The 57,671-nt window shown below is 39.9% G+C and carries 49 protein-coding genes and 1 tRNA gene; 24 read left to right on the top strand and 26 right to left on the bottom strand.

Annotated features, from left to right (window positions below):
- Positions 1 to 47 precede the first annotated feature (47 nt).
- The 7 genes from H561_RS0108590 to H561_RS0108555 all read left to right on the top strand — a co-directional run bounded on the left by H561_RS0108590 (position 48) and on the right by H561_RS0108555 (position 11,458).
- Positions 48 to 416 (top strand): hypothetical protein, encoded by a 369-nt coding sequence (locus tag H561_RS0108590; protein WP_228372241.1) that lies wholly within the window; start codon positions 48 to 50, stop codon positions 414 to 416.
- 145 nt (positions 417 to 561) lie between these two features.
- Positions 562 to 1,641 (top strand): efflux RND transporter periplasmic adaptor subunit, encoded by a 1,080-nt coding sequence (locus tag H561_RS0108580; RefSeq protein ID WP_027386624.1) that lies wholly within the window; start codon positions 562 to 564, stop codon positions 1,639 to 1,641.
- Between the two features lie 7 nt (positions 1,642 to 1,648).
- Positions 1,649 to 4,843 carry an efflux RND transporter permease subunit gene (locus H561_RS0108575; protein ID WP_027386623.1) on the top strand — a complete coding sequence of 1,065 codons (3,195 nt, stop codon included), beginning with the start codon at positions 1,649 to 1,651 and terminating at the stop codon, positions 4,841 to 4,843.
- A complete protein-coding gene (locus tag H561_RS0108570) occupies positions 4,830 to 6,272 on the top strand; it encodes a TolC family protein (RefSeq protein WP_027386622.1) in 1,443 nt (480 codons plus the stop codon). The genes H561_RS0108575 and H561_RS0108570 overlap by 14 nt, the downstream gene beginning before the upstream one ends.
- Before the next feature lie 714 nt (positions 6,273 to 6,986).
- The gene (locus H561_RS22290; RefSeq protein ID WP_155845766.1) at positions 6,987 to 8,606 is read left to right on the top strand and encodes a helix-turn-helix domain-containing protein; all 1,620 of its coding nucleotides are present in this window, start codon (positions 6,987 to 6,989) and stop codon (positions 8,604 to 8,606) included.
- Positions 8,607 to 8,932: 326 nt separating this feature from the next.
- Positions 8,933 to 10,465 carry a M20/M25/M40 family metallo-hydrolase gene (locus H561_RS0108560; protein WP_027386621.1) on the top strand — a complete coding sequence of 511 codons (1,533 nt, stop codon included), beginning with the start codon at positions 8,933 to 8,935 and terminating at the stop codon, positions 10,463 to 10,465.
- A 297-nt stretch (positions 10,466 to 10,762) separates the two neighbouring features.
- On the top strand, positions 10,763 to 11,458 hold the full coding sequence (locus tag H561_RS0108555) for a hypothetical protein (protein WP_027386620.1): 696 nt from the start codon (positions 10,763 to 10,765) through the stop codon (positions 11,456 to 11,458).
- Positions 11,459 to 11,814: 356 nt separating this feature from the next.
- Here H561_RS0108555 and H561_RS0108550 read toward each other — a convergent pair.
- Positions 11,815 to 11,901, bottom strand: a tRNA-Ser gene (locus H561_RS0108550).
- A 56-nt stretch (positions 11,902 to 11,957) separates the two neighbouring features.
- Positions 11,958 to 12,974, bottom strand: a complete 1,017-nt coding sequence (locus H561_RS0108545) for an asparaginase (protein WP_027386619.1) — start codon at positions 12,972 to 12,974, stop codon at positions 11,958 to 11,960.
- A gap of 166 nt (positions 12,975 to 13,140) precedes the next feature.
- Between H561_RS0108545 and H561_RS0108540 the strand changes: the two genes are divergently transcribed.
- Positions 13,141 to 13,818 carry a TrmH family RNA methyltransferase gene (locus H561_RS0108540; protein ID WP_027386618.1) on the top strand — a complete coding sequence of 226 codons (678 nt, stop codon included), beginning with the start codon at positions 13,141 to 13,143 and terminating at the stop codon, positions 13,816 to 13,818.
- 35 nt (positions 13,819 to 13,853) lie between these two features.
- Here the strand turns inward: H561_RS0108540 and H561_RS0108535 are convergent, their stop codons facing one another.
- From H561_RS0108535 to tsaD, 3 genes are read right to left on the bottom strand one after another with little or no spacing between them, the layout of a single operon-like run.
- A complete protein-coding gene (locus H561_RS0108535) occupies positions 13,854 to 14,549 on the bottom strand; it encodes an RsmE family RNA methyltransferase (protein ID WP_027386617.1) in 696 nt (231 codons plus the stop codon).
- 45 nt (positions 14,550 to 14,594) lie between these two features.
- Positions 14,595 to 15,005, bottom strand: a complete 411-nt coding sequence (locus tag H561_RS0108530; protein WP_027386616.1) for a hypothetical protein — start codon at positions 15,003 to 15,005, stop codon at positions 14,595 to 14,597.
- Positions 15,002 to 16,018, bottom strand: coding sequence for a tRNA (adenosine(37)-N6)-threonylcarbamoyltransferase complex transferase subunit TsaD (gene tsaD, locus H561_RS0108525; protein WP_027386615.1), 1,017 nt, complete (start codon positions 16,016 to 16,018; stop codon positions 15,002 to 15,004). The genes H561_RS0108530 and tsaD overlap by 4 nt, the downstream gene beginning before the upstream one ends.
- A gap of 4 nt (positions 16,019 to 16,022) precedes the next feature.
- Here tsaD and H561_RS0108520 point away from each other — a divergent pair, with 4 nt between their 5' ends.
- From H561_RS0108520 to H561_RS0108510, 3 genes are all read left to right on the top strand, one after another.
- Positions 16,023 to 20,825, top strand: coding sequence for a translocation/assembly module TamB domain-containing protein (locus tag H561_RS0108520; protein ID WP_027386614.1), 4,803 nt, complete (start codon positions 16,023 to 16,025; stop codon positions 20,823 to 20,825).
- Positions 20,826 to 20,959: 134 nt separating this feature from the next.
- The gene (locus tag H561_RS0108515; protein ID WP_027386613.1) at positions 20,960 to 21,430 is read left to right on the top strand and encodes an Lrp/AsnC family transcriptional regulator; all 471 of its coding nucleotides are present in this window, start codon (positions 20,960 to 20,962) and stop codon (positions 21,428 to 21,430) included.
- Between the two features lie 68 nt (positions 21,431 to 21,498).
- Complete coding sequence (locus tag H561_RS0108510) at positions 21,499 to 21,876, top strand: hypothetical protein (protein ID WP_027386612.1); 378 nt, start codon at positions 21,499 to 21,501, stop codon at positions 21,874 to 21,876.
- A 135-nt stretch (positions 21,877 to 22,011) separates the two neighbouring features.
- Here the strand turns inward: H561_RS0108510 and H561_RS0108500 are convergent, their stop codons facing one another.
- The 12 genes from H561_RS0108500 to H561_RS0108435 all read right to left on the bottom strand — a co-directional run bounded on the left by H561_RS0108500 (position 22,012) and on the right by H561_RS0108435 (position 36,239).
- A complete protein-coding gene (locus tag H561_RS0108500) occupies positions 22,012 to 22,959 on the bottom strand; it encodes a transketolase family protein (RefSeq protein ID WP_027386611.1) in 948 nt (315 codons plus the stop codon).
- A gap of 48 nt (positions 22,960 to 23,007) precedes the next feature.
- On the bottom strand, positions 23,008 to 23,859 hold the full coding sequence (locus tag H561_RS0108495; protein ID WP_027386610.1) for a transketolase: 852 nt from the start codon (positions 23,857 to 23,859) through the stop codon (positions 23,008 to 23,010).
- A 433-nt stretch (positions 23,860 to 24,292) separates the two neighbouring features.
- Complete coding sequence (locus H561_RS0108485; RefSeq protein WP_027386609.1) at positions 24,293 to 25,852, bottom strand: sodium:solute symporter; 1,560 nt, start codon at positions 25,850 to 25,852, stop codon at positions 24,293 to 24,295.
- Positions 25,853 to 25,970: 118 nt separating this feature from the next.
- On the bottom strand, positions 25,971 to 26,270 hold the full coding sequence (locus H561_RS0108480) for a GNAT family N-acetyltransferase (RefSeq protein ID WP_185095974.1): 300 nt from the start codon (positions 26,268 to 26,270) through the stop codon (positions 25,971 to 25,973).
- The gene (locus H561_RS0108475; protein WP_027386607.1) at positions 26,263 to 26,670 is read right to left on the bottom strand and encodes an OsmC family protein; all 408 of its coding nucleotides are present in this window, start codon (positions 26,668 to 26,670) and stop codon (positions 26,263 to 26,265) included. Before H561_RS0108475 ends, H561_RS0108480 begins: the two co-directional genes overlap by 8 nt.
- A complete protein-coding gene (locus tag H561_RS0108470) occupies positions 26,667 to 27,203 on the bottom strand; it encodes an NADPH-dependent FMN reductase (protein WP_027386606.1) in 537 nt (178 codons plus the stop codon). Before H561_RS0108470 ends, H561_RS0108475 begins: the two co-directional genes overlap by 4 nt.
- A 14-nt stretch (positions 27,204 to 27,217) precedes the next feature.
- The gene (locus H561_RS0108465) at positions 27,218 to 28,120 is read right to left on the bottom strand and encodes a pirin family protein (RefSeq protein WP_027386605.1); all 903 of its coding nucleotides are present in this window, start codon (positions 28,118 to 28,120) and stop codon (positions 27,218 to 27,220) included.
- 574 nt (positions 28,121 to 28,694) lie between these two features.
- Positions 28,695 to 30,104: an MFS transporter gene (locus H561_RS0108460; RefSeq protein WP_034761785.1), complete on the bottom strand. Its 1,410-nt coding sequence runs from the start codon at positions 30,102 to 30,104 to the stop codon at positions 28,695 to 28,697.
- Positions 30,105 to 30,245: 141 nt separating this feature from the next.
- Positions 30,246 to 31,058 carry a hypothetical protein gene (locus H561_RS0108450; RefSeq protein ID WP_027386603.1) on the bottom strand — a complete coding sequence of 271 codons (813 nt, stop codon included), beginning with the start codon at positions 31,056 to 31,058 and terminating at the stop codon, positions 30,246 to 30,248.
- A 208-nt stretch (positions 31,059 to 31,266) separates the two neighbouring features.
- Positions 31,267 to 32,946, bottom strand: a complete 1,680-nt coding sequence (gene asnB / locus H561_RS0108445; protein WP_027386602.1) for an asparagine synthase B — start codon at positions 32,944 to 32,946, stop codon at positions 31,267 to 31,269.
- Between the two features lie 316 nt (positions 32,947 to 33,262).
- Positions 33,263 to 34,900: a GLPGLI family protein gene (locus H561_RS0108440; RefSeq protein ID WP_316929422.1), complete on the bottom strand. Its 1,638-nt coding sequence runs from the start codon at positions 34,898 to 34,900 to the stop codon at positions 33,263 to 33,265.
- 133 nt (positions 34,901 to 35,033) lie between these two features.
- Positions 35,034 to 36,239 carry an RsmB/NOP family class I SAM-dependent RNA methyltransferase gene (locus H561_RS0108435; protein WP_027386600.1) on the bottom strand — a complete coding sequence of 402 codons (1,206 nt, stop codon included), beginning with the start codon at positions 36,237 to 36,239 and terminating at the stop codon, positions 35,034 to 35,036.
- Positions 36,240 to 36,420: 181 nt separating this feature from the next.
- On the opposite strand from H561_RS0108435, the gene H561_RS0108430 reads away from it, so the two are divergent.
- Positions 36,421 to 36,765 (top strand): zinc ribbon domain-containing protein YjdM, encoded by a 345-nt coding sequence (locus H561_RS0108430; RefSeq protein WP_027386599.1) that lies wholly within the window; start codon positions 36,421 to 36,423, stop codon positions 36,763 to 36,765.
- Between the two features lie 373 nt (positions 36,766 to 37,138).
- On the opposite strand, the gene H561_RS0108425 is transcribed toward H561_RS0108430, so the two are convergent.
- Entirely contained in the window at positions 37,139 to 38,074 is a 936-nt protein-coding gene (locus H561_RS0108425; RefSeq protein WP_027386598.1) for a sulfate/molybdate ABC transporter ATP-binding protein, read from the bottom strand.
- An 85-nt stretch (positions 38,075 to 38,159) separates the two neighbouring features.
- Between H561_RS0108425 and H561_RS0108420 the strand changes: the two genes are divergently transcribed.
- On the top strand, positions 38,160 to 38,819 hold the full coding sequence (locus tag H561_RS0108420) for a YceI family protein (protein ID WP_027386597.1): 660 nt from the start codon (positions 38,160 to 38,162) through the stop codon (positions 38,817 to 38,819).
- A 124-nt stretch (positions 38,820 to 38,943) separates the two neighbouring features.
- Complete coding sequence (gene pheS, locus H561_RS0108415) at positions 38,944 to 39,954, top strand: phenylalanine--tRNA ligase subunit alpha (RefSeq protein WP_027386596.1); 1,011 nt, start codon at positions 38,944 to 38,946, stop codon at positions 39,952 to 39,954.
- 132 nt (positions 39,955 to 40,086) lie between these two features.
- Here pheS and H561_RS0108410 read toward each other — a convergent pair whose 3' ends face one another.
- Positions 40,087 to 40,857, bottom strand: coding sequence for a DUF3108 domain-containing protein (locus tag H561_RS0108410; protein WP_027386595.1), 771 nt, complete (start codon positions 40,855 to 40,857; stop codon positions 40,087 to 40,089).
- Positions 40,858 to 41,013: 156 nt separating this feature from the next.
- On the opposite strand from H561_RS0108410, the gene H561_RS0108405 reads away from it, so the two are divergent.
- The gene (locus tag H561_RS0108405) at positions 41,014 to 42,069 is read left to right on the top strand and encodes an NAD(P)/FAD-dependent oxidoreductase (RefSeq protein ID WP_027386594.1); all 1,056 of its coding nucleotides are present in this window, start codon (positions 41,014 to 41,016) and stop codon (positions 42,067 to 42,069) included.
- Between the two features lie 65 nt (positions 42,070 to 42,134).
- Positions 42,135 to 42,464 carry a 2Fe-2S iron-sulfur cluster-binding family protein gene (locus H561_RS0108400; RefSeq protein ID WP_027386593.1) on the top strand — a complete coding sequence of 110 codons (330 nt, stop codon included), beginning with the start codon at positions 42,135 to 42,137 and terminating at the stop codon, positions 42,462 to 42,464.
- Between the two features lie 85 nt (positions 42,465 to 42,549).
- Here H561_RS0108400 and H561_RS0108395 read toward each other — a convergent pair whose 3' ends face one another.
- The 4 genes from H561_RS0108395 to H561_RS0108375 form a co-directional block, all read right to left on the bottom strand.
- Positions 42,550 to 43,131 (bottom strand): LOG family protein, encoded by a 582-nt coding sequence (locus tag H561_RS0108395; RefSeq protein WP_027386592.1) that lies wholly within the window; start codon positions 43,129 to 43,131, stop codon positions 42,550 to 42,552.
- A 131-nt stretch (positions 43,132 to 43,262) separates the two neighbouring features.
- Positions 43,263 to 44,708: an aminoacyl-histidine dipeptidase gene (locus H561_RS0108390; RefSeq protein WP_027386591.1), complete on the bottom strand. Its 1,446-nt coding sequence runs from the start codon at positions 44,706 to 44,708 to the stop codon at positions 43,263 to 43,265.
- Positions 44,709 to 44,824: 116 nt separating this feature from the next.
- Positions 44,825 to 45,316, bottom strand: coding sequence for a hypothetical protein (locus tag H561_RS0108380; RefSeq protein ID WP_027386590.1), 492 nt, complete (start codon positions 45,314 to 45,316; stop codon positions 44,825 to 44,827).
- A gap of 21 nt (positions 45,317 to 45,337) precedes the next feature.
- Positions 45,338 to 45,943, bottom strand: a complete 606-nt coding sequence (locus tag H561_RS0108375) for an LURP-one-related/scramblase family protein (RefSeq protein WP_027386589.1) — start codon at positions 45,941 to 45,943, stop codon at positions 45,338 to 45,340.
- Between the two features lie 209 nt (positions 45,944 to 46,152).
- Here H561_RS0108375 and recR point away from each other — a divergent pair, with 209 nt between their 5' ends.
- Genes recR through H561_RS0108355 form a run of 3 tightly spaced genes read left to right on the top strand, consistent with a single transcriptional unit; the run spans position 46,153 to position 48,439 of the window.
- Positions 46,153 to 46,764, top strand: a complete 612-nt coding sequence (gene recR / locus H561_RS0108365) for a recombination mediator RecR (RefSeq protein WP_027386588.1) — start codon at positions 46,153 to 46,155, stop codon at positions 46,762 to 46,764.
- A gap of 20 nt (positions 46,765 to 46,784) precedes the next feature.
- The gene (locus H561_RS0108360) at positions 46,785 to 47,597 is read left to right on the top strand and encodes a glycosyltransferase family 2 protein (RefSeq protein WP_051349342.1); all 813 of its coding nucleotides are present in this window, start codon (positions 46,785 to 46,787) and stop codon (positions 47,595 to 47,597) included.
- An 8-nt stretch (positions 47,598 to 47,605) separates the two neighbouring features.
- Entirely contained in the window at positions 47,606 to 48,439 is an 834-nt protein-coding gene (locus tag H561_RS0108355; RefSeq protein ID WP_027386586.1) for a glycosyltransferase family 2 protein, read from the top strand.
- Between the two features lie 61 nt (positions 48,440 to 48,500).
- On the opposite strand, the gene secG is transcribed toward H561_RS0108355, so the two are convergent.
- The 3 genes from secG to H561_RS0108340 all read right to left on the bottom strand — a co-directional run bounded on the left by secG (position 48,501) and on the right by H561_RS0108340 (position 52,387).
- On the bottom strand, positions 48,501 to 48,848 hold the full coding sequence (gene secG, locus H561_RS0108350; RefSeq protein WP_027386585.1) for a preprotein translocase subunit SecG: 348 nt from the start codon (positions 48,846 to 48,848) through the stop codon (positions 48,501 to 48,503).
- 129 nt (positions 48,849 to 48,977) lie between these two features.
- On the bottom strand, positions 48,978 to 51,023 hold the full coding sequence (locus H561_RS0108345) for a M16 family metallopeptidase (protein WP_027386584.1): 2,046 nt from the start codon (positions 51,021 to 51,023) through the stop codon (positions 48,978 to 48,980).
- A 50-nt stretch (positions 51,024 to 51,073) separates the two neighbouring features.
- Entirely contained in the window at positions 51,074 to 52,387 is a 1,314-nt protein-coding gene (locus tag H561_RS0108340; RefSeq protein WP_027386583.1) for a M16 family metallopeptidase, read from the bottom strand.
- A 463-nt stretch (positions 52,388 to 52,850) separates the two neighbouring features.
- Between H561_RS0108340 and H561_RS0108330 the strand changes: the two genes are divergently transcribed.
- From H561_RS0108330 to H561_RS0108310, 5 genes are all read left to right on the top strand, one after another.
- Positions 52,851 to 53,441 (top strand): sensor histidine kinase, encoded by a 591-nt coding sequence (locus H561_RS0108330; RefSeq protein WP_027386581.1) that lies wholly within the window; start codon positions 52,851 to 52,853, stop codon positions 53,439 to 53,441.
- A 9-nt stretch (positions 53,442 to 53,450) separates the two neighbouring features.
- On the top strand, positions 53,451 to 53,819 hold the full coding sequence (locus H561_RS0108325) for a response regulator (RefSeq protein ID WP_027386580.1): 369 nt from the start codon (positions 53,451 to 53,453) through the stop codon (positions 53,817 to 53,819).
- Between the two features lie 152 nt (positions 53,820 to 53,971).
- Positions 53,972 to 56,305 carry an ATP-dependent helicase gene (locus H561_RS0108320; RefSeq protein ID WP_027386579.1) on the top strand — a complete coding sequence of 778 codons (2,334 nt, stop codon included), beginning with the start codon at positions 53,972 to 53,974 and terminating at the stop codon, positions 56,303 to 56,305.
- A gap of 171 nt (positions 56,306 to 56,476) precedes the next feature.
- A complete protein-coding gene (locus H561_RS0108315; protein ID WP_027386578.1) occupies positions 56,477 to 57,295 on the top strand; it encodes an alpha/beta hydrolase in 819 nt (272 codons plus the stop codon).
- A gap of 129 nt (positions 57,296 to 57,424) precedes the next feature.
- On the top strand, positions 57,425 to 57,671 hold a 247-nt coding region (locus tag H561_RS0108310; RefSeq protein ID WP_027385608.1), incomplete at its 3' end, for a transposase.

Raw genomic sequence — 57,671 nt, 5'->3', positions numbered from 1 at the left:
AGACTTACATTTGCAGTAACCATATGAGAAACTATATAATATATTTTTTGACGGGAATTTTTCTGCTGTTCGTAGTAGAAAGCAAGATTAATGTCAGAACATTGAAAAATGATTATATAGGTCATGCCTCTCATAATCTTCCCAAAAAAGCAAACCGCTTAAATGAGACCAGTGAAAAACTTTCAATCAGGCAGATCGCTGATGATGCCGGCAATACCTATTCGTTAGAGCTTACTGAAGATGATTTTCAGTTATCTGATACGATGCAGAATGTGCTCTTTTTTACCAGTATTTTTACACTTGTCTATATTTTCGGATTAAAGAGTTTCAAAAAATCGAAGCCTACCATTAATGGTTTTCTGTCCGGCTTTTCCACTGTAAAAAGATTCATTCTGATCCGTTCAATCAGAATCTAAAAATTCAGTTTTCCGATATGTTTTCTGCTGATGTGTCGGCAGAAATATCCTGTGCTGCCTGGCCGGTAACCATTGCATCGCAGCCATGTCCTCATTACCATTTCCTATTAAAACATTAACGATTTATATAAACTCTGTAATTATGATGAAAAGAGTTGTCGCAGGCGTAGCCCTAAGCAGTCTTTTGTTGTTCAGTTGCAACAAGAAAAAAGAAGAAAAAGAAGAAACTTCAGTATATCCCGTAACCTCTCCGCTGGTAATGGATACGGTGATTGACAAGGAGTATGTAGCCCAGATCCAATCGGTAAAGAACATTGAGGTAAGGGCACAGGAAAAAGGTTTTCTCGAGAAAATCTTTGTAGACGAAGGCCAGTTCGTGCATCAGGGACAAACCTTGTTCAGGATCATGCCCAAACTGTACCAGGCAGAATTATTAAAGGCCCAGGCAGAGGTTGCTCAGGCCTCTATTGAGCTTAAAAATGCAAGTACATTGGCCAGTAACAATATTGTTTCTAAAAACGAAAGATCAATGGCAAAGGCAAAGCTTGATGCAGCCAATGCAGAAGCTAAACTGGCCCAGATCCACTTGTCTTTTACAGACATCAAAGCCCCGTTTTCAGGAATTATCAACAGGATTCCCCTGAAGCTCGGAAGTTTAATTGATGAAGGTGATTTACTCACTTCACTTTCAGACAATACCAATATGTACAGTTATTTCAACGTTTCAGAACCGGAATACCTAAGTTATCAGATGCATGTGGCGGATCGGGGCAGCAGCGAAGTAAGCCTGGTAATGGCAAACGGGGAAGTGCTCCCTCAAAAAGGCCAGATCCAGACTATCGAAGGGGAATTTGACAATGAAACCGGAAATATTGCCTTCAGGGCAAAATTTCCAAATCCCAATAAACTTTTAAGAAACGGGGAAACAGGAAAAGTAAGAATGACTTTACCGCTTAAAAATGCTTTGATCATTCCTCAGAAAGCGACCTATGAAATTCAGGATCAGAAATATGTTTTTGTCGTAGGAAAAGATGGAGTGGCAAGATCTAAGAATATTAAAGTATCGTATGAGCTCCCCGATGTATATGTAATAAGTTCCGGGCTGGCAACAGGAGATAAAATTTTACTTGAAGGCGTGCAGAAAGTGAAGGATGACCAGAAAGTTCAGACAAAATTCCAGGATCCTAAAAAAGTTCTTCAGTCATTGAAATTAAAAGCAGAATAGAAGCAATATGTTTAAGAAATTCATTCGCAGACCTGTTCTGTCTATTGTAATCTCATTGATTATCGTATTTATGGGAGTTTTATCCCTGATGAAATTGCCGGTTACCCAGTTTCCGTCTATTTCACCTCCCAAAGTAAACATCACGGCAGAATATCCGGGTGCTAACAACGAACTGTTGATCAAATCCGTGGTGATTCCGCTGGAAAGAGGATTAAACGGGGTGCCCGGCATGAAATATATGACTTCCGATGCCGGAAATGACGGGGAAGCCTCCATTCAGGTAGTTTTTGACCTGGGGACTGATCCTAACGTAGCCGCTGTAAACGTTCAGAACCGGGTGTCTTCTGTTGTAAATAAACTTCCGCCGCTGGTGGTTCGTGAAGGGGTGAAAATTACCCGTGAAGAACCCAACATGCTGATGTATATTAACCTATACAGTGACGACCCGAAATCTGACCAGAAATTCCTTTTCAACTATGCGGATATTAATGTAATGTCTGAACTGAGAAGGGTAAGCGGAGTAGGTTTTGCCGATATCCTGGGAACCAGAGAATATGCGATGCGGATCTGGCTTAAACCTGACCGGTTAACGGCATACAGCATTTCAGCAGATGAAGTGATGGAGGCTTTAAATGCTCAGAGTCTGGAAGCTTCTCCTGGAAAAACAGGGGAAAGTTCAGGGAAAAGATCACAGTCATTTGAATATATTTTAAAATATCCCGGCCGTTTCAATAATGAAAAAGATTACGGGAATATTATCCTGAAGGCCAAAACCGACGGGGAATTTGTGAGGCTTAAAGATGTGGCAGATATCGAATTCGGTTCCTCCATGTATGATATTTATTCTACCTTAAACGGAAAACCGTCTGCCGCGATTACCGTAAAACAGTCATACGGATCCAATGCTAGTGATGTTATCAAAAATGTAAAATCTTTGATGGCGGACCTGCAGAAGACCACGTTTCCAAAAGGAATGCATTATGATATCAGTTATGACGTTTCAAGATTCCTTGACGCATCCATTGAAAAAGTGATCCATACTTTATTTGAGGCCTTTATTTTGGTGGCGATCGTGGTATTCCTTTTCCTTGGCGACTGGCGTTCAACCCTGATCCCGGCGATTGCGGTTCCGGTTTCGCTGATCGGTACCTTTGCGATCATGTCCGCTTTCGGAATTACATTAAACATGATCTCATTATTTGCTTTGGTTATGGCGATCGGGGTTGTTGTCGATGATGCGATTGTGGTGATTGAAGCGGTCCATGCCAAGATGGAAGAAAAAGGACTTTCTCCGTTAAAAGCAACGGAAGAGGCCATGCATGAAATCAGCGGGGCGATTATCGCGATTACATTGGTAATGGCATCCGTATTCATCCCGATTGCATTCATGTCAGGTCCGGTTGGCGTATTTTACCGCCAGTTCTCTATTACAATGGCTTCGGCAATCATCCTTTCTGGAGTGGTCGCTTTGACATTGACGCCGGCTTTGTGTGCTTTAATTTTAAAAAATAACCACGGAAAAGCAAAAAGAAGAACTCCGATCACGATTTTCTTAGATAAATTCAATAATTTATTTACAAAAGGAGCCGGGAAATATGAGAAATTGCTGACTAAAACAGTTAAGAAGAAAACATTTACGCTTCCTTTATTATTGGCGTTTTGTGCCTGTACCTTTTTCTTAAGCAACTCATTGCCTTCAGGATTTATTCCGGCAGAGGATCAGGGAATGATCTATGCGATTATTCAGACGCCTCCGGGGTCTACCCTGGAAAGAACAAATCAGATTGCTAAAGAATTATTAAGAGAATCTGAAGGTATTGATGGAGTTCAGTCCGTTTCCTCACTGGCCGGTTATGAAATCCTGACTGAAGGTACGGGATCCAATTCAGGAACCTGTCTGATCAACCTTAAAAGCTGGGAAGACCGTTCAGAATCCGCATCAGAGATTATCGAGAAGCTTGAAGAAAAAGCTAAAAATATTCCTGGGGCCAATATCGAATTCTTCCAGCCACCATCAATTCCAGGTTATGGTGCTGCCGGTGGTTTTGAGCTTCGTCTTTTGGATAAAGCCGGAAGCGGTGATTACCAGAAGATGGAAAAAGTAAGCAATGATTTTGTCAATGAACTGAAAAAGCGTCCTGAACTGGGTTCTGCATTTACGTTCTATTCTGCAAGTTTCCCGCAGTATATGCTGAAGATTGACAATGATCTGGCCGAACAGAAAGGAGTAACGATCGAAAAAGCGATGGATAACCTATCAACGCTGATCGGTTCGAACTATGAAACCAGTTTTATACGTTTTGACCGTCCGTATAAGGTAATTGTTCAGGCCGGACCGCAGTACCGTGCGCTTCCGTCGGATTTACTGAAATTATATGTGAAAAATGACAAAGACCAGATGGTTCCATACTCAGATTTCATGCATCTTGAAAAAGTATATGGTTTATCCGAGATTACCAGACATAACATGTACAACTCTGCCGAGGTGAGCGGAACGCCCGCGCCGGGTTACAGTTCCGGACAGGCGATTGCAGCCATTAAGGAAGTAGCGGATAAAACACTTCCGAGAGGTTTCGGGATCGACTGGGCGGGGATCTCCAAAGATGAGGTAAGCCGTGGAAATGAAGCCATATTTATTTTTCTGGTCTGCTTAGGGTTTGTTTACCTGATTCTGGCCGCCCAGTATGAAAGTTTCATTCTTCCGTTACCGGTAATCTTATCATTGCCGACAGGGATTTTCGGAGCATTTTTATGTCTGAAATTATTAGGATTGGAAAACAACATTTATGCACAGGTAGCCATGGTCATGTTGATTGGTCTGTTAGGTAAGAACGCCGTGCTGATTGTGGAATTCGCTGTACAGAAGAAGGCTGAAGAAGGAATTCCGGTAGCGCAGGCTGCGATTGAGGGGGCTGCAATCCGTTTCCGTCCGATCCTGATGACGTCATTTGCATTCATTGCCGGTTTGATTCCATTGGTAATGGCAACAGGGCCGGGAGCTATCGGTAACCGTACCATCGGTACAGCTGCAGCAGGAGGTATGCTGATCGGAACCGTTTTCGGGCTGATCATTATCCCGGGATTGTATTACATCTTCGGAACCATTGCAGAAAAGTCGAAACTGGCAAGATATGAAGAAGAAAATCCTTTAACAGAACAAACAGAACCTTACCAACACGATGATAAACATGAAGATTTATAATAAATATATGGCAGCCGTTGCCTTATTGCTTGTTTTAGCAGGCTGTAAGGCACCTATGGCGACCGTTGTAAAAGATGAGGTAAAAGAAAATGTACCTCAGAACTTTAATCAGGAAGAGCAGGCGGATGCCAACGCGAACACAGGAACGACACCCTGGAGGCAGTTCTTTACGGATCCTAATCTGGTTGCTTTAATTGAAACCTCATTAAAGAACAATCAGGAACTGATGATCACGCTGCAGGATATTGAAATTGCCAGAAGCGGTGTGTTAGCGAAAAAAGGAAGACTGACCCCTACTGTTTCTGCAGGAATCGGTGCCGGAGTAAAAAAAGCAGGCCGTTATACCAGTGAGGGAGCTGGTGATGCCACTACGGATATCGAACCCGGAAAGGAAATACCGGATCCGCTTGGGAATTTTGAAGGAGGCTTAACTGCAAACTGGGAAATTGACATCTGGAAAAAATTAAGAACAGAAAAAGAATCTGCAGTCGCGCATTATCTCTCTACGGTAGAAGGAAAAAATTTCGTTCTGTCCAATTTAATTGAAGAGGTGGCGGATAACTATTATGAATTGCTGGCCCTGGATAATCAGCTGGATATTATTCAGGAGTATATAAAGCTTCAGCAGAGAGCGCTGGAAATTTCAAAAATCCAGAAAGAAGCGGCAGCTGCAACCGAACTGGCAGTAAAGAAGTTTGAAGCGGAGCTGGCGAAATCCAAAGCAACGGAATATACCATTCGTCAGGAAATTACAGAAAAGGAAAATGAAATCAATGCCCTGTGCGGGCGTTATCCTCAGCCGATCGTAAGATCAAAGGAAAGTTTCATGTCAACCATTCCGCAGACGGTTTATACGGGAATCCCTTCGCAGTTGCTGGCTAACCGTCCGGACATCAAGCAGGCCGAGCTTGAGCTGAAAGCATCAAAACTTGATGTGGAAGCAGCAAGGAAAGAGTTTTACCCTTCACTGGAAATTTCCGCAACATTGGGATTGGAAGCATTTAAACCTTCTTACCTCGTAAAACTGCCGGAATCCATGGCGGCGAGTTTAGTAGGGGAGCTGGCAGGCCCGCTGATCAATAAAAGTGCGATCAAAGCCAATTTCCAGACTGCGGATGCAAGACAGATCCAGGCATTGTATGAATATGATAAAACCATTCTTAATGCTTACCTGGATGTGGCGAATCTGATGTCAAAAATTAAAAACATTGACCAGTATTATCAGTTAAAATCTCAGGAAACGAAGTCATTAGAACAATCGATCGATATTGCGAATCAGCTGTTCCGGAATTCAAGGGCAGATTATCTGGAGGTCCTTCTGAACCAGAGGGATGCTTTGGATGCCAAAATGGAACTGGTTGAAGCAAAAGAAAAACAGCTGAGTACAGTTGTTGATATTTATAAGAGCTTAGGCGGAGGCTGGAAGTGATTATAAATCCTTAATGTTTTAAAAAGAAAAGAGGCTTTCCGTATGGATAGTCTCTTTTCGATTTAACTGAAAACTTCAATAAAAACAGGTTCATGAAAACCTCTTCTCAATATACTTACATCAAGGTAAGTATGTAATTTAATTTCTGATGGTTATTAGTTTAAAAAGCCGTTAGTTTTTATTTGCATTAATTCTGAAAAAGCCAACCTTCCCTAAAATAATTCCTGTTAAAGAAGGTGGCAGGATATGATCGAATCATCATGTTTTTTTGTGTAGCTGTTAGTTTTTACCCTTTGGTCTGATTGTTGATTTGTAATGAAGCTTTTATTGTTGTTTTCTCGTTATGGTTTCCCGCTTTACAAACTGTATTTCATTGTTAATAAATTTTGTACCGCTGAATTCTGAGTCCAAAGTTATCACCTGAGATCGGTAAATAAAAACATTTGTTGTCTTTATTTATAAATTAAGACGTCCTAATTCAGGGGTCAAATAAATTTAATGTGCTGGTAGTCAGTTTTTATTTTTGTAAAATAAAAATTTCAATTGTGTGCATTAATTCATTATTCTTTGAGAAAATCAGTTTGATTTTACGTATTTTTGACCTTCTTATTCATGGAATAACTCATTAAAGTGGTCAAAAAATTATTTTTTTTATTTTTTACAGGATGTTTTGGACTTATACTCGCCCAGCAATCATATAATGAATATGATCAGTTGAGATCAAAGTATGAGTATTTTAAGGAAAATGATGTCAAGGCGTTTTCTTTTATTCAGCCGTATATTAATAAGGCAAAAAAAGAAAAGAATTACGAAAAACTGGTTCAGGGATATAAAGACGGGGTATTTTATACTTCCAAAAACGAAGACAAGCTGATATATGCCGACAGTACAGTCTGGGCTGCAAACCTGTCCCGGGATAAAGATCTCATGATCATTGGCCACATTGAAAAAGGAGTCGTATATTATTACCATTATAAAAAATACCAGTTGGCTCTCAACGAATACCTTAAAGCCTATGAATATTCAAAAAACACCCGCAACGAATTTTTAAAATACCAGAATCTCTATCATATTGGGGTAGTAAAAAGTTATCTTGGATATTATGAGGAAGCGTCTGAAGTATTTACACAATGTATCATTTACTACAGGGAAAAAGTAAAGACTATTATCAAGTCTCATCCGAATGAAATTTACAATAATAAAAGAGCATATCTGAACAGCCTTCACCAATTGCTCATCTGTTACCGGCATCTCGGAAAACATAAAGAAACCGATTCAGCCATACAGACAGGACTTTCCGAGACCGCAAATAATCCTGACTATACTCAGGAAAGAGGGTATTTTCTTTTATCACAAGGAATTTCGGATTACAGGGATAGCCGATACCAGAAAGCATTAATGCATCTTGATGAATCTTTAGCCTCTTTGAAAGACAGCAGGGATTTTGCAAGGCTGTCCGTTAATTATTTTTATATCGGAAAAAGTTACCTGGGATTAAAAAACACTCAGGAATCCGTCATTTATTTCAAAAAGATAGATTCTGTATTTAACCGCTACCACTTCATTCTTCCGGAGTTAAGGGAAAATTATGAAATACTGATCGATTACAGCAAAAAACACAAAGATCAGACCCAGCAGCTATACTATACCAGCCAGCTTTTGAAAGCAGACAGCATCATGTCAAAGGATTTCAGTTACCTGTCGCCGAAGATCCATAAAGACTATGATACCCAAACACTATTGGATGAGAAAAACAAACTCCAGAAAATCAATTATCTGGTAACGGTTATTATTATTGTCTTGATCATCTGGGCTGTCGGGCTGATTATATTATTTGCCAAAAGACACAGGAAGGCCAAGGAAATTAAGGAGAAATATATTTTCCTTGAAGAAAAATTCACGAAAAATCAAGAGGCTCCTAAGGAAGATATTATTCCTGTTGAAGAAAAAAGAACGCTTCTGCAGGAAAGTAAAGTGGAAGAACTTCTCTGCAAGCTGCAAACCTTTGAAAGCAAAAAAGGATTTATCCAAAAAGGCCTTACCATCAGCAAACTGGCCTCACAGTTGGGAACCAATTCCAATTACCTGTCACAGGTGATTAATGAACATAAAGGCGTTAATTTCAACAAATACCTGAGCCAGCTGAGGATCAATTACATTACGGTTTTACTGTTCGAAAACAAACAATACCTCAAATACAACATCGAAACCCTCGCCAAAGAATGCGGCATTGCTTCCCGGCAGAACTTCTCCGATCTTTTCTTTGAAATCAACGGCATCCGTCCTACGGATTTTATTAAAAAGAGGATGCAGGAGCTGGAGGATAAGGAGTAATTCGGGATTTTGTTATTTAAATTCAAAAAAATTGATGGTATGCCCGTAAAATATAATTAGAATTAAATACAAAATTAGAATTATACAAATCTAATAGTGTAGAATTTGTGTATTAAATATCTCATGTTGATTAGCCTCTCATATAATAGCCCTTTTATTCAATTGAATTTTTACAAAAAGTGCTATAAATTCAAAGTTAAATTTAAGATTTGAAATATGGAATTTTAAGAAATAACATTTGATGAGATAACAAAGTCTCTGGGTTTACGGCCATTCAAAATAATAAATTCAAATCCACTATATTTGTCATACTATTAACATCTGTCATGAAAAAACTCATCTTCATTCTCCTTGGTATTCTCCTCATTATAATAATCCTCGTCTTAATCAAAACACTCACCTATCCTTTTAAAAAAGTAAGTGCTGAAACGGCTCAGGGCTGGAAAATGATAAAAGATGACTCAGCAGTACAGCGGCTATCAAGCGGACTGAAAATTCCTACCGTTTCTGCCGGAGAATTGGGGGAATTTGATTACTCGACATTTGATACCATCAAAGAATACCTCAAAACATCGTATCCGTTGGTTTATGAAAATGTGGAATATACCGAAGTCAATAAATATGGTTTAGTGTTCCGGCTGAAAGGAAGCAATCCTTCTCTCGACCCTATTTTATTTCTTTCCCACACCGATGTGGTGCCTCCGGGAGAAGCTGATATAAAAGATAAAAGTGAAAATGTTTTCAGGCCGGACGATCAACCTTTGCCTCCCGTTTCAGAAGTTGCGGAGGACTGGGATTTCGGGCCGTTTTCCGGAGCGGTGGCCAATGGACGGATCTATGGCAGGGGAGCCATCGATATGAAAGGGATGCTTTTCTCGCTGATGGAATCCATGAATGCTCTGATTAAAAACAAATATGTTCCGCAACGGGATATTTATCTGGCTTTCGGGTTTGATGAGGAAGTGGGCGGACAGCAGGGCGCTGCAAAAATCGCCGGTTATTTTAAAAGCAAAAATATAAAATTCGATGCGGTGTATGACGAAGGAGGGCTGATTTTAGAAAAAGGCAGTGTGGCCGGAATCAATTCTGATATTGCCGTGATCGGCTGTGCAGAGAAAGGCTTTCTCTCCGTAAAAATCAAAGTAAAAGGATTGGGCGGACATGCTTCGATGCCTCCGATGGAAAGTGCAATCGGAAAGGCGGCCATCATTATGCAGAGGCTGGAACATGATCAGATGAAACCAATGATCACGCCGCTGATCAATGAGTTTTTCACCAATATCGGCGGTTCCATGTCGTTTATAAACAGGATGGGAATTTCCAATCAGTGGTTGTTAAAACCCGTATTATTATCTCAGTTGGCAAAAAATAATTCGACCAATGCACTGGTCCGTACCACGACAGCTTTAACCATGATGAAGGGAAGCGATGCGCCGAACGTCCTTTCTCCCGAAGTGGAATTTGTCGTGAATTTCAGGCTGCTGCCCGGGAACACGGTAAACGACGTGAAAAAACATATCGCCGAAGCGACCAAAGGGTTCGAAGTGGAGATAGAAGATATTGACCAGGTAAAAGAAGCCTCGGCGGTTTCGCCTAGCAATACCAAAGCATTCAGACTGATTGAAGCGGCCGTTAAAGAAATTCATCCTACGGCAATAGCAACTCCGTATCTTACCGTTGGGGCAACGGATGCCTATAAATACCAGATCGTCAGCAAAAATATTTACCGGTTTATGCCGATCAAAATCAATGATGCCGAAAAACAGTCCATTCACAGCACCAATGAATACCTCAGTATTGAAAACTATATGAAAATGATTCATTATTTTGAATTTATGATGAAGAATTATGATAAGTAATGAGCAAGGGAATATTCCCGAAATTCTGTTTGAAATTCTATAAATGTTTTTAAAACTTTATTTACGCTACTTATTAGATGTGGCAGATATCTGAATATGTATAAAATCTGCATGATCATCATAATCTGCGAGAAATTATTTTCTGATATAAATTTAAACAGCTTCTTAGCAACAGAACAATCGATGAATATTATATATTAATCTTCCGTTTTCTGTCAAAAAAATTAAAACTAAAAAATAACACGACAAGTTTTGTCGCATTACCGTATTAGCTTTGCTTTATCAAAATACAGAGTTATGGAATTGCCGTTATATTTAAGTTATAAAGAATTTGAGAACCATTATTACGATAACCTTGAAAAATGGTTTGAACAAAACTATAATCCTTCCGAAGCCGATTACCTGAAAGCCCTTGCGAACCTCTACAGTCCTTATCTGTACTATAATTTTTCGAATGACAGGCTGCAGCCGGACGCTTCTGTCCAGATCAAGGATTGCTTTTTCCCGTATCAGGAAACCATGGGCATCTCCTTTCCTACAGGCTTAAAAAACGGAAAGTCTGCTAATAATATAAAAAGCCTTAACCATGTATTCGAATGGAAAACCATTACAATGATGGAATACGCCCAGCATATTCTGGATAGGATCAATCAGTATCTTTCTAAAAACAAAGGCAGTGAAGACAAAAATATCCTTGATTTTATTAATCACTGCGAAATTATTACCTCAAGAGACGGAGCCGGGTACTGCGTTAACTACAGTCAGCATCAGGCAACGCTTCCTTTTCTGAAGGCGTATCTTCCGGTTTACGGACGCACGGTTGACATTGCCATTTATCGCGATTTTATATTTTCCATCGTACAGATTGCAGACTATATTGACCGGAAATTAAAGGATGTCCACGCTTTTGAATCAATGATCTATACAAAATTAAAATCAGAAGCCCGATTTACAGTACAGATGAGCCATCAGTTCCTCACCATGTGCAATTAAATGATCAATCAATTTTACACCAATACATTCATATAATTAAATTGCAGTTTGAATGAAGCAATTCTTCAAACGAAAATCCCGGTCAGCATGACCGGGATTTTTATATTGATTGATTAAAAAAACTTCTATGATCCTGTTTAATTCTATAACAGATTATCTTGAATTTTTATAAAATAAGATGATCATATTCAAACCTGTTAGGTTTAAGCATATTGATATTCATTTGGATGATGTCTGAAAAATGTCTGAACAAATAGATGATTTGTGAGTATTTAAATTTCTTCAGGCCAGATTTTACGGAATTTAGTTTAATGGTTAAAAATAAGAAAAGCGTTGAAAATCAACGCTTTTACTTGCAGAGAGGAAGGGATTCGAACCCTCGATACAGTTACCCGCATACTACCTTTCCAGGGTAGCTCCTTCAACCACTCGGACACCTCTCTTTATTCGAGACTGCAAAAATAGGAGAATTTATTGAATTAGCAAATTATTCATGTGATTAATTGAAAATTTCTCCGCATAAGCTTTTTGAAAAGGTATCGGCAAAGCTTCCCGGGTAGCTGGGATTGTCAATAAGATGCATGGCTTTCGTGATAGCGCTTTCTGCCGTAATATCTTTCCCGCTGATGGCTCCGATCTTTGAAAAGATATTGCTGTTTTCATATTTTCCGAATGAAATTCCGCCCGAAATACACTGGCTGACCACCACAATTTCAGTTCCGTTATTTCGTATCTGTTGTAAGGTGGCTACTGTTTTTTCACTGCTGAAAATAGTTCCCGAACCGAAGACCTGAAGGATCAGCACTTTCATTTTCGGGATTTCTTTAAAGTGATTCAGGTTCATGCCCGGAAAAATTCTCCAGAAAATAATATCTTCGGAAATGTGGTCATCCACATGAAATTCAACGTCCGCATTACAACGGTAAAGGTTTTCTTTAATAATATTCAGATGTACGCCGGATTGTCCGAGAATAGGGTAATTTGGACTTGCATAGGCGTCAAAAAATTCAGCTGAATATTTTAAAGTACGGTTTCCCCTTAACAGTTTATACTCAAAATAAATGGCCACTTCCTGAATCACGGCTTCGTTTTCCTCATACAGGCTGGCGTAGTACAGGCTGGTCAGGAGGTTTTCCTTCGCGTCCGTCCGCAGGTCTCCGATCGGAAGCTGGGAACCCGTTAAAATGACGGGTTTTTTCAGCCCTTTCAGCATAAAGCTTAATGCGGAAGCTGTGTAAGACATGGTATCTGTCCCGTGAAGAACCAAGAATCCATCATACTGGTCATAATTTTTACGGATGTAATGGGCGATAATTTTCCATTCTTCCGGACCCATATCTGACGAATCAAGCGGTTTTGAAAAAGGATGCACGAAAACTTCACATTCCATCAGTTTCATTTCAGGCATTTTCTCAAAAATATTTCCGAAGTCAAAGGCACGGAGGCTGCCGGATTCATAATCTTTTTCCATCCCGATGGTGCCACCGGTGTAGATCAAAAGGACTTTTCGTTTCATACAGACTTTATCAGGTTTTTGTTCCCGGTTCATTCAGGATCATTCCTCAAAATTACGTTAATTTGCAAAGATTTGAAAACGGATGAAACGTTTAGGGCAAATTTTATCATAAAGTCTGTCATGATGAGACGTTGCGTCCGGCTCCTGAAAAAACAGAAAGGATCAGATGAAAGATTTAGTACAGACTTTTGAGTATTTAAAACAGTTTTTAACCGAAGAACGGTTAAGGAAAATTGAACATTTTTCACCGGAAAGTTCAGATTTTGTGCTTCCCGTGGTCGAGGATATTTACCAGTTCCGGAATGCCGCGGCTATTGTGCGCTCTGTGGAAGCCTGTGGTTTTCATAAAGTGGTGGCTTTGCAGGAAGAGTATAGTTTTGAACCCAATCTCCGGGTAACCAAAGGAGCTGATACCTGGGTTGAGGTTGAAAAAATGCCGAGAACTCTAGAGTCTTTTCAAAAAATTAAAGACAGAGGCTATAAAATTGTCGTTGTTTCGCTGGAAAATAATGCGAAGATGTTGCCTGAATATGAGATTACGGAACCGATTGCCCTGGTTTTCGGAACCGAAATGGAAGGGGTTTCCCAGGAAGTTTTAGATTTTGCGGATGAAACATTAGCCATTCCGATGTACGGCTTTACCAGAAGTTTCAATGTGTCGGTAGCGGCTTCCATCTGTATGTATGAGCTGAAGCAGAAGCTGATGAAGTCCGGTATTGATTATAAACTAAACGAAGAAAAGCTGTTAAAAATGAAAATCCGCTGGGCAGTAAATTCCATAAGAAGCGGAACGCAGATCTTTGAGAAATACCTGAAGGATAACAGTATTCATTGGGATCATTAACAGTGAAAAGAAGGCCGTTGGCATTCCTCTGTTTTTTATGGTAGATTATAATAATTCCATGCCGCCACAAAGATACCGGCTGTTTCCGTTCTCAACCGCTGGCTGCCAAGAGACACGGCTTTTATTTTGTTCTCGGACAAATAGTCGATTTCTTTCTCTGAAAAATCGCCTTCAGGACCAATCAGGAAAGTAATTTGTTCAAGTTTGGGGATCTCTTGCAGTTCAGTCCTTTCCAGGTTTTCATTGCAGTGCGCCACAAAAGTGTTCTCAGGGCTGATGCTTTTCAGGAAATCCTGAAGTTTAACGGAATTATTGATGGTGGGGAAATGAAACCTCAGGCTCTGCTTGGATGCTGCCACAGCCTGTTTCCTGAGTTTATCGATATTGATATTTTTGCGTTCCGTTTTTTCAGTCTGCAGGATGGTGATTTCCGAAATACCCATTTCCACAGCTTTTTCCACAAAAAACTCAATGCGGTCAATATTTTTGGTCGGGGCAATGGCAATGTGAAGCCTCGGCGTAAAATCGGGATAATTCGTTTTAATCTCAGAAACTTCTATAGTGGCTTTCTTTCCTTCGATCACCAGTGTTCCGGCAGCAAGATTTCCTTTTCCGTCAGTTACGTGGATGTCTTCACCGTTTTTCATACGGAGAACTTTTACGATATGCTGTTGTTCTTCATCGTTGATGATGGCTTTTCCGTTATTGATTTCACCAAAAAAAAGTTTCATATATGGATATTTAGACTCTGCCTGAATTTTATGTATAAGTGATTGTTAAAACGTAATTTCATTATCGCTTAAAAATGCGACACCGGTTTTTATCGTGGTGTAAATATCGCCTTCACAATCCCTATATGAACATGCGTAAATTTCTTCAATCCATTTATTATTCATAAAAATTAAATTCAAATATTCATTTTTTCTTAAATTATTTTTAATGGACAAATAATCTCCTTCTTTGGGTTCGTAAGTAAAACTGAATACATTTTCTGAATTGATTTTCTCTACAATCTCTTCCTTTATATTCTGAACATATCCAATTTCTGAACTTATCATTAAATAATCTTCGTCTTCAGTTTTTTCTGTCACGTCATTCTTTCCTGTAATGGTTTCTAAAACCCAATAATATTTTGAGTTTTTTTTAGACTGCGTTCCCAGTACTTTCTCTTCTAAAAGTATTTTCATAAATCGTATTTTGCGGTGGCGGAAGTTCTCAGATCCGTAAATTCCCCTCTTTCAAATTTTAACTGCGCTACCATGGCAATCATGGCCGCGTTATCGGTAGTATATTCAAATTTCGGGATATAGATATTCCATCCCAGCTTCTCGCGGTTGTCCTGCATGGCCTGCCGCAGAGCAGAATTGGCAGAGACGCCTCCGGCAATCGCTACTTCTTTTATATTTAAATCTTTTGCTGCTTTTTCCAGTTTATTCATTAAAATTTCAACAATGCACCGCTGTACGGAAGCACAGAGATCATTAAGGTTGTTTTTAATAAAATCAGGATCTTTTCTTACTTCTTTCTGGATAAAATACAGCACGGAAGTCTTGATCCCACTGAAAGAATAATCGTACTGCTCCAGTCTCGGTTTATTAAAAGTGAATGCATCAGGGTTCCCTTCTTTGGCCAGTCGGTCGATAATCGGGCCGGCAGGATAATCCAGGTCAAAAATCTTTCCGATTTTGTCGAAGGCTTCTCCGGCGGCATCATCAGTGGTTTTCCCGATAATTTCCATGTCGAAATAATCTTTTACCAGCACAATCATGGTATGTCCCCCGCTCACCGTAAGGCATAAAAAAGGAAATGTGGGCGGCACAGGATTTGCATCGTCAATGAAATGCGCTAAAATATGTGCCTGTAGGTGATTTACTTCAATTAAAGGGACGTCTAAGCTCATTGCCAGGGACTTAGCAAACGAGGTTCCCACGAGAAGTGATCCTAAAAGTCCGGGCCCGCGTGTAAATCCTATCGCAGAAATTGCATTTTGTTGTATATTTGCTTTAGTAAAAGATTTTTCAACAACGGGGATGATATTTTGCTGATGGGCACGCGATGCAAGTTCAGGGACAACACCGCCATATTCTTTATGGATCGCCTGGTTTGCAGCAATGTTCGACAGAATAGAATTTCCCTTGATGATAGCTGCTGATGTATCGTCGCAGGACGATTCAATACCTAAAATTATAGAGTCGCTCATAATAATGGCAAAGTTAGAGAATAATAACGAGAATGAGAACAAAAAGTCAGTAGCTGGGAACCTGGGCAATCAGGTACAAAAGGCTGTTGAGAATGCCGGAGGTAAAGTGAAGGAGACTGTAAAAGAAGCCTCTGAGCTTGCTACCGATGCCATTAAACATCCTGTAGAAACGGCTGAAGAGTTCGGGAAGCAGGCTGTAAAAGATGTTACGAGTTATTCCTGGTGGGCCAGGCTTTTACTGATTCTGTTCTGGCTGAGTCTCGGTCTTGTTGTTGCTGTTTTTATTATCATCAATCTTCCGGTTACCAAGCGATGGGCCGCTGACCAGGCACTGCAGATTGTCAACCGGGATTTCAAGGCACAGATGTCTACCGAAAGCGTGGACGTAAATTTTTTCGGCAATGTAAAGATCAAAGGCTTAAAAATCAAAGATTATAAAGGAGCCGATTTTATTACCGCTAAAGAATTTACCGCCAATTCAGACTGGTTCTCGCTCGCCACCAATATCGGCAAGCACAATTCATTAAGCTTTAATTCCCTTACGCTTAAAAATGCGGATATAAAAGTCATTACCTATAAAGGCGACAGCATTTCAAATTTCATCCGCTTTACCCAGTTGTTCAACAGCGGGAAAAAGCCGGATCCGAATAAGCCGCCTTTTCAGTTGAATTCCAGGCTGCAGATCCTTGATTCCAAAGTTTCCATTGTCAATTTAAATTCTCCCGGAGATAAAGGGGAATGGCTGATAGCGACCAATTTTAATCTTAAAGCTCCGAATGTAAAAGTTAACGGGCGGAATATTTCAGCCCTGATCAATAATGTGTCTTTTACTACCAAAAGATGGGGGAAGTCGCATTTTGTAGATACTTTTTCAACGGAACTGTCAATGACAAAAGATTTTCTGTTCCTTAAAGATTTAACCTTAAATACAGACCACAGTCTTTTGCAGGGAGATGTAAAGTTTAATCTTCATGATGACGGATCCTGGTCCGATTTTGCGGATAAGGTGAAATGGGAAATGGACCTTAAGCAGGGCAGCCAGCTGAGCGGATATGACATCAGCTATTTTGTCACCAACTGGGATAATTTCAAACCGTTTAATATTTCGGGGAAGATGATGGGGCCGCTGAACAATTTTAAGCTGGATCATTTCCTGATCCGAAACCCTGATGTGAATATTGCCACAAAAACAATGAAAATCAACAGGCTGCTGAAAGGGAACTTCCTCATTGAAACCGATAACCTTTCAGCGGATTTCACCTATAAGGATCTGAAAGCGATGATGCCTTCATTTATTGCAACAAAGATGAAGAATTTTGCGGATGATTTCGGGAAGCTGAAATATAATGGGACGGCAAGTGTAAACCCGAAGAAAGTATATATTTCAAGCGGAAACCTGATGACAGGAATCGGACAGGCGAAGATCACTAGGTTTTCTTTAACGGATTACAGTTCTCCTATGCCGAAATACGTCGGGATTGCTGAAGTAAGAGATCTAAATACTTCGGTAATTACCAAAAATAAATCCGTAGGCCTGATCTCAGGCAGGTTTGATGTTAACGGGCAGAGCTTTGATGTCAATACCATGAGGCTGGCCACAAAATCCCGGATCACCAGCATTGAAATCATGAATAAGGAGATCAATAATCTTTATCTTGACGGATTACTGGATCATAAAAAGTATAACGGGCTGATAAAAGTGGATGATGCGCAGGCAAAAGCGGTTATCAAAGGTTTAATTGATTTCAGCACTCCGAGGATTGCAATGAATGTGGATGCTGATGTTAAGTATTTGAATATGAATTATTTTACTGGTAAGCCAGGTAACCAGATTGTAAGTGGAACGGTGAACGGTAAAATGGCGATGTCTTCCCTCAATGATCTCACTTTAGATGTTGAAGCAAACCATATTAGTTTTGCCACGGCCACTCAGAAATATTCAATTCCCCACGCTAAAATAAAAACATTTGCTGAAAATGGCGGCCGGGTGATTGATGTGGACGCCCCGGGTGCCGTAAACGGAAAAATTTCCGGCCGATATAACCTTGCAGATCTTGCAGGGATGGTGGAAAACGGTTTAAATAAAGTTCTGGTAGGCCCCGCTCCGCGCAAATTATACAGGGGGCAGAACTTTACTATGAATTTTGATATTCAGCAGGGATTGGTAAGCTATTTCATGCCGGATTTGAAAATTCCTCAGGGCGCAAAAGTGGAAGGCCAGTACGACGGAAATTCAAACAACCTGATTTTAAATTTAGATGCGGCTTCGCTTAAATATGTCATGACCAAAGTCCAGGAAATCACGGATGCTGACAAAGCGCTTGCCGAAGCCAATCCTTCCTATAAAATCAATGAAAGGAGCAATATTACCCGAGACAGCGCCATGGTTGACAGCGTTATGGTGAGAATCAATACGGCCAATCTTGACGAACAGATTTTTGCCAAAATCAACAGGGTGGAGTATAATAAAAACATTCTTAAAGATATCACCTTAAGCGGCCGGAATGAGAACAATACCATTCTTCACCTTGCGGCAAAATTCAAACATGGAAGCCCTGAAGACGAGTTGGATGATGCCCTGAAATCCTATGCGATCAATGTCAACCAGACCACCAACGCAGGCGGCGACTTTGTTTTCAGGTTTGAACCTACTGAAGTTAAATTCAATGATGTAACCTGGGCTATTGATACCAGCCCGGAATTGGACCATTCCATTACCTACCGCAAAAAGGAAAAGGATTTCGACATCCGTAACCTGAGGATATATTCAGATAAAAGTGCCCTGTTCATAAAGGAAGCTCAGTTTAAATCCGCCAAGGACTTCTACCTGGATGCCGAAGTGAATGATTTCGCTGTCGAAAAGCTGCTGGAAATGCAGGCAGGCGGAAACAAAATGAACATTCAGGGTCTGGCTAACGGGAACGTGAAGATTAAAATGGATAAAAGTACCCTGCAGCCGTTGGTGGATATGACTATTGATGATATCATGATGAACGGAAACGACATGGGCGATATCACAATCTCTGCCACAAACGGGTACTCCCTCAATGTATATGACGTTGAAATAAAAGTGAATTCTGCCGGTGTCATCGGTAACAACAGCCTTCACGTTACAGGAACGGTCAACAATAACACTGCTTCACCGACGATTGATCTTACAGCCGAAATGAGGGATTTCGATGTGGCTTTTGCCCAGCAGTTCGTGACAACGGTTTTTGGAAATTTAAGAGGAAAAGCAACCGGAGACCTTAAAGTCAGCGGGAAGTTCAGCAATCTGGATTACAGCGGTGATATTGCATTGAAAGGTTTCGGGTTGAAGCTGTTGTTTACGGGGGTGGATTATTCATTTGATGATACGGTAATTCCTTTAACCAAAGGGTTAGCTATCCTGAATAATATCGAAGTTCATGACGGAAGGACCAACTCCAAAGGGAATATTTCCGGGGCTATTCAGTTTGAGACCATTTCGTCGCTGGGCGTCAACCTGGTAATGAGAGCAGACAACCTCTTGGTATTAAATACAAGTCAGAAAGATTATGACCTGTTCTGGGGAAGGGTTTACGGGCAGGGAGACCTTTACGTAGACGGACCGGTTTCCGGATTAAGCATATCAACCCCCAATATGAAAGCGCTGAGCGGAAGTACTTTTACCTTTAACTCAGGGTCCACTTCCAATGTAGAAGAATTTAAAATGTTGAGGTTCCTGAAAGAAGGAAAAGACGGATTGGTGACGCTTGAAGAAAAGAAAAAATCCGGCGCCAATATGAACATTGATTTTGCATTGGATGTAGATAAAGGCACTACCGTAAACGTTCTGATCGGTGATGATGTGGGAAGTATCATGGTGAAAGGGGAGGCTGAAAAGCTGCGCTTCCAGATGAGCAGACAGGGCAATATTGCGATGAACGGAACCTACAGGGTAGATAACGGAACGTTTATTTCAAAAGCCATCCTGAATAAGACCTTCCAGATTGAGAAAGGAAGCAGCATCCGCTGGGATGGTGATGCCATAAAGCCGGCACTTGATATAAAAGCCAATTATGTAAGAATGGTTTCCAATGCAGGAGAATATCTTAGTATGGGAGGGCTGCAGCCGGTCAGTATACTGCTTCAGGCCAATATTTCCCAGTCACTGGTAGATCCTAAGGTGGATCTGGATGTCACTGCGCTGGATGTTTCAAGCCAGGTTAAAGAAACCCTTGCTGCAAAAATGAGCCAGGAAGGCGAAAAAGTACTGCAGTTTGGTTCTGTATTACTGTTAAACAGTTTTAACGTTTCCAAAACCGGCGGAGTGGATGTGGATGTTGCCGGAATTGCAGAATCTTCCGGTTATAATATACTTTTAAAACAGCTGGGCTCAGTACTTAATACCATGAGTAACGAATTTCAGATTGACCTGAACTATGTAAAAGGTGACCAATATTCCAATATCGGAGACAGGGCTAATGCCGGAGTCAGCTTTGCTCTTTCACCAAGAATTAAGGTGAAAACAGGGCTCGGGATCCCGTTAACCAAAACGGAAAATACAGAGACTAATTATCTGTCCGGTGAAGGGACCATAGAATATGATATTTCCAAAAAGAATGACGGAAGCCTCATTCTAAGAGGGTATTCCAAACCTTCCAATATCGGTGTCGGTGTCGTCAACGGTGTCGGATCAAACGGTTCTGCCAATCAGGCGTATGGCGGAGGTATCGTATGGAGCAAGAGCTTCAATTCTTTCTTCAAAAAGAAAGGAAAAGATAAAAAAACACATCAGAATAAAAATGAAATAAAAACAGATTCTATAAAATCAGAAGCCAAATAATTGTGATTTTTTAATGATTTTTATCATCCGTGTTAATTATTGTTAATGTTTGATATAATTTTTTTAGTTAAATTATTTTTTCTAAATTTGCAAAAAATACATTGATTTTTTAAGAAAACTGTAATTTAATTAATATGAACTATCAACTGGACGAAATAGACAAAAAAATTCTTGACTTCTTAGTAGAAAACACAAGAATGCCGTTTACAGAAATTGCGAAGCAGATGGATGTTTCTGCTGGAACAATTCACGTAAGAGTGAAAAAAATGGAGGATGCAGGTATTATTTTGGGATCATCTCTTAATATCGATTATGGAAAGCTGGATTATCACTTCACGGCTTTCATCGGAATCCTTTTGACAAAATCAAACAGAACACAAGAGGTTTTAAAAGAGCTGTCAACCCTGCCTAATGTAATCGAAGCCAGCGTTATTTCCGGAAAATATAATATTTTCTGTAAAGTAAAGGCTAAGAATACCGATGATGCGAAAAGAATCATCTATCAGATCGATGATATTCAGGATGTCATGAGAACCGAAAGTATGATCTCTATGGAGGAATACCTAAGTGATAAGAACAGACTGATTAACGCGATTTCTATATAATCAGATTGTAAACGAATTATCTAAAAAGAACTTATGAAATTTCTCATAAGTTCTTTATTTTTGTACCTATGGAAGAATACAGCTATTTTGATGAAGATCCGAAGAAAGGATGGGGATTTATTCTGGCATTTGCCGCATTAATGTTATTTACTATTATGGGCTTCGGAATCGATCTGGACGAATACCTGCAGCACGAATACCTGAATATTCCGGAATGGTATTTCTTCATTATTTTTACCATTGATGCGCTGATGGCCGTCAGCCTGGTCCTTATGTTTTTTTATAAAAAAATAGGGATTTTCACCTTTCCTATATTGCTGGTTCTGCACTTTTTTATGCACAATTATTATCTGTCAACTTTTCTCTACACAGATGTAACCAATCTTTTCCTGTTCACCGGTTTCGGGATGCTGGCTATCATTCCGAAATGGAAGTTTTTCAAATAGGAATATTCGTGATTTTTATAGTTGGCAGTTCAAAGTAATAAGCTAAATATTATTGAAGATAATCAATCTGCTCATAAGATTATATTAAAAAAGCATCCTTTTGAGGATGCTTTCAATTTATATTTCAAAAAGGAATTATTTCTCTAAAATTCTCTTCACCGCTGCCTGTACGGCAACAGAATCAATTTTATATTTCTTCATCAGTTCAGCAGGTGTTGCCGATTCTCCGAACGTATCATTGACCGCAACAAATTCCTGTCGGGTCGGTCTTTTTCTTGCCAGCATTCCTGCAATGGATTCTCCTAAGCCGCCAAGGTAATTGTGTTCTTCAGCCGTTACGATTTTACCTGTTTTTTCCACTGATTTTAAGATGATCTCTTCATCCAGAGGTTTGATGGTGTGAATGTTGATCACCTCACATGAAATACCTTCTTTTTCAAGCTTTTCAGCAGCTAAAAGAGATTCCCATACGAGATGTCCCGTTGCCACAATCGTCACATCAGTCCCCTCCTGTAAAAGAATACCTTTACCGATTTCGAAAGGCATGTCTTCCGGAATGAAAACAGGGACTACCGGTCTTCCGAATCTTAAATAAACGGGGCCTTCAAAGTCAGCAATGGCTAACGTTGCCGCTTTCGTCTGGTTATAGTCGCAAGGGTTGATTACCGTCATCCCCGGAAGCATTTTCATCATACCGATATCTTCCAGAACCTGGTGGGTAGCACCGTCTTCCCCCAAGGTAAGTCCGGCATGGGAAGCACAGATCTTTACATTTTTATTCGAGTAAGCGATAGACTGACGGATCTGGTCATAAACTCTTGATGTAGAAAAGTTGGCAAAAGTTCCGGTAAAAGGAATTTTTCCCGTAATGCTTAAACCTGCTGCAAGTCCCATCATATTGGCTTCGGCAATTCCCACTTGGAAAAACCTTTCCGGAGCCTTTTCAATAAATTTCTCCATTTTAAGGGATCCGATAAGGTCTGCGCACAATGCCACTACATTAGGATTTTTATCTGCAAGTTCAGCTAATCCTGCTCCGAATCCTGAACGGGTATCTTTTTTTTCAGTATATGTAAATTTCATTTGTTCTAATTGTTAATTAAAGATTAAAAGATTACTAATTGCATAAAATTAATAATCAGCAGGAGCTTCCAAATATAATTGTTTGAATGCTGTATCCATTTGCTCGTCATTAGGCGCTTTTCCGTGCCATGAGTGGGATCCCATCATATAATCCACACCGAATCCCATTTCCGTATGAAGAATAATCACTACAGGTTTTCCTTTTCCGGTTTCTGTTTTTGCCTTTTCCAGCATAGCAATAACCGCTTCAAGATCGTTACCGTTTTTCTCTTCCAGAACGATCCATCCGAAAGCTTCAAGCTTCGCGTGAAGGTTCCCGAGGCTTAACACATCATCGGTATCACCATCGATTTGGCGTCCATTGTAGTCTATGGTAGAGATAATGTTATCTACTTTTTTGGCAGCAGCATACATCAAAGCTTCCCAAACCTGTCCTTCCTGCAATTCACCGTCACCGTGCAGCGTATATACCAAAGAGTGGTCTCCGTCTAATTTTTTTCCTTGAGCTACGCCAAGAGCCACAGAAAGTCCCTGTCCTAAAGATCCTGAAGCAATTCTTATCCCTGGAAGCCCTTCGTGGGTGGTAGGGTGGCCCTGTAATCTGGAATCCAGTTTTCTGAACGTTTTCAGCTCTTCAACCGGGAAAAATCCGAATCGGGCCAGAGTAGAATAGAATACCGGAGAAATATGTCCGTTGGAAAGATAGAAATGATCTTCATTTTTACCTTCCATCGTAAAAGGAAGGTTGTAATTCATTACTTTTCCGTATAGTGCCGTAAAATATTCCGTACAGCCTAAACTTCCGCCCGGGTGGCCGGAATTAACAGCATGAACCATTCTTAAAATGTCTCTTCTGATTTGTGTAGTAAGAGATTTCAACTCTTCAATACTTTTACTCATTGTTATAAGATTTGTTTGCCCTGCTAATTTACAATTTTTTGCCGGTTTACAGAAATGTAAAATCCGGATGTAAAAATCCGGATTTTTATATTTTATTTGTAAGATTTTATATTAGAGTGTCAATCATGTATTATTATAGGGTATTGTTTATGAATACTGATAGATAGTTTTCCCCTTTCTTTTTTTATTGTTTCTCTGATATCAATTTTGTTGATGTCAAAAAATCCAATTATTGTAAAACCATAATATTTTCTTTTTTATTCGATAATAATGATAAGTCCTTTATTTTAATCCAAGTCTTATTAACTTCTGATTTTTCTACAATAAGATAATATTCATCAGGATGATATGCTTTTTTAAAAATATGACAGTCTGATTTTTGCATGAGAATGAAAAAACTAAAATAACAAATATATTAATGCTTTAATTTTCATTAAACAATTTTCAGATAAGATTTATGTTTCACCAGCCACAAACCGATAAACGTAAGTAGTCCGTTAAGAACAATTAGTTCCACACCGATTCGGTAATCTGTATAATTCGTAATGAGGAAATTGATGATGTATGTGATAACAGGAGCCAGAAGGGTAACGGCAAGAATCGTATATTTCTTTGAGATCTGGAATTTGGTAAAAATCCCGAATGCAAAAAGCCCTAAAAGCGGTCCGTAGGTATAGCCTGCAATTTCCATGATAAGATACACAATCGATTTATCATTCATCGCTTTAAAAACCATAATCAGGATAAAGAAAACAACCGTAAATGTCAGGTGCACTTTCATACGGAGGTGCTTTTTTTCCTTTTCCGTTTTGCTTCTGTCTTCATTTAAATTTAATAAATCCACACAGTACGAACTTGTAACCGCTGTTAATGCACCATCTGCAGAAGGGAATAAAGCTGAGATCAGCCCGATGATAAAAATGACGGAAATCACCATCGGGAAATATCCCTGAAGCGACAACGCCGGGAATAAATCGTCTCCCATGATGTTTTTGATGTTTCCGGCAGAGTCTTTAAAGCCGAAAATATTGGTAAGGGTCTCCCCATTGATCTGCCCGTATTCCGCACCGTTTTGCAGAGCAAACAGATACAGCAGGCCTCCCAGAAATAAAAAGGCAAGGTTGACGAAAAGCAGTGTTCCTGCAAAGGTCAGCATGTTTTTCTTTGAGTTTTTAAGACTGTCGACCGAAATATTCTTCTGCATCATTTCCTGATCCAGGCCGGTCATGGCAATGGTAATAAAAATACCTCCTAAAATGGTCTTAAGGAAAAAGGTTTTGGAATTAGGATCAAGATTAATAAAATGCGTATAATTTTTCTGTTCTAAAATAGTATAAGCCTCTCCGAATGAAAGATTCAGATTGGATAAAATATAAACAATACAGGCGACCAGGCTGATGATCATGAAAGAGGTTTGTAAGGTATCGGTAATGACAATGGTTTTCACGCCGCCTTCGAATGTGTATAGAAGAACCATCAGTAGAAGCACGGATGCGGTTAGCCAGAAGGGAACGCCCAAGCCTTCGAGTAAAAAAATCTGTAGCACATTTACCACCAGGTACAGTCTTGCCGTGGCACCGATGGCTCTTGAAATAATAAAAAAGATAGAACCGATCTTATGCGCTTCCACATTAAACCTTTTTCCTAAATAGGTGTAAATTGAGGTCAGGTTCATCTTGTAATACAGAGGAAGCAGGACAGCCGCGACAATAAAATACCCGATGAAAAAACCGATTACCATCATGTAATACTCAAAACCGCCGTAAATATATTCGCTTCCGGTCATCTTCCCGACGGTTCCCGGTACGGAAATAAAAGTCACACCGCTTAAGCTGGTCCCGATCATCCCGAAGGCAACCAGCCACCACTTGCTTTTCTTATTGCCGATAAAAAACGACTGGTTGTCAGAATTTCGGCTGGTGAAATAGGAAATCACCAGCAGGCCGGTGAAATAAATAAAAACAAAAATCAAAAGGGTAATTCCGGGATTCATTCTTCAATTTAATTTCAGCAAATATAGTTTTTTTCTCTTCTGCTGAAAAAGAAAAAACCTTGCGGCTTTTGCTCCGGAAGGTTTATGTTTTAGGGTTACGATTGATAGGGGTCCTGAATCAGGCCTGCATTTTATTCACCAAAACATCCTGAAGTTCCTCATGTTTCTGAAAAGTGGCTTTTGCAAAGGGGCAAAGCGGGATAATAGATTTGCTGTTTTTCCTGGCAAAATCTACTGCTGCCATCAGCATTTCCTTGCCGACTCCTTGTCCGTTATAGGCTTCTTTCACTTCCGTATGGTCGATGATGAATCGGTCTTCGCCGGCCCAGGTATAGGTCATCAAACCTGCCGGGTTTCCGTCTAAGGATGCTTTAAAGTTTCCGTGTTTTTCGTCGTTGCTGTGTTGTATCTCAATCATATGATGAAAATTTGGTTAATATTTCTATTTCGTTGGTAAGTATTTTGTGAACAGGGCATGCATCGGCAATGGTGCGGAGCCTTTTCATCTGCTCATCGTCAAGAGCCGTGCCTTCAAAACTGACCGTTCTTTTAAAAATCGTCCTTTTGGTCAGGGGAAAATGTTCCAGTTCCACGCCGATATGTATTTTTTCAACATCCCAGGCTTTCCGGTCAATGTACATTTTTAAGGTAGCTGCCGTACAGCTGGCCAGGGAAGTTGCCAGAATCTCAAAAGGGTTGAAGCCCTTATTGCCTCCGCCTTTATCCACCGGCTCATCGGTAATCAGCATGTTTTCACCTGCGATGACTTCCGTATAATAGTTTTCTCTTCCTAAACTCGCTTTTACCGTTACTGTCATGATTTATTAATCTGGTTTTTAAAATTAGCGATTTTATCCTTTACGTCTTTCAGCATTTCAGGATTAATGATGCCGCTCTCCAGATCAAAATTTTCGTAAAATTTAGGAAGTGAAAAAGTATCTTTGATATCAGCCCCGAACTGCGGAAAAAATGTTTTTGCCGTATTCATCACATTCCCGCCGCCATACCCGCCCGGTGAAGTCGACATCAGGAACATCGGTTTATCCTGAAAAACCTTGACATTAATTCTTGAAGCCCAGTCAAAAACATTCTTGAAAGCAGCAGCATATGACCTGTTATGCTCCGCCAGGGAACAGATGATGCCATCACATTCTTCGATTTGTTTTAAAAACTTCCGGGCTTCATCAGGGAATCCTTTCTTTTCGCGGTCTACGGAAAAAACAGGCATATCGAAATCGTTAAGATCGATCAGGTTGATGTCTGTGTCCTGAAAATCTTTCAGCACAAATTTAACCAGTTCCCTGTTGATGGATGTGGAGGAAGTGCTTCCTGCAAATGCTAATATCTTCATAGTCTATTTTAAATTTAAGGCTTACGGTTCAGGATGGCTTTCGGAAGCGGCACATATTCCTGGTCATCACCGGGAACCAGCGGAAAAGCTTCGTGATTCTGATCATTCCAGTTTACTTTTGCCTGTTCGATCATTTCTCTGTCTGAATTTACAAAATTCCAGAATATAAAACGCTCTTCATCAAAAGGCTCTCCTCCGAAAAGGTAAACCGTGCCGTTTTCGCTCATATCGAATTCACACAATTGAGTATTTTTGGCAATCATCAGCTGTTTGGAGCCGTAAGAATTTCCATCGGTGGCCACCGTTCCGTCCAGCACATACATGGCCGCTTCACCATACAGGTCTTTTCCGATGCTGATTTTTGCGGCCTCTTTGGTTTTGATTTCAATAAAAAACAGTTTGCTGTGAACAGGAACCGGAGATTTTCTCCCGAATGCTTCCCCTGCGATTAATTTATATTGTATCCCATTTTCTTCCCAAACCGGAATGTCGGCAGATTCGGTATGATGGAAGGAAGGTTCACATTGTTCAAGGTATTTAGGAAGGCCTACCCAGATCTGGAATCCGTGAAGCTTTTTATCAGAATGCCTTAAATATTCAGGTGTTCTTTCGGAATGGACTACCCCTTTGCCGGCTGTCATCCAGTTAACGGCGCCGAGCTGGATTTCGATGGCACTTCCGATGCTGTCTCTGTGAAAAATGGATCCTTCCAGAAGATACGTCAGCGTGGAAAGTCCGATATGCGGATGCGGCGGAACATCAAGGTTCTGGTAATCCTTAAGTTCCGCAGGTCCCATGTGATCGATAAATACAAAGGGACCGACGGCTCTTTTTTCACGGAACGGCAGCAGCCTTCCTACTAAAAAGTTTCCGATATCTGCTGATTTTTCTTCAATGATGAGTCCGATATTTGACATATAATAAGGGTTTTATTTATTTAAACTAAAGTAATAGGTATTCGCAAGAATATAAAAATAAGAAAAAGAATAAGACCATTTTAGATTAAATCTTAATAAATTTTCCTGCAGATCATCCTAATTTATATTATGTTGTAAATATAATTGAGTTTATTATTCAGTACATTGATCTGTGATAATAAGCGATCTAAGTATGAGCTGCGATTTAGGAGCGGCGAGTTGTTTGAGTATTATTATTTGAATTTTTTAGAATAACCAGTAGTAAGTAGTATAAAAGTTACATCTGGAATTCTATTAAACATGAGGCTTATCGATACGGATATATTGAATAAATGGCAAAATGTTGTACGGTGGCTGAGCGTAGACGAAGTCACCTGTCCTTAAACCTAGCCGTGATTGAACGGCCTGTCTGAGCTCTTTTTACCGGAATGGAAACAGGAAGGCGTAAAAAAGCGAGTAGTGAAAGCGCGAAACAGCTCCTTAAATAATTTGGATGTGGGTTTGCGTCAAATTTCACTTCTCATTATCATGGCAAATTTGAGTTCTTAAAAACGGTTCCACAGTTTGTGGTTTCTTATTTTTCTTTCGACTTCATGTTTTTCCCGTCTGAAATGTGGAGCCTGCGGAATACAAACCCGGAAATGATGGTAAGGATCCCTACCGTTAAGAATGTATACCGGAAAGCATTGTGGATTTCGCCTTTAACGAGGTCTGTGTTTTCAAATATTTTTAAAACAATAAGCCCGAATGCAATCCCGAATCCGATGGCAAGCTGCTGGTTTACCGAAATCAGTGAGTTGCCGCTGCTGGTCTGGAAATTCCGGAGATCGGCAATGGAAATGGTATTCATTGAAGTGAACTGGATAGAGTTGAAGAATCCTAAAACTGCAATGACCGGGATGAACCAATACAGGGAAGTATGGATATCCGGAATAGCTAAAAGACAGATGAGTGTCCCAATAATAAAAGTATTGACCATTAAGGTCTGGCGGTAACCGAATGCATCTAAAATCCTGATCACATAAGATTTTCCGAACATGGCGGTGAGGGCCATCGGCGCAATAATCCAGCCGGAAGTAACCGCCGACTGTTTATAGGCAATCTGGATCATCAGCGGTAACAGTAACGGCACGGAACTGATTCCTAATCTCGTGGCGAGGTTTCCGACAATTCCTACCCTGAAAGTCCTCACCTGAAATAAATTTAACGGAAATATAGGACTGTCATCCCTCTTGGCATGTTTGTAATAATAATACAGGAACAGAAACCCAAGAATGAACACTACCAGAACCGGCGTGATATTCTGTATATTCCCGAAGAGTTCCAGAGCAATGGAAAGCAGGAGAGAGGCCGCCGCGAAAATTAAAAATCCCTTCAGGTCAAATTCTGCACCGGCAGATCTGTAATTCGGCATGAATTTAAAGCTTAAGACGATCCCGAGGATGCCAATCGGGATATTGATCAGGAAAATCCAGTGCCATGAAAGGTAGTCTACCATATAACCTCCGACCAGCGGCCCTAAGACAGGTCCGATCAGCGCAGGGATAATGGCGAAATTCATAGCTTTCAGAAGCTCATTCTTATCAAAGGTTTTAATTAAGGCTAATTTTCCGACCGGTGTCATCAGGCTTCCTCCGACACCCTGAATGACCCGGGAAATCACCAGCTGGGTAAGATTTTGAGACAGCGCACAAAACAATGATCCCAAACCGAAAAGGATCAGGGAGAACATAAAAATTTTTTTTGTTCCGAACCGGTCTGCCAGAAACCCGCTTGCCGGCATAAAAACAGCCAGTGTCAATACATAACTGATAATGGCATTCTGCATATTGAGCGGTGACTCATTGAGGTCTCTTGCAATAGACGGCAGTGAAGTGTTCAGGATTGTAGAATCGAGCATCTGCATGAAAATAGCAGTGGCAAGAATCAGCGGCAGTATTTTTTTTATCGGATCAGGTTGTGGTTGTGAAGCTATTTCTGACATATGATTTTTACCGGAGGCTCAGCGCTCCGGATTTATTTAAGTTCAGGGAAAGTTAACCGTTCTTCAAAAGCAATATTTATTCCTTAAATCGTAGAAGGTCTTTAAAAACAAAAGTCCTGTGAGTTTTCACAGGACTTTCATTTATTTTCTCGGTTTTTCAACACCTTTCCATTCGTCACCGGCTTTTCTATACTGGCTCAGCTCGAATTCTTTAAAATCTTTCGTTTTATATTCGATGTTATCCGTATTCTGCTCAAACGGCATGATGTAGTAATAGTCTGCATCCGTTCTGTCCGTTTTCGTGCCTTTTTTTACGGAAGGTACATATTTTGAAAACTTAAAGCCCGGAAGATACTGTTTCAGCCTTGCGTAAAATGCCTTGTTTTCTTTCTCTTCAGGGATGATGTCTACAATATTAAAGTCATCTTTTGCCTTATTGATCCACAGATAATAGGTTTTGTCTTCTCCCGTATTTCTGTTTAATGAATTGAAAGCGAACAATTCTTTCGGAACCAGTTCCTTAATCTTCTCAGGGTCAACCTTAGTGTAATATTCACCTTTTAACGGATCAACATAGGTCTCAAGGTTGTACATTAATACAGAATTGTTATCCAGGTTTTTATTTTTAAAATACTGGTTTAAGGACAGCTCTGCAGTCTCTCTCAGCTCTTTTCCTCTTGCATCCAGTTTTTTAGTCGGGTTCTGTGGGTTTACTTTTTTTACAAATTCATATAAAACCTTCGGTTTGATATCTTTCAGGTGAGGATAGGTTTTCAGCTGCTCAGCTTTTACCAGCCAGTAGTACTGCTGATAAAAATCGTCTTTCTCAGCATCCTTCACACTTTTATACACCATTGCAAGTTTTTTGGAGCTAAGGTATTTGCTGAATTTCCCCTGTCCGAAAGCAAAAGTCATGGATAATAAAGCAAATAAGATAGTAATGTTTCTTCTCATTTTTTTTAATTGATATTTTCGTTTTCCAAATATAATTATTTATTAGATATTATTTTTGATTAACGGTTAAATTCTGACAATATTATTAACGTTAATTCAAAAGAAAATCCTGTATCACTACAGGATTGACAAATTTATTGTTGCAGAGCGCGTTGTGATGCTTAAATAAGTTTAAATAATATTTAATTTAAACCACATTATTTTTTATTCATTCCTCTTCACTGTAGGAGGTCTCATGTACTTTTACGGCTCTTCCGCTCGGGTCGTTCATATTTTTGAACGCTTCGTCCCATTCCAGGGCAATCGGTGTTGAGCAGGCTACTGAAGGTACCGAAGGTACGGTTGCCGCAGCGGTTTCGCTAGGGAAGTGTTCTTCAAATATAGTCCTGTAACGGTATTCTTCTTTGTTTTGGGGCGTGTTTAAAGGAAACCTAAACTTTGCACTGGCCATCATTTCGTCGGTTACTTCTTTTTCAGCGACTTCTTTCAGCGTATCGATCCACGAGTAGCCGACACCGTCTGAAAACTGCTCTTTCTGTCTCCAGACAATAGACTCAGGAAGAAGATCTTCAAAAGCTTTTCTCAGGACCCATTTCTCTATTTTACCTTCCGCCTTACTGATCATTTTATCTTTCGGGTTAAGGGTCATCGCAATATCCATAAATTCTTTATCTAAAAAAGGGACACGGCCTTCGATTCCCCAGCTCATCAGGGCTTTATTGGCTCTCAGGCAGTCGTAGAGGTGGAGCTTTCCTAGTTTTCTTACCGTTTCGTCATGAAATTCTTTTGCATCGGGAGCCTTATGGAAATACAGATAACCGCCGAACAGCTCATCAGCGCCTTCTCCCGAAAGGACCATTTTAATTCCCATGGATTTAATGACTCTTGCCAGAAGATACATAGGCGTGGAGGCCCTTACCGTTGTTACATCATAGGTTTCCAGGTGATAAATGACATCACGGACAGCATCCAGGCCTTCCTGAACTGTGAAGTTAACTTCATGGTGAACCGAGCCGATATATTCCGCCGCTTTTTGGGCAGCTGCCAGATCCGGTGAACCGACGAGGCCGACTGCAAAACTGTGTAATCTTGGATACCAGGCTTCCTGCGTGTCACCGCTTTCTACTCTCTGCCTTGCAAATTTTGCCGTGATGGCAGAAATAACAGAAGAATCCAATCCTCCGGAAAGCAGAACTCCGTAAGGAACATCGCTCATCAGCTGTCTGTGGACTGCGTCTTCAAGGCCTTTTCTGATTTTTGTAATATCAGTTTCATTGTCTTTGACAGTGTCAAAACTTTCCCAGTCTCTTTTATACCACTGCTGAAGGCTGGTCCCGTCTTCACTATAAATAAAGTGTCCGGGCAAAAAAGTTTCAATGGTTTTGCAGACGCCTTCCAGTGCCTTGAGCTCAGAGGCTACATAATAGTTTCCGCTCCTGTCCCAGCCCTGGTAAAGCGGACAGATTCCCATATGGTCGCGGGCAATAAGGTAGACGTTATTTTCAGTATCATATAAAGAGAATGCAAAAATACCGTTCAGCTTTTCGATAAAATTCTTTCCGTATTTCAGGTAAAGGGGGAGGATAACTTCACAGTCAGACTGGGTCTGGAATTCATAATCAGGAAATTCTTCTTTCAGTTCCCTGTGGTTATAAATTTCTCCGTTAACAGCAAGGACTATTTTCCCGTCCTTGGAAAATAACGGCTGTTTTCCTGAAGTAGGATCTACAATGGCCAGTCTTTCATGAGAGAAGATAACATGGTCATCCTGAAATACACCGCTCCAGTCCGGTCCTCTGTGGCGGATCTTCTTAGACATTTCCAGGACCTGAGGTCTTAGCGTTTCGGTTTTTTGTTTGGCGTCAAACAAGCATACAATTCCACACATTTTATTAATTATTTTAAACAAAATTATGTTTGTGGTTTAAAATAAACAATAAAAATTTTAAATAAGTTTAAATTTTTAACTAATTTAAATATTTAATAGTATAATTTAAATTATTTACATTGATAAGCAGGGTTTTAGTTAAATTTTTTCACTCCAGACAGAGTAATTTTATATATACGGAATAAAAACGAGATAATTAATAATGTATGTTAACTAATTTTAGGAATTTTTATCTTTAATTTGTGGCTCGAAATAATTTTTTTTCATCATTTGTGTTTTTACCTTCTCGCCATTCATTTTGCGAGAAGGTTTTGTTTTATTCAGTGCCCAGCAATACGCCTGAAACATTCCATGCACTGAAGCTTGTTCCCTCTGTAGGACCTTGCGGAATCTTGACCTGAATTGTATGTTTACCGGCTTTTAAATCTCCAAGCGGAATAAAGTCCGGATTTGTGACGGTTCCAGGGCACCAGTTGGACCGGCTTAGATCAGAAGATGACAACCCGTCCTGGAAATTACCGGAGGCAGGGTTGTACAGGCGGTAAGACCCGCAGTCTGTTCTCCATGGCACAAAAGAGAACGTCATTTTGCCGTCCAGGAAAATAGAATTGGTTTTAGGAATAAATTCGTCACCGTTTTCCCAGCCGCCGTGGCCGGTTGTCATGTATTTAAGCTGTGCGTTTTTCAGGTCTTTCTTTAAGATAAATTCTACCCACAGCCCATTATCCTTATCGAACATGGTAGAATAGTCCTGGCCGGCCATTTCCATAATATTTAAGGTATTGAACAGAGGGATTGCCGTATTGTTTTTATACACCGTCTGATCACTTTTGTGGATCGTGATTTCCAGACTTACTGTATGGCCGCCTTTATCATAGTTGCCGATGAATGTGCCGATCCACAGTTCTTTCTCGCTTAGGGAAGGCTTCAGGTCAGTGATGTCCTGCCGGTACGGGCTTACCGTCTGCCAGTTTTTATCTTTTAATTGGATATGGTTGAATTTATTAATCCCGAATGCCGTGAAAAACCGCATCATTTCAACGGGAGGATGGTAGTTTTCCGTTGCGGTTACTCCGTAATACTGTTTTCCGTTCCCGTTTTCATATACGGGTAGTGTCTTTACGCCTTTTTCTAATCCGTCAAAAAATGATTGCGATTGTTCCTGTGGAATAAAGAAAACCGTTCCGGTTCTGTCGTAGGCATCACCGTTAGACTGCTGTTTTAATTCAGCAAAAATATTTTCGCCTTCAGAAATTTTAGGAAACTTTATTTTTTTCAGGATAACGGTTCCGTTGGCAAATCTTTTGACATTGGGATCAGATTTTGAATCTTCTGAGAAGTTAATGGTTTCGTTTTCAAAAACTTTCAGCGTGGTAAACCTGCTTTTCCACAAAAGATCCCTGTATCCTAACGGATCAGTAAAGGTAACCGGCCCTTTAATAATACGGTCAATGTCTGTTTTCTTCACTTTTTTAATAGAGTTCGCTGTCGTAAGTGAATTTTTATTCCTTTCAATTTCCAGGACAAACCCCAGATTCTGCCCGATGCCTGAAGGCCCGCCCTGGATTTTCAGGTCGTTGGTATACCAGACTTCAATCGTATTTGAATTGATTTTGGTAACGGCTTTTTTGCAGCTGTACCCTAAGATCTTTTTTGTTTCGTTGGTGAGCTCAAAGATTTGTTTTCCAACAGATTCTGCATCAGAGGTTGAAATAATTTCATTATTTTTTAAAAATGCATAGGAAATTATGGTGTTGGATGGCTTTTCAACTTTCGTTATTTCAAACGGAAAATCTGCTTTCTGGGATCCTATATTGTTATTTAATATGAAATTCTCTTTTTCATTGGCCCAGACCAAAACAGGAGGCTGGTCATTCAGTATTTTTCCGTTGTATGAACTGATGTACTGAACTTCATAGGTCTGTGCAAAACAATGAAAGGATAAAAAAATCAATAACGTGAATATAATTCTTTGATGCATAATGAATAATGATTATTTCTGCAAAGATATATTTTGCTGATAATGTATCAATAAAAAACTACCCCGGAAACAGAGTAGTTTTTGATATATCTTAAAATGTTCTATTTTATGAAATTCTTTCAATCAGGGCCATATAGAATCCGTCATAGCCTTCGCTCGGCATTACTTTTTCGTCTTTGACCATTTTGAAATTGGGATTGTTTTTGATGAATTCTTCTACCTGCTCATTATTTTCGGAAGGAAGAATGGAACATGTGGCATAAACCATTTTTCCGCCTACTTTAAGCATTTTAGAATAATCCTGGATAATCTGCTGCTGTTCTTTCTTAATCCTGTCAATAAAATCCTGGTCGATTTTCCATTTGCTGTCCGGGTTTCTTTTCAGGACACCCAATCCTGAACACGGGGCGTCAATCAGTAACCGGTCTGCTTTATCATGAAGCCTCTTGATCACTTTATTATCAGAAATCATCCGGGTTTCAATATTGTGGGCCCCGGCTCTTTTCGCGCGTCGCCTTAGTTCTGCCAGCTTCCATTCAAAAATATCAAGAGCGATGATCTGGCCTTTGTTTTTCATTAAAGCGGCCAAGTGAAGGGTTTTTCCGCCGGCACCGGCACAGGCATCAATAACCCGTTGTCCTTCTTTTACATCCAGGAAATATCCGATCTTCTGTGAAGAGGCATCCTGAACTTCAAACAACCCTTCTTTAAAAGCAGTCGTAAGAAATACATTCTTTTTTTCCTCCAGCTGAACCGCATCGGGATAATTTTTTACAGGATAGGAAACTATATTTTCATCAGATAGATCTGAAACCAACTCTTTCGGTGTAGTTCTTAATGAGTTGGCTCTCAAGACGGTTGGGGCCCGCTCATTTAAAGCATGCATTTCTTTTTCCCATTTGGGACCTAATTCCTTCTCTAAGGTTTCTGCCAGCCATTCAGGGATCGAGTGTTCAATAGCCTTTGTAGGAACGGTATTTTTCTTAAGCTTTGTAAGGATATCAGCGATTTTTATCCCGTCAAATTCCTCAAATTTCTTGTAATTTGTTTTGCTCCAAAGCAGATAGGCCATAATGAGCTTGTAGATATTATTCGGCTTCACGCCTTCACCCATATAATATTCCAGGCGTTTTTTCCAGCGGATGATATTATAAAAAATCTCAGACACAACGGCTCTGTCCTGGCTTCCCCATTTTCTGTGGGCTTTTAAAAGTCGTTCAATTACTTTATCAGCGTATTTATTTTTTTCGAAGAAGGTTTCCTGCAAAGCATCGTGGATTCCGATGGCTAAGTTTCTGTGAATAAGTTCCATAAAATTGGGTTCTGCTATTTTGAATCTGCAAAAGTACGAATTTAAGTTGATAATTTTAAGTTGAGTGTTTCTGAGTTTAATATAAGGCATTATTACTTGTTATGTTCATTCAACGCCTATCATCCGTCTTCAGGCTTTCTTGCTCAATTTTAAAATATTACCTTTGCAAAAAATTAAAAATATGAGTGATACTGTACTTTGTCCGAAATGCAGCTCAGAATTTACGTACCCGAGCGATAATATGATGGTATGTTCCCAGTGCTTTTACGAATGGAATCCGGAAGAGGTTACGGCTGAACCATCAGATTCAGGAAAAATTTTAGATTCTAACGGGAATGAGCTTCAGGACGGGGATTCTGTGGTAATTATTAAAGATCTTCCCGTAAAAGGCGCTCCCAAACCGGTAAAAGCAGGCACAAAAGTTAAAAACATCCGTCTAAGACCGGACAGTGATCATAATATTGACTGTAAGATCGACGGTTTCGGTGCTATGGCTCTGAAATCTGAATTTGTAAAGAAAGCATAATACGAGAATTCCGATTGGCTTTCAATTCATACCTTTAAATAATGGGCTGAAAATTTTTTTCGCTACATGACATAAAAAAAAGGAAAAGATTGGACAGGGTAATCTTTCAAGAAACTAGATTGCAGAACTGCTAATTTTTGTTTCAGGGGGCAGAAAGAGAATTAACCAAAAGTTTCCTTATGCTGTGGAAATACAAATGTAAGAAAAAGTTTTTTAGACTGGTTCTTATATTTGTGTTTTTTTATGAAAAAATCCCAATAAGTATAAGAAAATCTTGCAGTTATATTCAATAGGCTGAAAAAAAGCGCATCGTTGGCCTGTAAGACAATCCGGGCTCTGGTAAGAAAGTTTATAACTATAGTTTCAAAGCAAGCTAATTAAATGAAACCTTAACAGTTCCGGACAGCTTTTCGTCCGTATAGACAATCAGTTCTTTATTTTCCATTTTTACTTTATTCCAGTAATGATCTCCTGCAAACCTGCTTTCTGAAATTTCAGCCTTAAAACCGTTTTCGGTAATATGTATCTCTTTCGGGTAATAAGAGAATTTGGGAAGCTCCCATTCTTTCATTTCGCTTTCGCTGAAAATATTCACTTCCCCGAAAAGCCTGGCTACGTAAGGATTGTAAGGATTCCTGAAGGTTTCTTCAGGATTATCGTTCTGGATCAGTCTTCCGTTCTGCAGGACAATAATCCGGTCCAGCCACGGAATGATATCCTGAAGTTCATGGGTGGAGATGATTAAAGAAATTTGATGCTGCTTTACATACCGGAATAATTTTTCACGCAGTTCTATTTTTCTCGGGAAATCCAGGTTGCTGAAAGGCTCGTCCAGGATCAGGAGTTTCGGAAGCACAGAAAGTGCCCTGGCAATAGCCACCCGCTGCTGCTGGCCGCCGCTCAGGTATTTGGGAAGAACCTGTGAAAATTCTTCCAGGCCTACGACTTCAAGAAGTTCGGAAACGGTCTCTCTTTTCTTTTTTAAATTGATATTAGAAATAAATTTCCCCACATTTTCAGCCACAGTGGCATAGGGCATCAGGTCAAAATTCTGGGCTACGTATTTCATGTCTGGCTCTCCGGGAACCAGATTTCCTTTGGGACCTGCCCGTTTCTGCCCGTCAAAAATAATGTCACCGCGCTCCCAGTCCAGAAGCCCGTAAATCAAACTTAGCAAAGTTGATTTTCCGCAACCGCTTTCCCCCGCCAGAGCCAGTATTTTACCTTCTTCAAATGCCAGATTCAGGTTCTCAAACAGGGGTTTTTCCCGGGAATATGAAAAGTATAAATTGTTTATTTCTAATAGCATTATACAAATGTAGTAAAATGTGCCGTTTTTAGGAAACGATCATTTTTTTTATTATCTTAGCGGGAGTATTGAAATTTTATAAATTATGAAAAGAAAGCTGTTTTCACTCTTCGTTCCGGTGCTTTTTGCTGTGACGGCGGTGATATCCTGTAAAAAGGAAAAACCCCTGGCTAACGAAAGCGGTGAAGTGACAACAACCAAAGAGGGAAACCCGTTTATCGTGGATACCCTGAACAGCAAGATTGAGTGGAAAGGGTATAAAATTTTCAGGTCTGAAAATACAAGCCACTTCGGAACCATTAAATTTGAGAGTGGTGACGTAACCGTAAAAGACGGAAAGCTGGAAAGCGGAAAATTCGTTGCGGATATGACTTCTTTAACATCCGAAGATTTGAAGAATGATGCTGATCAGTCAGCAAAGCTAAACGGACATTTAAAGAGCGGCGATTTCTTTGAAGTGGAAAAATTTCCCACTGCTTCTTATGAAATTACAAAAATATCCCCGTCTGCGGAAGGCGATTACAATACGCTTCTGGATGGTAATTTAACCATCAAAGGGATTACAAAACCGGTTCAGTTTAAAGCCAATGTATCGGTTAAAGAAGGGGAGGTAAGCATTGCCACCGAGCCGAAAGACATTCACAGAGGAGAATTTGATGTGAAATTTAAGGCGCCGGCTGAAAACGGAGTGATTAAAGATGAGATAACGCTTCAGATCAACGTAAAAGCTTTAGAAAAAAAATAATTTTATTTAAATAAAAAAATAATTGAAGTCTGCCCCGGTAAGTGGGGCAGATTTTTAACATTTTAAGGAAAGTTATTCCATCGAAAAACTGTATTTTTGCAAAACATTTTGAAAGGGTAAAACCATGATAGAAAAGATAGAAGAATTACTCATTGAGGTAAATGGCTTTCATGCAACATCTAAAGAAGATATTGAAAACTTCCGGATCAGGTATAGTGGTAAAAAAGGAATTCTGAATGATTTTTTTGAAAAATTTAAAGAAGTTCCTAATGACCAGAAAAAAGATTTCGGACAGAAAATCAATACGCTGAAGCAGGCTGTCAATGCAAAGCTGGAAGATCTGAAAAATGCTTCTGCCTCTTCCGTTGTCCTGGAGAAAGAAGACCTTACACGACCTGCCTTCCCTTTGGAACTGGGTTCGAGGCATCCGATCAATTTGGTGAAAAACAGAATTATTGAGATTTTCAAATCGATTGGCTTTGCTGTGGCAGACGGTCCTGAAATTGAGGACGATTGGCATAACTTCACAGCTCTTAATCTTCCGGAATACCACCCGGCAAGGGACATGCAGGATACATTCTTCATTGAGCAGAATCCGGATATCTTGTTGAGAACGCATACTTCTTCGGTACAGATCCGTTACATGGAAGAAAACCAGCCGCCGATCAGGATTTTATCTCCGGGAAGAGTGTTCAGGAATGAAGCGGTTTCTTCACGTTCACACTGTATTTTCCATCAGATCGAGGGATTGTATATTGATGAAAATGTAAGCTTTGCAGACCTGAAGCAGACGATTCAGTTTTTCACGACTGAACTTTTCGGAAAATCAAAAATCAGATTGAGACCTTCCTATTTCCCTTTCACGGAACCTAGTGCTGAAATTGACGTGTACTGGGGCTTAAACTCTGAAACCGATTACAGAATCACGAAGGGAACCGGATGGCTGGAGATTATGGGCTGCGGAATGGTAGATCCTGCCGTTCTGAAAAATGTCAATATCGATTCTGAAAAGTATTCGGGATATGCTTTTGGGATGGGGATTGAAAGAATTGTCATGCTGCTTTACCAGATGAGCGATATCAGGATGTTTTTTGAAAATGACATCAGAACATTGGAGCAGTTTAAAACATTATAAACAATTACATCAAATAAATTCTAAATCCTGTAAATTAATTTTACAGGATTTTTTAATTGTTTTAATGGCTGTATTATAAAATATCTATAGATGTTCTACAAATATTTTATAACAAAAAATTAGCACCCTCTCTTATTTGATAAATTTTAAAGGGTATTTTACATTTTTAAAATCATCAATACTGGCTTTTAAGGATCCGACTGCCAGCTCTGCTTTCAGGAGCATCGGAATATGGTTAAGGTCATTAGACACCCACATCACGACACCTTCTTTTGCTTTAAAAACCCTTCCGCTTTTTACGGACGGAATAATCTTTAAACAGTTTATGGTACCGAACTTTGTGCTCAGATTTTCGGTTCCTGCTACCTTAAGCTGAAAAGCAAACATCTCATCATCAATCCACACGTTCATATTGATCACATTTCCCACTTTAAGCTCGGCGGGGCTTTTACCTCTCAAATAATAAAAACATGACAGCATATCCTGAACTCCTTTTACGGACTTGATGACTTTTGATCCATTTGCCGGAGTTTTCTTATCGGTTAAAATCAATGTATTATTATTATGGTTGAAAACCGTTTCCAGATGCTGGCGGTAGCTTCCTTCCTTTACATTTCTTACATAATAGCTTGGAAGTTCCGTATTGATATTGATATAACTTTCATAGACATCCTCCACCTTAAAAAAAGCTTTCACCGCCCCAGTAGTCTGTCCTGTTCCTCTAACATAAAGATGGGGTATGCTTCTATATGTTGTTTTCTTGGCTGTCAGATTGGCTGTTCCGGCATTCAGAAACCCATAATGGATCCGTAATGTGATGGATTCACCATCTGCGATCGTATTGATCTGTCCCGAGCCGAGAAAGAACATTAAGAGTGTTAATACATTGAATAATTTCTTCATAATTATATTTTTTATCATAAGGTTGCCCATGGTTAGATTAGAAAAAAAGCGAAAGGTTTGATAAATCTCAGTTTTTTATTTAGACTGAATTAAATAGGCTTCGCATTAAAATTAGTAAATTTGCAGCCACAAGTATAATTAAATTATGTTATAATTATGATAACTACCGATATATTGATCATAGGAGCAGGTCCAACCGGGCTTTTTGCCGTATTTGAAGCAGGTTTACTAAAAATGAAGTGCCATATCATCGATGCTCTTCCGCAACCGGGAGGACAATTGGCTGAGCTTTATCCTAAAAAGCCTATTTTCGATATTCCGGGGTATCCTTCTGTAAATGCAGGTGAACTGGTAGATAATCTGATGGAACAGATCAAGCAGTTTCAGCCGGGCTTTACCCTTGGCGAAACGGCCGTTTCCTATACTAAAGTAGATGATGAATGGTTTGAAGTAGTCACCAACAAAGGAACGGTTCATAGATGTAAGGCCATCGCCATTGCCGGCGGCCTGGGAACTTTTGAGCCTAGAAAACCAACCATGGAAAATATTGCAGACTATGAAGAGAAGGGTCTTGAATATTTTGTAAAAGAACCTGAGCATTTCAGGAATAAAAAAGTGGTAATTGCCGGAGGAGGCGATTCTGCGCTGGACTGGAGTGTTTTCCTTTCCAATGTAGCCAGTGAAGTAACGCTGATCCACAGAAGAAATGAATTCCGCGGCGCTTTGGATTCCGTAGAAAAAGTACAGGCTCTGAAAGACCAGGGAAAAATAAAACTGATTACGCCGGCTGAGGTGACAGCTATTAAAGGAGACGGAAAAGTAGAAGCCATTACGATAAATATTGACGGGCAGGAAGCTTTTGATATTGAAACGGATTATTTCATTCCTCTATTCGGTCTGACTCCGAAACTGGGCGAAATTGCTCAATGGGGACTGAATATTGAAAAGAATGCAATTGTTGTCAATAACGCGCTGGATTACCAGACCAATATTGACGGAATCTATGCCATCGGGGATATCAATACCTATCCGGGAAAACTGAAACTGATTCTCTGCGGGTTCCATGAGGCTACTTTGATGTGTCAGAGTGTGTATAACCGATTAAACCCGGGTAAAAAATTCGTATTGAAATATACAACGGTAAGCGGGGTAGACGGATTTGACGGAAGCAGAAAGGAAGCGGAGAAAGCCGTTGTGAAAAAAATTGATTAAATTTGTTGCCGATTACGGTGCCTTAGCTAACAGGCTCTGCCATCAACAATAAACCATCAGCAGGAATGAACGATATAAATATAAAAATCACCGATAGGGAAGGAGTCACTCACGATGTTGTTGCCCCAACGGATATGTCCATGAATTTAATGGAAATCATCCGTTCGTATGAATTGGCAGAAGAAGGGACGATCGGAGTGTGCGGAGGAATGGCGATGTGCGCTTCATGTCAGGTCTATGTGATCAATGATCCGGGACTTGAGCCGATGGGGGATGAAGAAGACGCGATGCTGGGGGAAGCTTTCCATGTACAGGAAAACAGCAGGCTGGGATGCCAGCTGCATATCGCTACGGAAATGGAAGGTCTTGAAGTGGAAATAGCTCCTTATCCTTAGAAATTCTTATTTAAACGATATTAAAAAACTCCCGAAGATTTTTCTTCGGGAGTTTCTATTTCCATTTTAAATTAAGAATTTTTTTTTAAACTTCCTCCTTCGAAATCCACTTCCCAACTGTCGGAGCCTGATAATTTCTCATCATTTCCAACAGTTCATCAATGCTGTCACTGATCAGCAGCATATCCCGATTGATCTGTTTCAAAAACCCTTTATCCACCATGGTCTGTACCAGCTTAATCAGGTCATCATAAAATCCGTCAATATTCAAAATGCCGATTGGTTTTTGATGAAGTCCGAGCTGTGCCCAGGTAATCATTTCGAAAAACTCTTCCAGTGTTCCATAGCCGCCGGGAAGAACCATCACGCCGTCGCACAGATCATTCATTCTGGTTTTTCTTTCATGCATAGTTTCCACCAGAATCAGTTCTGTCAGTTGGTTGTGGGCAATTTCTTTGGATTGCAAAAAGTGAGGAAGGACTCCAACCACTTTTCCGCCTTCGTTTAAGGTTCCGTCAGCCACAGTGCCCATCAGGCCGACGTTGGCGCCGCCATAAATCAATTGAATATTTTGTTTTGCCAAGGTCCGGCCAAGTAAAGCTGCCTGCTCTTTATATATTTCATCAGATCCGAAACTTGATCCGCAGAATACAGTGATACTTTTCATAATTTTAAATCTAATCTATTTTTGAATCATAAAGATATTAAGCTTAATATTCTTAATCCTTAATGGTTTAATTAAAAAGAATATCCAAAATCAAAACGACTTTGGATATTCAATATAACGACTTTATATTCTTATTTTAAAGGAATATTCGCTAAGATTTCTTTCGTAAAGCTCCAGAATTTCTGGGTAGAAGAAATATTGGCTTTCTCATCAGGAGAGTGGGCACCACGGATGGTCGGCCCGAAACTTACCATTTCCATTTCAGGATAATTGGCTCCGATAATTCCGCATTCCAGACCGGCGTGGCACGCTACTACATGAGGTTTTTCTGTAAATTTTTCGGTATAAATTTTTTCCATCAGCTGAACGATCTCAGAACCCGGCTTTGGTTTCCAGCCTGGATAAGAACCGTTGAATTCCGTATTCATTCCGGCTAATTCTGCTACCGATTTCAACTGCTCTGCCACAGAATCTTTTGAGGAATCTACGGAAGACCTTGAAAGGTTTAAAATTTTCAGGCTTCCCTCTTTTAATTCAACCCGTGCTACGTTATTTGATGATTCCACCAGATCTTTTACATCCGGGCTCATTCTGTAAACGCCGTTGTGAAGAGATTTCAGCGTTAAAATAATTTTCTTTGAATCTGCTTCAGAAATTGCTTTCTCAGAAGATGTGAAATTCTCTATATTAATCTGAAGATTAGGCTCTACGGTCGCAAATTCTTCTAAGATATCTTTTTTCAGCCCGTCCGTTATTTCTTCTATAAATTCACTGGCATTTCTTACGGAAGCTATCGCTATCCCTTCTCTCGGAATTGCATTTCTCAGTCCGCCGCCGTCAATAGAAATCAACTGGATATTTTCTTTTTCCAAAGCCTTGTAAAGTAATCTTCCCAGGATCACATTGGCATTTCCGAAACCTTTGTGGATATCCATTCCCGAGTGGCCTCCCTGAAGACCTTTCACTTCAAATCTTATAATCTGTCCTTTAGCATCCTCTTTTTCATAGGTTTGGGTAATCGTAACATCAATTCCTCCTGCACAGCCAATATCGATCTCATCGTCTTCTTCGGTATCAAGATTCAAAAGAATCTGTCCGGTTAACTGTCCCGGCTTCAACCCCAAGGCACCGGTCATTCCGGTCTCTTCATCGATCGTGAAAAGGGCTTCCAGATCAGGGTGAGGAATATCATGGCTTTCCAGAATTGACATGATCGTAGCCACTCCCAAACCGTTGTCGGCTCCCAAAGTGGTGCCTTTTGCTTTTACCCAGTCGCCGTCTATTTCCATTTTGATTCCTTCCGTTTCAAAATCAAAATTGACATCATTGTTTTTCTGGCAAACCATGTCCAGATGGGACTGCAATACAACGGATTTGCGGTTTTCCATGCCTGCGGTGGCCGGTTTTTTGATGATGATGTTCCCTACTTCATCAATGGTAGTTTCCAGTCCTAAATTTTCACCGAATTCTTTGATGAAGGCAATTACTTTTTCTTCTTTTTTTGAGGGTCTCGGAACCGCATTCAGCCTGGAAAAATTTTTCCAGATGATCTGTGGTTCAATAGTGGATAGTTCCATGAAATTTTATTTTTATCAAAATTACGAAATTAAAAATGCTCCCATAAACTGGAAGCATTCTTTTTATGGTTCAACCTATTTCAGTTAATCTTTGATCCGGCAAATAAATGCAATGCCTAACATCCGCATTCACCGTAGATGGGTATGGTTTCTTTCGTGCCGTCCGGTTTTTCGATGGTGAGCGTTCCTTCAAACAACAATGCTTCCTCGCCTTTTATTTTTTTGCCTTCTACAGAGATTTTATAATCACCGTTTTCTATTTCTTTGCTCAGCTCTTCACCGGATTCCATATCGCTGGAAGAGATCAGGTTCATTGCCAGTCTTTTACCGTTAAGTTTCATATAGGCTGTTTTGCCTGCATCATCCGCATAAATGTATTTTTCAGCTTCAAAGTCTGCTCTGTTTTTTGCAAAATAGCATGAACACTCTTTAATCTCCTTAGGAAAAGGAAAATTTTCCACCAGGATTTTTCCGGAAGGTTTTTCACTTTTTACACTGTCCTGAACAGCATGTACAGAATCCGAAGGTTTAGTATTCTGAACGGTATGCTGTTCTTTTTTACATGAAACCAGCATCAAGGCTGAAGCGAAAATGACTATATATTTCATTGTTGTGGCATATGGTATTATCTATCCTCTTGATCTTTCAAGAAGCGTCATCATTAATAATGAAAGAATCACTAAGCTTTCTTCCTCATCATCAATATCGATGAGCCTGTCCAGCTGGAATCTTCTTCCGAAAAATGAAGGCATTTTTTTTAATTTAAAGTACTCCTTTCCATCTATTCCCCTTACCGTGTAGGCCGGATTAAGAAAATATCCCGTAAACATACCGATGATTGGAATTTCGCTCACCATTCCGTCAAGGAATTTAGTCCAGGCATTGTCTTCTGTGATGGTGAATTTGGGCTGATCAGCTACATCCAGCACATCATAGGTCGATTTCCAGATAGAGCGCATTCCTTTTCTTGCCAGCCTGCCGAAATTTTTTGTATTGATCGCATCTTTAATAGAATAGGAAGCGTTAAAATCAATCCACTGGTTGGCCTGGATTCTAAAAAGTTCCTTCGTTTTGCTTTCATCATTGAAAACAATAACATCTTCTTTTAATTTGAACATTTTCTGACGTACGTAAGCGACGTAGTTGCCGTTCTTATCTGTAATGTTGAAATCACTCGCCAGGGTGGTGATTTTAAATTTAAAATCAAGCGGATAATTTAAATTGTTAAGTACCATTAAGTTTATTTTCAAGTTAATATTTAGTACTCAAAGATAACTGTTTTTTTCAGAGTTATGCATGGTTGATGATGAATAATGAGGTATGTTCTCTGATAATAATGCTGAAAACAGGAAATGTTAATTTTCTTATGCGTTTAAGTGCTGATCCTTCCAAAATTGACTGTTGACTATTCATTATTTACAACTTTAATTATTATTTTTGCGTAATGGATTATCCAAGTAAAGTATTGGCAAAAGCGGTGGATGAAATTTCGGGACTGCCTGGAATCGGCAGGAAAACAGCCTTGCGTTTAGCATTACATTTATTAAAGCAACCCAATTCCAGAGCAATGAGTCTTGGAAATTCCCTGATTAGTTTGGTGAATGATATCAAGTACTGTAAGGAATGCCATAATTTTTCCGATTTTGAAATCTGTGAAATCTGCAGCAATGAGAAGAGGAACAGTGAAGTGATCTGTATTGTGGAAGATGTCCGTGATGTAATTGCCATTGAAAATACCGGAAAATACAACGGAAAATATCTTATTTTAGGCGGGAAGATTTCTCCGATGGATGGAGTCGGCCCCAATCAGCTGAATATTCCGAGCATTGAGAAGAAACTGAATGAAGGAAGGGTAAAAGAATTAATTTTTGCTTTAAGCGCTACGATGGAAGGAGATACTACCGCATATTACATATACAAAAAGTTCAAAAGTCTGAAAGTGAATTTTTCCAGTATTGCAAGAGGGATTTCGGTAGGGGACGAGCTGGAATATGCCGATGAAATTTCTCTGGGAAGGTCTATTATGAACAGGTTGCCTTACAGTGAGGGTTCCTGATAAGTTATTTGTAAATATTGATGATTTCCATAATTATTCCGGTATATAATGCAGAAAGTACGATAGCAGCCGCTTTAAATTCAGTTAAAGCACAAACGGTTGGCGTGCAGAGATTTGAAGTTATTGTAATTAATGACGGATCTACCGATTCCGGTAAAGAAGTTGTCTTGGATTTTATCATAGAGAACTCGGACATGAACATTCAGCTGATTGAACAATCGAACGGAGGGGTTTCCCGGGCCAGGAATGCCGGTCTGAAAATCGCCAAAGGCAAATACATTGCTTTACTGGATGCCGATGATGAATGGCTGCCGTTAAAGACCGAAAGGCAGCTGGCCTATCTCGAAAATGAAGATTTTGCCATTGATTTTCTGGCTACAAGAAGGAATGATAACAGAATCCTTCTGCCTTACCATGTTAAAAATCATCTTGCTGAAATTACCTTTGGGAAATTATTGCTGAGAAATGAAGCCCAGCCATCGACAGTGCTGTTCAAAAGAAAAATTCTTGACAATACGGGCTATTTTAATGATGATCAGCGGTATGCTGAAGATCTCAATTACTGGATGAAAATTTCAAGGAACAATAAAATGTATATATTGGATGAAAGCCTATTGATTGCAGATGGAGGGAAAAGAACATTCGGCGTTTCAGGCTTGTCTGCAAATCTTCATCTGATGGAAGAAGGCTTCCAGAGAAATATCAAGGAAATGTATGCCTTAAAACGTATCGGATGGGGTCAGTACTTTCTTCTTACTCTTTTTTACAAAGCAAAATATGTACTTTTGCTGGTAAGGACATGGGGCTTTAATTTTAAAAAAAACGTATTATAAAACCGGAGATGAGATTGTCTATCATTATTGTCAATTATAATGTCACTCAGTTGCTCAGATGCTGTCTTTTATCTGTTCAGAAATATATGACAGGTATTGAATATGAAGTAATTGTAATTGATAATGCTTCATCCGATTCTTCATGGAAAGATCTGGTTCCGGAATTTCCGGATGTCCATTTTATAGCATCAAAAACGAATGACGGTTTTGCAAAAGCAAATAATAAGGCTATAAAGAAGGCCAACGGGGAATATCTTTTGATTTTAAACCCGGATACGGAGCTTGAAGGTTTTTATATGAAAGAAATCCTGCATTTTACAGATTCTCAGCCTGCTTTCGGATGCCTTGGGGTAAGGATGCATGACAAAGAAGGGAATTTTCTTCCTGAAAGCAAACGTTCTGTCCCGGATATGTTTAATTCCTTCGAAAAATTATTTATCAATTTTAAAAAAAATAGTTCAAAATCATATTACAGGGATGATATTGATGAAACGGCTGTAGACAAAGTAGAGATCATTACAGGTGCTTTTTTACTGATTAAAAAAGCGGTCTATGATACAGTGGGCGGTCTGGATGAAACCTATTTTATGTACGGTGAAGATGTGGATCTCTGCTATACTTTATTAAAAAACGGGTATTCGAATTTTTATTACGGCAAGGCTTCTATCCTTCACCATAAAGGGGAGAGCACGGTTAAGGATGAGGTTTATCTTCAAAGGTTTTACGGCGCTATGCAGATTTTTATAAACAAATACTACAGAAGATCACAGCCGCTGCAGTATATATTGTTAAAAGCCGGACTGAATCTGAGATATAAGATTGAAAAATCTAAACTGAAATAAAATAAAAAGCAACTCATTGAGTTGCTTTTTATTTGGGTATGTAAAAATATTATTTGCTTACTTATTTAATCGGTGCGGGAGTCTGAGCTGCCGGTGTAGTGGTAGAAGCCGGAGCTGCCGATTGTTTAGCCGGAGCTTCTTTCTGTGCCGGTACCGGAACGGGAGCTGCTGATGGCTTACCTGTAATCACTACGCTTAAAAGAATAAGAACAATGATGATTGCCCCTAAGGTCCAGGTTGCTTTTTCCATGAAGTCATTGGTTCTCTGTACCCCGAACTGTGCTGAAGAAGCACCTCCGAAAGTACTGGAAAGACCTCCGCCTTTAGGATTTTGAGCCATAACGATGATAACCAGTAAAATACTCGCGATCATTACAAGAACCATCAATAGTATAAATATAGAATCCATTAATTTGATATCTTTTTGAATGGGCAAATTTAATCTTTTTTTACCGAACGGCAAAAAAAGATATCCCCAAATGTTATTAAAAATAAAAAGCGGCAACTCAGTTGCCGCTTTTACATAAATAGAGTAGATTTATTTAAAATCAGTTTCTTTTGCCTGATTCACTTCGTAAGATTTTACAGTCATCGTCATATCCATGCCCATCTGGTTTACAGAGATGGTATACGGCATTTTAACTCCTGCTACATCTTTATAATCAGAGAATACAGTAGGAACAGTCATTTCCTGCCCCTGTGCTTTCACGGTTTTGGTTTCTCCGGTTTTCAATCCTGTTTTTACGCTATAGTAGTAAGTGGTATCGCCTCCTTTTACAACATAAGAATCTTCTCCGCCTACTTTTTCGATGCCTGCTACTTTATAATCAGCAGATTTTGCGAAACCTAATTCCTCGAAAAGCTCTGCATTTTTCTGTTTTTCAGCAATCTGTTCTGCTTTCATAGGAACTTTTTGCCCCATCTGCTCGGAATATCCTGTTTTTCCGTCAAATACCTGTTTCTGGACAACCTGCCCCATTGCGGTTACGGTAGTCATTTCTTTTCCGCCCTGGGCCTTAACCATTTTCAGGTCAATATTCTGTCCCTGCATCGTCATCGAAGCCGTCATTGCATAAGAAGAGATTTTACTGATGTTCGCTTTTCCGCCGATCGCATCAATGTATTTATCTGCAATAGAAGCTACCGTTACATTGGCATCCATTTTTTTGGCAGACGGTTTTGCTATAGGGTTGGCATCTTTGTCATAATATTTTACAGGGTAGCCCAATTTTTCCAGTCCTTCGGAAATATCAGATGCTTTTCCTGCGATAAAGATTCTGCTCTGGTTAGGTAAAATATTCGTTTTCACGGCATTTGAAACATCAGCAGCCGTTACTTTGTCGATAGACTTTAGATAATTTGTATAAAAATCAGCAGGAAGATCCTGGATTTTCTGGTTCAGTGCGAATCTGGCAATGGTTTCCGGCTTTTCCAGAGACATGATGAAATTCCCTTTCAGTTTGGCCTTGGCATTTTCAAGCTCTTCAGGTTTTACCGTTGAGATGCCGTTAAGTTCATTGATGAATTCTTTTACCGCTTTATCCGTTACTTCATTTCTTACGCTTGCCGTAGCAGAGAACTGCGGGGAATATTTGCTTGCACTCATATTGGAATAAGCGCCATATGTAAATCCGTTTTTCTCACGAAGGTTCATGAAAAGCCTGGCCTCACCACCGCCTCCAAGAACATAGTTGGCAATAGTGGCCGGGAAATAATCCGGATCTTTCATTTTTAGCTTGTTCAGGTTGTTCAATGAAACAACCGACTGTACAGCAGTAGGAACGTCCACTACATTGATTTCTGTTTTGGCCACATTTGCGGACGGCTCTAACGGAATAATAGGGGTATTTGCCTTTTTCCAGCCACTGAATGCTTTTTCAATCAAAGGCTTTACTTTGTCAAATTTTACATCTCCGACGATGACCAGATAAGCGTTATCCGGAGCGTAATATTTTTTATAGGTGTTCTGTACATCTGCCAGTTGAATTTTGTTGATGGATTCAACCGTTTCAAATTCTCCTCTTGAAGTATTTTTCCCGTATAGCAAAGCATTGGAAACTCTTGAAGCGATGGCTGATGCATTTTTTTCTTCAGATTTAAGCCCTTCAATTGCTCTTTCCTTAGAATTCTGTATTTCCTCAGCAGAAAATTTAGGGTTGATGATCGCATCGGCCATTAATCCTAACACCTGAGGGAAATATTTAGAAAGCGAACTGGCAAAAGCACCGCCTGAAGAGAAGCTTAAGTTAGCTCCAAGGTAATCGACTTTTTTGTTGAAGGCATCTTTGCTCATGTTGGTCGTCCCGTTTTCGAACTGCTCAGCCATGATTTCGCTTACACCGGTTACGGTTCCTTCGTTATACGGAGGCCTGTCCATAGAAAGATTGGCACTTACCCTCGGCAGCTTGTTATTTTCTACGACCATTACCGTAAGGCCGTTGCTCAGCTGGAAGGTTTTTGGCTTGGCAATGTTGATCGCGGGTGTAGGACCCGGTTTCGGCATTGCATTAAGATCTATTTTTTGTGCTGAAACCATTCCTGCGAAGAAAAATGCTGCAGCTATATATGTTAATTGCTTTTTCATTTGTAAAAATTTAATTTTTAATAATCATTGAACTTAAAAGTCTGGGCTGATTACTTTTTTTCAGGAACGTAGTTGATGATGATTCTTTGGTTGGAATTAAGATACTTTTTAGCTGCATTCTGAAGATCCTGTCTTGTGATAGACCTGTAAATGTCAATCTCTTTATTGATTAAATTGGTGTTCCCCATCAGCACATGATTTGTTGCCAGTGAAGCGGCAATCCCCTGAATACTTGAATTGGCATTGACAAACTGGTTTTCAAACTGGTTCTGAAGTTTCTGGTAGTCTTCTTCAGAGATTAATGTGTTCTGAAGTTTTTTGATTTCAGCATCGATGTCAGCCTGAAGTGTTGCTTTAGTCGTCTGTCCCATCGGGATGGCGAAGAATGCGAAAATTCCGTAATCTTCAAGTCCTTGGTTAAATGCCTGTACCTGAAGTGCTTTTTTATCCTGATCAACTAGTTTTTTGTATAAAACCGAAGATTTTCCATTGCTTAAATAAGAAGAAAGCATATCCAGAACGTACGCATCTTTTTCCTTGTTGCCTGGAGTTCTGTAAGCGAAAATATAAGCCGGAAGCTGAATGTTCGGATCTGTGGCAGTTACCTCTTTTTCCTGAGTGATAGGCGCATCTTTCGGGAAGTTTTTAGGGGAAACCGTTCCTTTAGGAATGCCTCCGTAATATTCCTGAATCCATTTTTTGGTCTGCTCAGGCTTAATATCTCCTGCGACCACCAAAGTAGCATTATTCGGGATATAATATTTTTTATAAAATGCCTGGAACTCATCTAATTTCGCTGAGTTCAGATCTTCCATTGAGCCTATGGTCGGCCAGTTGTATGGGTGATTGGTAAATAAATTTTTCTGAATGGTACTGAAAAGATTTCCATAAGGCTGGTTATCCATTCTTAATCTTTTTTCCTCTTTTACAACCTCCCTTTGCGTATCCACACCGATTTGGTTAATAACTGCATGACGCATTCTTTCAGCCTCCATCCAAAGTCCTAACTGTTCGTTGTTTGAAGGAAATGTTTCGTAATAATAGGTTCTGTCATTTGTGGTGTTGGCATTATTTTGCCCTCCGTTTGAAGAAACTATTTTGAACCAGTCGCCTCTTTTAATGTTAGGGGTCCCTTCAAATAAAAGGTGTTCAAAGAAGTGAGCAAAGCCTGTTCTTCCTTTAACTTCATCTTTTGCACCTACGTGATACATGACACCTGCCGTTACCACTGGTGCAGAATTGTCCTGATGAAGAATGACATGAAGTCCGTTTGGCAGGTCATATTCCTCAAATTTAATTTGTTGAGCATTCAGAGCTATTCCGAAGAAAGCCGCTGCAGCAACAGAAAGAAGTCGCTTTTTCATAAATAGAAATTATTTTGTATAATGAGTGTCAAAAATACGTTAATTGTTACAAAAAAAATGAAGAAATTTCAATAATGAAAAAAGCGTACTAAAAAAATACGGCTTCATAATCTACAAGATAAAATTGATCTTTTAACAGGTTTGGACAATCATATCAAGGGGCGGGTTTACCGCCTGAATCTATGACAGAGTCATAAACACATCCCATACCTTTTCCTCCGCTCAAAGGTTCACAGCTGGAGCAGTGATGCATGGAAATAACTTGGCCGGATGCACTGTCATTCCACAAACCGAGTCTCCGCCTCCGCCTTTTAAAGTTTTTAGATCATTTCTTAAAAGTTTCTTTAAGTTTTTCACAGTAAATAATTTTTGCTGAGTAAATTTAAATGTAATAAAATTCATTGAATGGTGAAAAAATTTTAATTTTTCTATTAGCCTTAAATTATATACCCGGTTCATCAAAATGAACCTGCAGAAATCAGAGGATCACAAAAATGAAGATGTTGTGAAAAAGATGGATGGCCAGATCGGCCGCCTTACGCAACTCATCAATGAACTCCTGGATGTTACAAAGATTCAGAAAGGGCAGATCCAGCTGAATGAATCTTATTTTGATTTTGACCGGCTTGTTAATGAAGTGGTTGAAGAGCAGCAGATGACCTCAAGGCATAAAATGATCGTAAGCAGATCCAGGATAGGTGATGTTTTTGCAGACCGGCACCGGATTTCCCAGGTGATGGCCAACCTCATCAGCAATGCCATTAAATATTCTCCGGATGTGGATGAGGTACACATTTCTGCAGTTTCAGAGGAAGATAAAGCGCGGTTCAGTGTCAGGGACTTCGGGATCGGTATTCCGGCGGATCAACAGTCAAAGGTTTTCGATCAGTATTATAGAATAAGCGAATCCATAACGCATACATTCCCGGGCTTGGGGCTTGGGCTTTATATTTCATCCGAAATTATAAAAAGAGCCGGAGGGGAAATTTCTGTTTCTTCCGTTGAAGGAGAAGGGTCTGATTTTTGCTTCAGAATCCCAAAGAATAAAAATTAAAAAATTACCATGTCTGATTCTGCAAAAATAATGGTGGTAGATGATAGCCCTGCAATTGTTGATTCTATTGAAATGATGCTTGATTTTGAAGGATTTGAAGTTGATAAATTCCACAAAGGTTCAGAAATGTTCAATGCCCTGAATCCTGAAATGAAACCCGATGTCATTTTAATGGATATGTGGCTTTCCGGTGAAGATGGCAGGGATTTTTGCAGACTCATCAAGGAAGATGAAAAATTAAAAGATATTCCTGTTCTGATAATGTCTGCAAGCCGTGGCCTTGAACAATCCGCGTTGGATGCAGGAGCCGATGAATTTATCGCCAAACCGTTCGATCTTGGAAATATGGTAGACCGGATCAGGTTTTACATTAAATAAAATCACTCACCTGCAACGGCAGTATTTTTCTGCCGATTTTGTCTCAAAATCCTTATTTCAGTAAAGGATCAATTTAACACTATTTACCTTGTTGCCGGATTTGAATTCTCCATATAATACACTAATTTTGTATTCCTAATTTTTTTTGCAGTATGGAGGATTATTTGAAAGGACTGAATGAATCACAATTTGAAGCCGTTACCACATTACAGGGACCATTAATGGTTCTTGCAGGGGCAGGTTCCGGAAAAACACGTGTGCTCACCATGCGTATTGCCCATTTGATCACAAATGGAGTAGACCCTTTCAATATTCTGGCACTTACCTTTACCAACAAAGCGGCGAAAGAAATGAAGGAGCGTATTGCAAAGGTAGTAGGCCATAGTAATGCCAGAAGCCTGTGGATGGGAACTTTTCACTCGGTATTTGCAAGGATTCTGAGAGGTGAAGCCCATTACCTGGGATATCCTTCCAATTTTACCATTTACGATCAGCAGGATTCTCTGAATGTCATTAAAAAAGTACTGAAGGACATGAATATCGATGCTGATCTGTACAAACCTAAAAAAGTCCAGGCCAGGATTTCAACGTATAAAAATAACCTCATCACGGTAAAGGCATATTTCAATAATCCTGAGCTCATTGAAGCTGATGAAAAGGCGAATATGAAATTTATCGGTCAGATTTATCAGAGGTACGTAGAACAGTGTTATAAAAACGGGTCCATGGATTTTGATGATCTGTTGTTGAAAACCAATGAGCTGTTGACACGTTTTCCTGAAGTTCTGGCAAAATACCAGGATCGTTTCCGATATATCCTGGTGGATGAGTACCAGGATACCAACCATTCTCAGTATCTTATTGTAAAGGCACTGGCTTCGAAATTTGAAAATATCTGCGTTGTAGGAGACGATGCGCAGTCCATTTACTCGTTCCGTGGAGCCAATATTTATAATATTCTCAACTTTAAAAAAGATTATCCTGATGCCGTTACGGTTTCCCTGGAGCAGAATTACCGTTCAACGCAGAATATTGTCAATGCAGCCAATGTGGTGATTGCCAAAAACCTTCAGCAGTTCAAAAAGAATGTTTTCAGTGAAAATGAAGAAGGCGAAAAGATCAAAGTATACCGTTCTCTTTCTGATGCCGATGAGGCTAATTTCGTAGCCGGAAACATCTGGGAAACGCGGAACCGGGAACAGAGAAGATACAGCGATTTTGCCATCTTATACCGTACCAATTCGCAGACCCGGGCTTTCGAGGATGCGCTGAGACGTAAAAACATTCCCTATAAAGTATACGGAGGCCTTTCTTTCTATCAACGGAAAGAAGTCAAGGATCTTATCGGCTATCTCAGGCTTTTGGTCAATGAGAATGATTCGGAAGCCCTGATGAGGATAATCAATTATCCTGTACGGGGAATTGGCGAGACCACGCAGAATAAACTGATTGTTTTTGCAGATGCCCACAACGTTACCGTCTCAAATGTGCTTGACAATCTTCCGGCATATGCCCCGCAGTTAGGACTCAATAACGGAATTTTAAATAAACTGAACGACTTCTGGTCAATGATCAAAGCATTCCAGGTATTGTTAAAAACCGAAACCGCGTACAGCGTTGCTATGGAAGTGGCCAAACGCAGCGGGCTGATTAAATTTTTAAAAGACGACCAGACCCCGGAAGGGATTTCAAGAGTGGAAAACGTTCAGGAATTAATGAACTCCATGCAGGGATTCATTGAAGAGCAAATGCAGCTGGAAGACGGAGATCCGAGCTTACCCAATTTTCTGGAGAATATCGCGCTCTCTGCCGATACCCAGAAGAAAGATGATGAGGAAGAAATGGTATCATTAATGACCATTCACCTTTCAAAAGGTCTGGAGTTCCCGGTAGTACACCTGGTAGGCCTGGAAGAAAACCTTTTTCCGAGTTTTATGAGTTCCACAACAAGGGAAGATCTGGAAGAAGAAAGACGGCTGTTTTATGTAGCTTTAACCAGGGCAGAAAAGCAGGCCTTTTTCTCATATGCCGTTTCACGGTTCCAGTGGGGGAAAATAACCGATGCCGAACCTTCAAGGTTCTTAAGTGAAATTGACGATCAATATATTGAATTCGTAAACCCGGCCATTGAAAAACGCTTTATCAATAATGCAGGCCTCAAGTCAAATATTTTTGAAGAGCATCCTTCCGAGCTTCAAGGCTTTAAAAGGGTGGAAAAGAAAACGATCGAACGGGGTGAAGGTTCAAAACCCATCGCTGAGCCCAGAAAATTAAAACCGGTAAGTACGGCAAAGATCATTAACCCGAGCGGAGCTTCCTCACAGGATATTGAAGTGGGGGATAAAGTAAGGCATGACCGTTTCGGCGTAGGGGAAGTAACTTTCCTGGATGGTACTGATCCCCAGAACATCAAAGCCAAAGTGATTTTCCAGCATGAAGGAGAGAAAAACCTAATCCTGAAATATGCCAAGCTGATTAAGATTTAGATCAGGTCATTCTGAGAAGCGAAAGCAATGAAATATTCTTAAAATAGGTTCCCGCAAATTCCATTATGCCATAGATTTTATGTGAGATATGTGAAGTTTGCGGGGATTTTTATGGATAATAATAAGGAAAAAACAACAAATTCGTATATTTAAACAATAAAAGTTTTTACAATGAAAAGGATTCTGGTATTTTTAATCATTACTTTATTTTCCATTCCTCTTTTTTCTCAGGAATACCGTACGGAAAGCAATATTCATTATTATGACGAAAAGACCAATAAAGCGGATGTTTATATTAACGAAAGATGTGTTCTGGATGTCTATGTTCCGAAAAATGTAAAAAATTTTCCAACGGTTATATGGTTTCACGGCGGAGGCCTGACAGGCGGGCAGAAGGAAATCCCGGAAGGGTTAAAAAATAAAGGGATTGCCGTTATCGGGGTTAACTACAGGCTTTCACCTAAAGTAAATGCACCGAAATATATTGAAGATGCCGCCGCAGCAACCGCCTGGGTACTTAAGAATATTAAAAATTACGGCGGCCGTGAAGACTTGGTTTTTATTTCAGGACATTCGGCAGGAGGATATCTTGCCACTATGGTAGGCCTTAACAAAGCCTATCTGCAGAAGTATGATATTGATGCAAATGCTTTAGCGGGGATCATCCCTTTCAGTGGACAGATGATTTCCCACTTTACCATAAGGAAAGAAAAAGGAATTGATGAGCTGGATGCAAGGATTGATGATTTTGCTCCGCTTCATTTTATCAGAGCCGATGCACCGCCACTGCTCCTGATTACGGGAGACCGCGAAAAAGAGCTTCTCGGAAGGTATGAAGAAAATGCTTACATGGCCAGAATGATGAAGCTGAAAGGCCATAAAGAAACCACTTTATACGAACTCGACGGCTTCGATCATGGCGGAATGGCACAACCTGCTTTTCCTTTATTGTTAAACGAAATGAGAAGGATTGAGAAACTGAAAAAGTAAGATCATCATATTATAAATCATTCATAAAAACTTTGCAGGCTTAATTTGCTGACCTTCTCCCAAAAAACTGGAACAATTAAAAGTAGAGATTTTTCGAGAAATAATTAAATTTAAATAAAGAAAAGTCTAATGAAAAAGAGCAGATTTACAGAGAGTCAGATTATTTTTGCATTGAAACAGTCTGAGACAGGAGTGAAAGTCGAAGAAGTTTGTCGTAAGATGGGTATAAGTGAGGCCACTTTCTACAATTGGAAGAAGAAATTCGGAGGTTTGGGGATTACAGAACTCCGGCGTTTACGTCAATTAGAGGAAGAAAACAGTCAACTCAAGAAGTTGGTAGCCGACCTAAGCCTGGATAAGCAGATTCTCCAGGATG

It is taken from the genome of Chryseobacterium gregarium DSM 19109 (genome assembly GCF_000430845.1).
Classification (GTDB): Bacteria; Bacteroidota; Bacteroidia; order Flavobacteriales; family Weeksellaceae; genus Chryseobacterium; species Chryseobacterium gregarium.
This window is presented reverse-complemented; position numbering and strand designations above follow the sequence as displayed.

Excerpts from the sequence above, each read along its gene's own strand:
- H561_RS0108480 (WP_185095974.1), bottom strand. The coding sequence starts at position 26,270 with ATGATTGAGATACAACACAGCAACGACGAAAAACACGGAAACTTTAAA.
- H561_RS0108390 (WP_027386591.1), bottom strand. The coding sequence starts at position 44,708 with ATGGAACTATCCACTATTGAACCACAGATCATCTGGAAAAATTTTTCC.
- H561_RS0108425 (WP_027386598.1), bottom strand. The coding sequence starts at position 38,074 with ATGCTATTAGAAATAAACAATTTATACTTTTCATATTCCCGGGAAAAA.
- H561_RS0108395 (WP_027386592.1), bottom strand. The coding sequence starts at position 43,131 with ATGAAAAGTATCACTGTATTCTGCGGATCAAGTTTCGGATCTGATGAA.
- H561_RS0108570 (WP_027386622.1), top strand. The coding sequence starts at position 4,830 with ATGAAGATTTATAATAAATATATGGCAGCCGTTGCCTTATTGCTTGTT.
- H561_RS0108535 (WP_027386617.1), bottom strand. The coding sequence starts at position 14,549 with ATGAAACTTTTTTTTGGTGAAATCAATAACGGAAAAGCCATCATCAAC.
- H561_RS0108520 (WP_027386614.1), top strand. The coding sequence starts at position 16,023 with ATGGCAAAGTTAGAGAATAATAACGAGAATGAGAACAAAAAGTCAGTA.
- H561_RS0108465 (WP_027386605.1), bottom strand. The coding sequence starts at position 28,120 with ATGTCAAATATCGGACTCATCATTGAAGAAAAATCAGCAGATATCGGA.
- H561_RS0108580 (WP_027386624.1), top strand. The coding sequence starts at position 562 with ATGAAAAGAGTTGTCGCAGGCGTAGCCCTAAGCAGTCTTTTGTTGTTC.
- H561_RS0108330 (WP_027386581.1), top strand. The coding sequence starts at position 52,851 with ATGAACCTGCAGAAATCAGAGGATCACAAAAATGAAGATGTTGTGAAA.
- secG (WP_027386585.1), bottom strand. The coding sequence starts at position 48,848 with ATGGATTCTATATTTATACTATTGATGGTTCTTGTAATGATCGCGAGT.
- H561_RS0108470 (WP_027386606.1), bottom strand. The coding sequence starts at position 27,203 with ATGAAGATATTAGCATTTGCAGGAAGCACTTCCTCCACATCCATCAAC.
- H561_RS0108360 (WP_051349342.1), top strand. The coding sequence starts at position 46,785 with ATGATTTCCATAATTATTCCGGTATATAATGCAGAAAGTACGATAGCA.
- recR (WP_027386588.1), top strand. The coding sequence starts at position 46,153 with ATGGATTATCCAAGTAAAGTATTGGCAAAAGCGGTGGATGAAATTTCG.
- H561_RS0108575 (WP_027386623.1), top strand. The coding sequence starts at position 1,649 with ATGTTTAAGAAATTCATTCGCAGACCTGTTCTGTCTATTGTAATCTCA.
- H561_RS0108315 (WP_027386578.1), top strand. The coding sequence starts at position 56,477 with ATGAAAAGGATTCTGGTATTTTTAATCATTACTTTATTTTCCATTCCT.
- H561_RS0108345 (WP_027386584.1), bottom strand. The coding sequence starts at position 51,023 with ATGAAAAAGCAATTAACATATATAGCTGCAGCATTTTTCTTCGCAGGA.
- H561_RS0108340 (WP_027386583.1), bottom strand. The coding sequence starts at position 52,387 with ATGAAAAAGCGACTTCTTTCTGTTGCTGCAGCGGCTTTCTTCGGAATA.
- H561_RS0108420 (WP_027386597.1), top strand. The coding sequence starts at position 38,160 with ATGAAAAGAAAGCTGTTTTCACTCTTCGTTCCGGTGCTTTTTGCTGTG.
- H561_RS0108510 (WP_027386612.1), top strand. The coding sequence starts at position 21,499 with ATGGAAGAATACAGCTATTTTGATGAAGATCCGAAGAAAGGATGGGGA.
- H561_RS0108410 (WP_027386595.1), bottom strand. The coding sequence starts at position 40,857 with ATGAAGAAATTATTCAATGTATTAACACTCTTAATGTTCTTTCTCGGC.
- H561_RS0108540 (WP_027386618.1), top strand. The coding sequence starts at position 13,141 with ATGAAAGATTTAGTACAGACTTTTGAGTATTTAAAACAGTTTTTAACC.
- H561_RS0108560 (WP_027386621.1), top strand. The coding sequence starts at position 8,933 with ATGAAAAAACTCATCTTCATTCTCCTTGGTATTCTCCTCATTATAATA.
- H561_RS0108485 (WP_027386609.1), bottom strand. The coding sequence starts at position 25,852 with ATGAATCCCGGAATTACCCTTTTGATTTTTGTTTTTATTTATTTCACC.
- asnB (WP_027386602.1), bottom strand. The coding sequence starts at position 32,946 with ATGTGTGGAATTGTATGCTTGTTTGACGCCAAACAAAAAACCGAAACG.
- pheS (WP_027386596.1), top strand. The coding sequence starts at position 38,944 with ATGATAGAAAAGATAGAAGAATTACTCATTGAGGTAAATGGCTTTCAT.
- H561_RS0108405 (WP_027386594.1), top strand. The coding sequence starts at position 41,014 with ATGATAACTACCGATATATTGATCATAGGAGCAGGTCCAACCGGGCTT.
- H561_RS0108380 (WP_027386590.1), bottom strand. The coding sequence starts at position 45,316 with ATGAAATATATAGTCATTTTCGCTTCAGCCTTGATGCTGGTTTCATGT.
- H561_RS0108545 (WP_027386619.1), bottom strand. The coding sequence starts at position 12,974 with ATGAAACGAAAAGTCCTTTTGATCTACACCGGTGGCACCATCGGGATG.
- H561_RS0108450 (WP_027386603.1), bottom strand. The coding sequence starts at position 31,058 with ATGAGAAGAAACATTACTATCTTATTTGCTTTATTATCCATGACTTTT.
- H561_RS0108375 (WP_027386589.1), bottom strand. The coding sequence starts at position 45,943 with ATGGTACTTAACAATTTAAATTATCCGCTTGATTTTAAATTTAAAATC.
- H561_RS0108320 (WP_027386579.1), top strand. The coding sequence starts at position 53,972 with ATGGAGGATTATTTGAAAGGACTGAATGAATCACAATTTGAAGCCGTT.
- H561_RS0108400 (WP_027386593.1), top strand. The coding sequence starts at position 42,135 with ATGAACGATATAAATATAAAAATCACCGATAGGGAAGGAGTCACTCAC.
- H561_RS0108515 (WP_027386613.1), top strand. The coding sequence starts at position 20,960 with ATGAACTATCAACTGGACGAAATAGACAAAAAAATTCTTGACTTCTTA.
- H561_RS0108475 (WP_027386607.1), bottom strand. The coding sequence starts at position 26,670 with ATGACAGTAACGGTAAAAGCGAGTTTAGGAAGAGAAAACTATTATACG.
- H561_RS0108435 (WP_027386600.1), bottom strand. The coding sequence starts at position 36,239 with ATGGAACTTATTCACAGAAACTTAGCCATCGGAATCCACGATGCTTTG.
- H561_RS0108555 (WP_027386620.1), top strand. The coding sequence starts at position 10,763 with ATGGAATTGCCGTTATATTTAAGTTATAAAGAATTTGAGAACCATTAT.
- tsaD (WP_027386615.1), bottom strand. The coding sequence starts at position 16,018 with ATGAGCGACTCTATAATTTTAGGTATTGAATCGTCCTGCGACGATACA.
- H561_RS0108355 (WP_027386586.1), top strand. The coding sequence starts at position 47,606 with ATGAGATTGTCTATCATTATTGTCAATTATAATGTCACTCAGTTGCTC.
- H561_RS0108430 (WP_027386599.1), top strand. The coding sequence starts at position 36,421 with ATGAGTGATACTGTACTTTGTCCGAAATGCAGCTCAGAATTTACGTAC.
- H561_RS0108495 (WP_027386610.1), bottom strand. The coding sequence starts at position 23,859 with ATGAGTAAAAGTATTGAAGAGTTGAAATCTCTTACTACACAAATCAGA.
- H561_RS0108530 (WP_027386616.1), bottom strand. The coding sequence starts at position 15,005 with ATGAAAATACTTTTAGAAGAGAAAGTACTGGGAACGCAGTCTAAAAAA.
- H561_RS0108325 (WP_027386580.1), top strand. The coding sequence starts at position 53,451 with ATGTCTGATTCTGCAAAAATAATGGTGGTAGATGATAGCCCTGCAATT.
- H561_RS0108500 (WP_027386611.1), bottom strand. The coding sequence starts at position 22,959 with ATGAAATTTACATATACTGAAAAAAAAGATACCCGTTCAGGATTCGGA.
- H561_RS0108460 (WP_034761785.1), bottom strand. The coding sequence starts at position 30,104 with ATGTCAGAAATAGCTTCACAACCACAACCTGATCCGATAAAAAAAATA.